This is a genomic window from Streptomyces sp. NPDC091287 (assembly GCF_044768525.1).
Lineage (GTDB): Bacteria > Actinomycetota > Actinomycetes > Streptomycetales > Streptomycetaceae > Streptomyces.
Genome location: NZ_JBIVUV010000011.1, coordinates 231879 through 287344, shown reverse-complemented (window position 1 = coordinate 287344; position 55466 = coordinate 231879). Strand labels below are relative to the sequence as shown.

General features: G+C 72.1%; 54 protein-coding genes and 1 riboswitch (2 of these 55 cut by a window edge). Of the genes, 23 read left to right on the top strand and 31 right to left on the bottom strand.

Translation table 11 applies throughout. The features are described 5' to 3' along the window. The 6 genes in view from ACIQRW_RS20825 to ACIQRW_RS20800 are tightly spaced (at most 43 nt apart) and all read left to right on the top strand, a layout consistent with a single transcriptional unit that may run on beyond the window. Nucleotides 1-76, top strand: the 3' portion of a protein-coding gene (locus tag ACIQRW_RS20825) for an alpha/beta hydrolase (protein ID WP_403762281.1). It extends 893 nt beyond the left edge of the window; only the last 76 of its 969 coding nucleotides appear in the window; its start codon lies off the left edge, out of view; the stop codon is at nt 74-76. After that, entirely contained in the window at nt 69-1241 is a 1173-nt protein-coding gene (locus ACIQRW_RS20820; RefSeq protein ID WP_403762278.1) for an acyltransferase, read from the top strand. The genes ACIQRW_RS20825 and ACIQRW_RS20820 overlap by 8 nt, the downstream gene beginning before the upstream one ends. A 37-nt stretch (nt 1242-1278) precedes the next feature. Next, a complete protein-coding gene (locus tag ACIQRW_RS20815) occupies nt 1279-2628 on the top strand; it encodes a sensor histidine kinase (RefSeq protein ID WP_403762330.1) in 1350 nt (449 codons plus the stop codon). Continuing rightward, nucleotides 2625-3299: a response regulator gene (locus ACIQRW_RS20810; protein WP_403762275.1), complete on the top strand. Its 675-nt coding sequence runs from the start codon at nt 2625-2627 to the stop codon at nt 3297-3299. Before ACIQRW_RS20815 ends, ACIQRW_RS20810 begins: the two co-directional genes overlap by 4 nt. 43 nt (nt 3300-3342) lie before the next feature. Beyond that, nucleotides 3343-4521, top strand: a complete 1179-nt coding sequence (locus ACIQRW_RS20805; RefSeq protein WP_403762272.1) for a DUF1266 domain-containing protein — start codon at nt 3343-3345, stop codon at nt 4519-4521. Further along, a complete protein-coding gene (locus ACIQRW_RS20800; protein WP_403762269.1) occupies nt 4518-5696 on the top strand; it encodes a DUF1266 domain-containing protein in 1179 nt (392 codons plus the stop codon). The genes ACIQRW_RS20805 and ACIQRW_RS20800 overlap by 4 nt, the downstream gene beginning before the upstream one ends. 77 nt (nt 5697-5773) lie before the next feature. On the opposite strand, the gene ACIQRW_RS20795 is transcribed toward ACIQRW_RS20800, so the two are convergent. From ACIQRW_RS20795 to ACIQRW_RS20775, 5 genes are all read right to left on the bottom strand, one after another. After that, nucleotides 5774-6655 carry an SDR family oxidoreductase gene (locus tag ACIQRW_RS20795; RefSeq protein WP_403762266.1) on the bottom strand — a complete coding sequence of 294 codons (882 nt, stop codon included), beginning with the start codon at nt 6653-6655 and terminating at the stop codon, nt 5774-5776. Next, nucleotides 6652-7005, bottom strand: a complete 354-nt coding sequence (locus ACIQRW_RS20790) for a DUF952 domain-containing protein (RefSeq protein ID WP_403762263.1) — start codon at nt 7003-7005, stop codon at nt 6652-6654. Before ACIQRW_RS20790 ends, ACIQRW_RS20795 begins: the two co-directional genes overlap by 4 nt. Nucleotides 7006-7038: 33 nt before the next feature. Next, nucleotides 7039-8580, bottom strand: a complete 1542-nt coding sequence (locus ACIQRW_RS20785; RefSeq protein WP_403762260.1) for a choice-of-anchor A family protein — start codon at nt 8578-8580, stop codon at nt 7039-7041. 115 nt (nt 8581-8695) lie between these two features. Next, a complete protein-coding gene (locus ACIQRW_RS20780; RefSeq protein WP_403762257.1) occupies nt 8696-9694 on the bottom strand; it encodes an NAD-dependent epimerase/dehydratase family protein in 999 nt (332 codons plus the stop codon). A 129-nt stretch (nt 9695-9823) separates the two neighbouring features. Next, nucleotides 9824-10777, bottom strand: a complete 954-nt coding sequence (locus ACIQRW_RS20775; protein WP_403762254.1) for a LysR substrate-binding domain-containing protein — start codon at nt 10775-10777, stop codon at nt 9824-9826. Between the two features lie 316 nt (nt 10778-11093). Here ACIQRW_RS20775 and snpA point away from each other — a divergent pair, with 316 nt between their 5' ends. Next, nucleotides 11094-11747, top strand: coding sequence for a snapalysin (gene snpA / locus ACIQRW_RS20770; RefSeq protein ID WP_403762251.1), 654 nt, complete (start codon nt 11094-11096; stop codon nt 11745-11747). A 233-nt stretch (nt 11748-11980) separates the two neighbouring features. Here the strand turns inward: snpA and ACIQRW_RS20765 are convergent, their stop codons facing one another. From ACIQRW_RS20765 to ACIQRW_RS20740, 6 genes are all read right to left on the bottom strand, one after another. Then, the gene (locus ACIQRW_RS20765; RefSeq protein ID WP_403762248.1) at nt 11981-12337 is read right to left on the bottom strand and encodes a GntR family transcriptional regulator; all 357 of its coding nucleotides are present in this window, start codon (nt 12335-12337) and stop codon (nt 11981-11983) included. Nucleotides 12338-12339: 2 nt separating this feature from the next. Continuing rightward, on the bottom strand, nt 12340-13308 hold the full coding sequence (locus tag ACIQRW_RS20760) for a DUF1648 domain-containing protein (RefSeq protein WP_403762245.1): 969 nt from the start codon (nt 13306-13308) through the stop codon (nt 12340-12342). A 242-nt stretch (nt 13309-13550) separates the two neighbouring features. After that, entirely contained in the window at nt 13551-14219 is a 669-nt protein-coding gene (locus tag ACIQRW_RS20755) for a DUF6304 family protein (protein WP_403762242.1), read from the bottom strand. A 52-nt stretch (nt 14220-14271) separates the two neighbouring features. Beyond that, on the bottom strand, nt 14272-14868 hold the full coding sequence (locus ACIQRW_RS20750) for a GNAT family N-acetyltransferase (protein WP_403762239.1): 597 nt from the start codon (nt 14866-14868) through the stop codon (nt 14272-14274). Between the two features lie 90 nt (nt 14869-14958). Next, nucleotides 14959-16002, bottom strand: coding sequence for a family 2 encapsulin nanocompartment cargo protein polyprenyl transferase (locus tag ACIQRW_RS20745; protein WP_403762236.1), 1044 nt, complete (start codon nt 16000-16002; stop codon nt 14959-14961). Between the two features lie 91 nt (nt 16003-16093). Then, the gene (locus ACIQRW_RS20740; protein ID WP_403762233.1) at nt 16094-17500 is read right to left on the bottom strand and encodes a family 2B encapsulin nanocompartment shell protein; all 1407 of its coding nucleotides are present in this window, start codon (nt 17498-17500) and stop codon (nt 16094-16096) included. A 176-nt stretch (nt 17501-17676) separates the two neighbouring features. Here ACIQRW_RS20740 and ACIQRW_RS20735 point away from each other — a divergent pair, with 176 nt between their 5' ends. The 3 genes from ACIQRW_RS20735 to ACIQRW_RS20725 all read left to right on the top strand — a co-directional run bounded on the left by ACIQRW_RS20735 (nt 17677) and on the right by ACIQRW_RS20725 (nt 20392). Next, nucleotides 17677-18123, top strand: coding sequence for an RrF2 family transcriptional regulator (locus ACIQRW_RS20735; RefSeq protein WP_403762230.1), 447 nt, complete (start codon nt 17677-17679; stop codon nt 18121-18123). Nucleotides 18124-18239: 116 nt separating this feature from the next. After that, on the top strand, nt 18240-19436 hold the full coding sequence (locus ACIQRW_RS20730; protein WP_403762227.1) for a globin domain-containing protein: 1197 nt from the start codon (nt 18240-18242) through the stop codon (nt 19434-19436). 26 nt (nt 19437-19462) lie between these two features. Further along, nucleotides 19463-20392, top strand: coding sequence for a 1-aminocyclopropane-1-carboxylate deaminase/D-cysteine desulfhydrase (locus ACIQRW_RS20725; RefSeq protein WP_403762224.1), 930 nt, complete (start codon nt 19463-19465; stop codon nt 20390-20392). On the opposite strand, the gene ACIQRW_RS20720 is transcribed toward ACIQRW_RS20725, so the two are convergent. After that, nucleotides 20368-21969 carry a Na+/H+ antiporter gene (locus tag ACIQRW_RS20720; RefSeq protein WP_403762221.1) on the bottom strand — a complete coding sequence of 534 codons (1602 nt, stop codon included), beginning with the start codon at nt 21967-21969 and terminating at the stop codon, nt 20368-20370. The two genes, ACIQRW_RS20725 and ACIQRW_RS20720, sit on opposite strands and share 25 nt — an antisense overlap. A gap of 35 nt (nt 21970-22004) precedes the next feature. On the opposite strand from ACIQRW_RS20720, the gene ACIQRW_RS20715 reads away from it, so the two are divergent. The 3 genes from ACIQRW_RS20715 (at nt 22005) to ACIQRW_RS20705 (ending at nt 23864) form a co-directional block, all read left to right on the top strand. Beyond that, nucleotides 22005-22265, top strand: coding sequence for a UBP-type zinc finger domain-containing protein (locus ACIQRW_RS20715; protein WP_403762219.1), 261 nt, complete (start codon nt 22005-22007; stop codon nt 22263-22265). A gap of 232 nt (nt 22266-22497) precedes the next feature. Then, on the top strand, nt 22498-22911 hold the full coding sequence (locus ACIQRW_RS20710; protein WP_003966375.1) for an anti-sigma regulatory factor: 414 nt from the start codon (nt 22498-22500) through the stop codon (nt 22909-22911). Further along, nucleotides 22908-23864, top strand: coding sequence for an RNA polymerase sigma factor SigF (locus tag ACIQRW_RS20705; RefSeq protein WP_403762217.1), 957 nt, complete (start codon nt 22908-22910; stop codon nt 23862-23864). The genes ACIQRW_RS20710 and ACIQRW_RS20705 overlap by 4 nt, the downstream gene beginning before the upstream one ends. 33 nt (nt 23865-23897) lie before the next feature. Here ACIQRW_RS20705 and ACIQRW_RS20700 read toward each other — a convergent pair whose 3' ends face one another. After that, nucleotides 23898-24347 (bottom strand): hypothetical protein, encoded by a 450-nt coding sequence (locus tag ACIQRW_RS20700; RefSeq protein ID WP_381751848.1) that lies wholly within the window; start codon nt 24345-24347, stop codon nt 23898-23900. Between the two features lie 165 nt (nt 24348-24512). On the opposite strand from ACIQRW_RS20700, the gene ACIQRW_RS20695 reads away from it, so the two are divergent. Beyond that, a complete protein-coding gene (locus tag ACIQRW_RS20695) occupies nt 24513-25481 on the top strand; it encodes a diacylglycerol/lipid kinase family protein (RefSeq protein WP_403762214.1) in 969 nt (322 codons plus the stop codon). A 320-nt stretch (nt 25482-25801) separates the two neighbouring features. Beyond that, nucleotides 25802-26059: a WhiB family transcriptional regulator gene (locus ACIQRW_RS20690; protein WP_003953983.1), complete on the top strand. Its 258-nt coding sequence runs from the start codon at nt 25802-25804 to the stop codon at nt 26057-26059. A gap of 192 nt (nt 26060-26251) precedes the next feature. Here the strand turns inward: ACIQRW_RS20690 and ACIQRW_RS20685 are convergent, their stop codons facing one another. Together ACIQRW_RS20685 and ACIQRW_RS20680 are read right to left on the bottom strand one after the other, a co-directional pair. Next, a complete protein-coding gene (locus tag ACIQRW_RS20685) occupies nt 26252-27718 on the bottom strand; it encodes a sensor histidine kinase (RefSeq protein ID WP_403762327.1) in 1467 nt (488 codons plus the stop codon). Nucleotides 27719-28079: 361 nt separating this feature from the next. Next, nucleotides 28080-29162, bottom strand: a complete 1083-nt coding sequence (locus ACIQRW_RS20680) for an SIS domain-containing protein (protein WP_403762211.1) — start codon at nt 29160-29162, stop codon at nt 28080-28082. 257 nt (nt 29163-29419) lie between these two features. On the opposite strand from ACIQRW_RS20680, the gene nagB reads away from it, so the two are divergent. Continuing rightward, nucleotides 29420-30205, top strand: a complete 786-nt coding sequence (gene nagB, locus ACIQRW_RS20675; protein WP_050360487.1) for a glucosamine-6-phosphate deaminase — start codon at nt 29420-29422, stop codon at nt 30203-30205. Nucleotides 30206-30438: 233 nt separating this feature from the next. On the opposite strand, the gene ACIQRW_RS20670 is transcribed toward nagB, so the two are convergent. The 4 genes from ACIQRW_RS20670 to ACIQRW_RS20655 form a co-directional block, all read right to left on the bottom strand. Next, on the bottom strand, nt 30439-31968 hold the full coding sequence (locus tag ACIQRW_RS20670) for a glycoside hydrolase family 3 protein (RefSeq protein ID WP_403762207.1): 1530 nt from the start codon (nt 31966-31968) through the stop codon (nt 30439-30441). A 9-nt stretch (nt 31969-31977) separates the two neighbouring features. After that, a complete protein-coding gene (locus tag ACIQRW_RS20665) occupies nt 31978-32841 on the bottom strand; it encodes a carbohydrate ABC transporter permease (RefSeq protein ID WP_403762204.1) in 864 nt (287 codons plus the stop codon). Beyond that, nucleotides 32838-33845, bottom strand: a complete 1008-nt coding sequence (locus tag ACIQRW_RS20660) for a carbohydrate ABC transporter permease (RefSeq protein WP_007458221.1) — start codon at nt 33843-33845, stop codon at nt 32838-32840. Before ACIQRW_RS20660 ends, ACIQRW_RS20665 begins: the two co-directional genes overlap by 4 nt. A gap of 115 nt (nt 33846-33960) precedes the next feature. Continuing rightward, nucleotides 33961-35259 (bottom strand): extracellular solute-binding protein, encoded by a 1299-nt coding sequence (locus ACIQRW_RS20655; protein ID WP_403762201.1) that lies wholly within the window; start codon nt 35257-35259, stop codon nt 33961-33963. A 279-nt stretch (nt 35260-35538) separates the two neighbouring features. On the opposite strand from ACIQRW_RS20655, the gene ACIQRW_RS20650 reads away from it, so the two are divergent. Further along, a complete protein-coding gene (locus ACIQRW_RS20650; RefSeq protein WP_007458216.1) occupies nt 35539-36303 on the top strand; it encodes a GntR family transcriptional regulator in 765 nt (254 codons plus the stop codon). Between the two features lie 90 nt (nt 36304-36393). Here ACIQRW_RS20650 and ACIQRW_RS20645 read toward each other — a convergent pair whose 3' ends face one another. Genes ACIQRW_RS20645 through ACIQRW_RS20590 form a run of 12 tightly spaced genes read right to left on the bottom strand, consistent with a single transcriptional unit; the run spans nt 36394 to nt 48290 of the window. Continuing rightward, nucleotides 36394-37404, bottom strand: a complete 1011-nt coding sequence (locus tag ACIQRW_RS20645) for an aldo/keto reductase (protein WP_403762197.1) — start codon at nt 37402-37404, stop codon at nt 36394-36396. Next, a complete protein-coding gene (locus ACIQRW_RS20640; RefSeq protein WP_403762194.1) occupies nt 37361-38566 on the bottom strand; it encodes an endonuclease/exonuclease/phosphatase family protein in 1206 nt (401 codons plus the stop codon). The genes ACIQRW_RS20645 and ACIQRW_RS20640 overlap by 44 nt, the downstream gene beginning before the upstream one ends. Further along, nucleotides 38563-39720 (bottom strand): glycosyltransferase family 4 protein, encoded by a 1158-nt coding sequence (locus tag ACIQRW_RS20635; protein WP_403762191.1) that lies wholly within the window; start codon nt 39718-39720, stop codon nt 38563-38565. Before ACIQRW_RS20635 ends, ACIQRW_RS20640 begins: the two co-directional genes overlap by 4 nt. Next, the gene (locus tag ACIQRW_RS20630) at nt 39717-40859 is read right to left on the bottom strand and encodes an endonuclease/exonuclease/phosphatase family protein (RefSeq protein ID WP_403762188.1); all 1143 of its coding nucleotides are present in this window, start codon (nt 40857-40859) and stop codon (nt 39717-39719) included. Before ACIQRW_RS20630 ends, ACIQRW_RS20635 begins: the two co-directional genes overlap by 4 nt. Further along, nucleotides 40856-41887: a glycosyltransferase family 2 protein gene (locus ACIQRW_RS20625; protein ID WP_403762185.1), complete on the bottom strand. Its 1032-nt coding sequence runs from the start codon at nt 41885-41887 to the stop codon at nt 40856-40858. Before ACIQRW_RS20625 ends, ACIQRW_RS20630 begins: the two co-directional genes overlap by 4 nt. A 28-nt stretch (nt 41888-41915) precedes the next feature. Next, nucleotides 41916-43019 carry a UbiA prenyltransferase family protein gene (locus tag ACIQRW_RS20620; protein ID WP_403762182.1) on the bottom strand — a complete coding sequence of 368 codons (1104 nt, stop codon included), beginning with the start codon at nt 43017-43019 and terminating at the stop codon, nt 41916-41918. A gap of 17 nt (nt 43020-43036) precedes the next feature. Further along, nucleotides 43037-44083 carry an NAD-dependent epimerase/dehydratase family protein gene (locus tag ACIQRW_RS20615; RefSeq protein ID WP_403762179.1) on the bottom strand — a complete coding sequence of 349 codons (1047 nt, stop codon included), beginning with the start codon at nt 44081-44083 and terminating at the stop codon, nt 43037-43039. After that, nucleotides 44071-45519 carry an aspartate aminotransferase family protein gene (locus ACIQRW_RS20610; RefSeq protein ID WP_403762176.1) on the bottom strand — a complete coding sequence of 483 codons (1449 nt, stop codon included), beginning with the start codon at nt 45517-45519 and terminating at the stop codon, nt 44071-44073. Before ACIQRW_RS20610 ends, ACIQRW_RS20615 begins: the two co-directional genes overlap by 13 nt. Further along, nucleotides 45516-46625 carry a lysylphosphatidylglycerol synthase domain-containing protein gene (locus tag ACIQRW_RS20605; protein ID WP_403762173.1) on the bottom strand — a complete coding sequence of 370 codons (1110 nt, stop codon included), beginning with the start codon at nt 46623-46625 and terminating at the stop codon, nt 45516-45518. The genes ACIQRW_RS20610 and ACIQRW_RS20605 overlap by 4 nt, the downstream gene beginning before the upstream one ends. Then, nucleotides 46622-47623 (bottom strand): glycosyltransferase, encoded by a 1002-nt coding sequence (locus ACIQRW_RS20600; RefSeq protein ID WP_403762324.1) that lies wholly within the window; start codon nt 47621-47623, stop codon nt 46622-46624. The genes ACIQRW_RS20605 and ACIQRW_RS20600 overlap by 4 nt, the downstream gene beginning before the upstream one ends. Then, nucleotides 47620-48003, bottom strand: a complete 384-nt coding sequence (locus ACIQRW_RS20595; protein WP_403762321.1) for a hypothetical protein — start codon at nt 48001-48003, stop codon at nt 47620-47622. The genes ACIQRW_RS20600 and ACIQRW_RS20595 overlap by 4 nt, the downstream gene beginning before the upstream one ends. 23 nt (nt 48004-48026) lie before the next feature. Next, nucleotides 48027-48290 carry a hypothetical protein gene (locus ACIQRW_RS20590; protein ID WP_403762170.1) on the bottom strand — a complete coding sequence of 88 codons (264 nt, stop codon included), beginning with the start codon at nt 48288-48290 and terminating at the stop codon, nt 48027-48029. A 220-nt stretch (nt 48291-48510) separates the two neighbouring features. Here ACIQRW_RS20590 and ACIQRW_RS20585 point away from each other — a divergent pair, with 220 nt between their 5' ends. The 6 genes from ACIQRW_RS20585 to ACIQRW_RS20560 all read left to right on the top strand — a co-directional run. Continuing rightward, nucleotides 48511-49503, top strand: a complete 993-nt coding sequence (locus ACIQRW_RS20585) for a LuxR C-terminal-related transcriptional regulator (protein WP_403762167.1) — start codon at nt 48511-48513, stop codon at nt 49501-49503. Between the two features lie 175 nt (nt 49504-49678). Further along, on the top strand, nt 49679-51904 hold the full coding sequence (locus tag ACIQRW_RS20580) for a carbon starvation CstA family protein (RefSeq protein ID WP_403762165.1): 2226 nt from the start codon (nt 49679-49681) through the stop codon (nt 51902-51904). Continuing rightward, the gene (locus ACIQRW_RS20575) at nt 51901-52104 is read left to right on the top strand and encodes a YbdD/YjiX family protein (RefSeq protein ID WP_215104605.1); all 204 of its coding nucleotides are present in this window, start codon (nt 51901-51903) and stop codon (nt 52102-52104) included. Before ACIQRW_RS20580 ends, ACIQRW_RS20575 begins: the two co-directional genes overlap by 4 nt. A gap of 134 nt (nt 52105-52238) precedes the next feature. Then, nucleotides 52239-52919, top strand: a complete 681-nt coding sequence (locus ACIQRW_RS20570) for a hypothetical protein (RefSeq protein WP_403762162.1) — start codon at nt 52239-52241, stop codon at nt 52917-52919. A gap of 18 nt (nt 52920-52937) precedes the next feature. Further along, nucleotides 52938-53447: a GNAT family N-acetyltransferase gene (locus ACIQRW_RS20565; RefSeq protein WP_403762159.1), complete on the top strand. Its 510-nt coding sequence runs from the start codon at nt 52938-52940 to the stop codon at nt 53445-53447. A 52-nt stretch (nt 53448-53499) separates the two neighbouring features. After that, nucleotides 53500-53636: riboswitch (cobalamin riboswitch) on the top strand. Between the two features lie 135 nt (nt 53637-53771). Then, nucleotides 53772-55466: the 5' portion of a ribonucleoside-diphosphate reductase subunit alpha gene (locus ACIQRW_RS20560; protein ID WP_403762156.1), read on the top strand. 762 nt of this gene lie beyond the right edge of the window; 1695 of the gene's 2457 nt are visible here — the first part of the coding sequence; it begins with the start codon at nt 53772-53774; its stop codon lies beyond the right edge, outside the window.

Genomic DNA, 55466 nt, shown 5'->3' with positions numbered 1-55466 from the left:
GCCCGGTTCGCGCTCCTTGACGAACCTGGCCCGGATCGCGGCGGGCGCCGAAGCTCTGGGGGCCTCCCGTGCCTAGTCTCGTCGCCCGGATCGAGGCCGCCACCCCGCCCGGCCGGGACCGGGCCGTCGACGCCCTGCGGGCCCTGGCGATCCTCGGCGTGGTGGGCGGGCACTGGCTGGTGACCGCGCTGGTCACCGACAGCGGCACGGTGCGCGGGGCGAGCCCGCTGACGTATCTGCCTCAGCTCACCCCGGTCTCCTGGGTGTTCCAGACCCTCGCGGTGTTCTTCCTGGTGGGCGGGCAGGTGGCGGCGGGGAGTTGGGCATCGGCCCGGCAGCGCGGCGTGCCGTACGGGCGGTGGGTGCGCGGCCGGCTGGGGCGCCTGTTCCGGCCGGTGGCGGCGGTGCTCGTGGTGTGGGCGCTCGCGGCGGCCGGGATGCTGGTGGCCGGGGTGGGTGATGCGACGGTCCGTGCGCTGGTCAAGCTGGTCTGGTCCCCGCTGTGGTTCCTGCTGGTCTTCGCCGCGCTGACCGCGCTGACTCCGCTGGTGGCGCGGCTGCACCCACTGTGGCCGCTCGTGGTGGTGCTGCACGTCGACCTCGTACGCCTGGGCCTCGGCGGTCCTCGCGAGCTGGGGTGGATCAACGTGGTCGCGGGCTGGCTGGTGCCCTACTGCCTGGGGGCGCTGGTGGCCCGGGGCGGGGTGCGCGGCCGGGCGGGCCGCTGGGCGCTGCTGCTCGGCGGGGCCGCGGCGGCCCTCGCGCTCGTGCTGTGGGCCGGGTATCCGGCCTCCATGGTCGGCGTTCCGGGCAGCCGGATGTCCAATCTGGATCCGCCGAGCCTGGCCGCCGTGATGTTCGGCCTGGCGCAGTGCGGGGCGGCGCTCCTGCTGGTCGGGCCCCTGCGCCGGGTGCTGCGGAGGCCTGCGGTCTGGGCGGTGGTGGCGGTGGTGAACCTGTCGGCGATGACCGTCTTCCTGTGGCACCAGACCGCGATGATCATCGTCACGGCGAGTGGGTCGCTGATCGCGGACGACCCGCTGCCTGGGCTGCACACCGTGCCCGACGGCGCCGGCTGGGTGCTGGCCCGGTTGCTCTGGCTGCCGGTGTTCGCCCTGGCCCTGCTGGTGTGCTGGGCCGCGTTCCGGGGCTACGAACAGGGCGGGCGGCGCCCCGGCGGGGTCTCCCTCGTCGTACGGGAGTCCTCCCCCGAGCGGAAGGGACACGCACGTCGTGCCTAGTCTGAGCAGGAGTGGAACCGAGGGGGCGGTGGGGGCAGTGGGGGCGGTGACGTCGTCGAGGGCGGTGCGGCTGCGGGCGGCGGTGCGCCGTGTGCCGCGCGCCCTGTACGAGGAGTTGTGGGCCGCGCCCGCCGACCGGGTGCCGCGCATGGGCGAGCCCGGCGCCCCAGTGTGGCGGCCGTCGTTGCTGGTGCTGCTGGTCATCACCTCGGTCGGCATCATGGTGGTCCGTACCAACGAACTCGTCCCTCACGGAGGCGCGGTCTACCTGTTCGCGGTGCTGTCCGCCTGCGCACAGTCGGCGGCGCTCGTGGCCGGAATGATCCGTCCCGTGGGGGCGTGGTGGACGGCGACCGCGCTGTCGGTCGTGACGGAGCTGGCCACCGCGGCCACCGCGCCCACGGAGGGCTCGCGCCTGTGGATCCCCGGCGTCTTTCCCATGCCGGAGCTGCTGTACCCCCCGCCCTTCGCGGGGTTGGCCCTGCAGGGCGGTGCCCTGTTCCTGCTGGCAGTGCGGGTCCGGCCTCGGCGCGCAGTCGCCGCGCTGGCGATCGCGATGGGGGTGATGCTGCTCCTGACCCGGTACACGCCTCTGCTGCCGCACATCAACCCCTACGTGTCCGCTTCCGTGCTCGTCGTGGCACTGGCCCTCGGCGTCGCGCTACGCAGTGTGCGCCTCGCCCGTAAGGACCTCGTCGTGCAGGTGGAGCTGACCACCGAGGAGCGGGCCCGGCGCACCCTGCTGGAGGAGCGCAACCGGATCGCCCGCGAGCTGCACGACGTCGTCGCCCACCACATGTCGGTGATCTCCATCCAGGCGCAGGTCGCCCCGCATCTGGTCGAGCACCCCACCAAGGAGCTGCGGGAGAATCTGACCGGCATCCGCGAGAACGCCCTCGAAGCCCTCGCCGAGCTGCGCAGGGTGCTCGGCGTCCTGCGCTCGGAGGACGCGCCGGCGCAGAGCACGCGGCACGCCCCGCAGCCGGGCCTCGATGGGATCGACGGGCTCCTCGCCACCGTGCGCTCCGCCGGTCTCGCCGCCTCCCTCTCCACCACCGGCGCCCCGCGCCCCCTCTCGCCGGGCGTCGAGCTGTCGGCGTACCGCATCGTGCAGGAGGCGCTGAGCAACGTGATGCGTCACGCGCCCGGTGCGAGAGCCGACGTGGTGATCGGCCACCGGCCCGCCGGGCTGACCGTCCGGGTCGTCAACTCGCCGCCGGACCGCCCGGCCGCCCACTCCCCCGGGATACGCCACGGCCTGCTCGGGATGCGCGAACGCGCGGCGATGCTCGGCGGTGAGCTGGCCGCCGGCCCCACGCCCGACGGCGGCTGGGAAGTCACCGCGATCCTGCCCACCAGCACCGAGACGACCGAGGACGCCCCATGACACCGCCCATCCGCGCCGTGATCGCCGACGACCAGATGATGGTCCGCCAGGGCTTCACGGTCCTGCTGAACGCCGAGCCGGACATCGAAGTCGTCGGGCAGGCCGTCAACGGGCTCGACGCGGTCGCCAAGGTCGCCGAACTCGCCCCGGACGTCGTCCTGATGGACATCCGGATGCCGGAGCTGGGCGGTATCGAGGCGACCCGGCGGATCACCTCCCCCGAGGGCTCCACGGTGAAGGTGCTCGTGCTGACCACCTTCGATCTCGACGAGTACGTCTACGAGGCGCTGCGCGCGGGCGCTTCGGGCTTCCTGCTGAAGGACGCGTCGGCCGACGAACTGGCCCACGCGGTACGGGTGGTGGCGGTGGGCGACGCACTGCTCTCCCCGAACATCACCAAGCGGCTCATCGTGGAGTTCTCCCGGACGGCCGGGGCCCCGCGCCCACCGCTCAAGGCACGGGTCGGCGAGCTGACGGAGCGCGAGACGGAAGTGCTGACGCTGATCGCGGGGGGCCTGTCGAACGCGGAGATCTCCCGGCAGCTCATCGTGGCGGAGCAGACGGTGAAGACCCATGTGGGCCGGATCCTGGTCAAGTTGGGCGTCCGCGACCGGACCCAGGCGGCGGTGTTCGCGTACGAGTCGGGGCTGGTGCGCCCGGCCGGGCTCTGACCTCCCGCGCCCGGCGCGGACCCCGTTTCGTAGGATCGGCTCCGTGACGACGGGGAGCGGGGCAGGAACAGCGGGCGGCACAGTGGTGGCGCCCACCGGGATCGAGCGCGCGCTGTCCGCGGCCGTCGCGGGCGGCAGCGCCGACGCGGTCGTGGAGCTGCTCGCGCGGACCCGGCTGTACGTGCTCGTCGCCCGGCTGCACGCGGACATCCCCGGCTGGACGGCCCCCCTGCCCGCGATCCGCGACGAGGCCTCCGGGCGGACCTGCGTCCCGGTCCTGACCCAGGGCATGCTGCCGCCCTGGCACCCGGAGTGGGTGTTCCGCGAGGTGAGCCTCGGCGAGCTGGCCCGGATCTGGCCGTACGACGTGCGCCGGCTCGCGGTGAACCACGGCACCCCGTACGCGGCGATGGTCGACGCCCGGCCCAAGCGGCTGAAGGCCTGGTCGAGGGCGGACGAGCGATCCGGCGGGGCCGAGCGGGGCGTCCTGCTCACCGATGACGGCGGGCCACTGCACGGGCCGCTCGCCCACGGGCTGGCGCTCGGCGCCCATCTGGCCGTCACCAACGGCCTCATCTGGAACCGGCTCGGCGCCGCCTACGAGGACTACGCGACCGACCGGGCCCGGCTGCGCAGCCCGTGGGGCATCCCGCACCGCGCCGAGTACCGCGACCGCCTCGCCTCCCTGATGAAGAACCAACTGGTCGGTCGCGTCCAGGAAGCCGTCCTGCGGACCCGGCACACCCTGGCGCACCGGCTGGGGCGGACGCCGACGCATGAGGAGTGGTCCGACGCGGTGGACCGCGCCTTCGCCGCGCGCGACGCGGAGGACCGGGCGGTGGCGGACCGGGCGCTGCGTCACATCACTCTGTACGAGGAGAAGTTCCGGGCCGACGGCGCAATCGCCCCGGAGGGCCGCGTCGACACCCTGGCCGCCTTCGACCTCGGCCGGGCGGTCAACGTCGTACGGCTGGCGCTCGGCGCCCGGTACGGCGAACCACAGGAGGCCGAGCAGGACGTGCTGCGGCTCGGCGAACTCGCCCGGGCGGCCTACTCCTCCTGGGCGGACTTCTCCCTGGGCTACCTCATGGCCCGGGTGGTCCACCGGGCCGAGGACGACGGACCGGAGGCGGCGGAGCCCACGTACCGGCAGTCGCTCGCCGAGCATCGCGTCCTCGTCCAGGACCCCACCAGCCCCTATCGGAACATCGCGTGGTCATGAACCCGATCCACCCGCACCATCGCCCGGCTCCCCCGGCCCCCTGGGTCCCGCCGTCCGAGACCGAACAGCTCCTCCACGAGGCGGCGCTGCGCGGCGACGCCCGGGCCCAACTGGCGGCGCTCGCCGGGGCCGAGCTGTACATCCCGGCCCCGCGCGCCGAGGTGGACGCGAGACCGGACACCATCACCTGGCGCGCGCACCACGACCCGGCCGGCTTCGTCTGCCGGCCGGTGCTCACCCGGGGCATGCTGCCGGCCTGGCATCCGGACTGGGTCTTCCACGGCGTCTCGCTGCGCTGGGCCGCCGAGTTCGGCTGGTCCGACCCGCACGTGTTCCTCGGGGTGAACGTGGGGACGCCCGGTCAACTGCTGCTGCCGACGGGCCCGACGGACCTGGCACTGTGGCAGCGCGCGTACGCGGAGAACGACCGTCTCCCGGAGAACCGGCTGCTCGCGCTGCGCCACGGCGCGCTGCGCGGTCCGCTGGCGTACGGGCTGGCCTGCGGGGCGCATATGGCGATCGGGAACGCGGTGCCGTGGAACGAGGTCGGCACGGTCTACCGCGAGTACACCACCGAGCGCGATCTGCTCCGCGAGTCCTGGGGCATCACCGGCCACGCGGAGTGGCGCAAGCAGCTGGACACCCTGCTGGAGGCCCGTAACGGCCCGCCGGAACCGGACTTCGTCCTGCGCACCCGCGACCAACTGGTCTCCGCGCTCGGCGAGTTGCCCTCGGCCGACCTGTGGCGCGAGACCGCGGCCGGCCACGCCCAGGACCTGGGGGCGGCGCCGGGCACGGTGAAGGGCATCGAGGAGCTGGTGCGCCGGATCATGCGCTACGAGGCCCGGTTCCGCGCGGACGGGCTGCTGCCCCCGGACGGCCGGGTCCGCACGACGGTCGCGTACGACTACGGGCGGGCGGTGAACCTGGCGCGCTGGGGGCTGGCGGCGCGCTACTGCGCCCCCGCCGACGCGGAGCAGGCGATCGTCTACGCGGGGGCGCTGAGCAAGTCGGCCCACCGCTCCTGGGAGGAGTTCTCGGCGGGCTACTCGCTGGGGCGGGTGCTGCGGTTCGACGAGGAGGAGTACGGGCCGTTCTACGAGAAGAACGTCCTCGCCCACCGTCTGCTGGCGGAGAGCGAGGGCAGTCCGTGGCGTCACATCCCGTGGCTCTGAGCACGGCGTGACCCGCGGGGGCCGACCGGTCCACGTCGACCAGGCGCCGGCCTCCCGCCGGCCGGCCGCCGGTCAGGTCAGCCGCCCGGCAGCAGATGACGGTAGCTGTCCGGGTTCTCCACCAGGAACTGCGCGAAGCTCTTCGCCGGGTGCCCGGTGAGCGTGGGCACCGCGTCGGAGACGGCGGCCAGCTCCCCCTGGGCGATGGCCTCGTACGAGGTGACCCAGCCGGCCACCTCCCAGTCCTCGGCCCCGTGGCCGGCCCGGGAGGCGTAGGCCTCCTCGCGGGTCTCGGGGACGTAGACGACGGGTCGCCCGGTGGCCCGGCTCAGCTCGTCGGCCGCCTCGGCGAGGGTGAACGCCTCGGGTCCGGTGAGGTCGTAGACCCGGTCGTCGTGGTCCGTGCCCTCGTCCAGCAGCACGGCCGCCGCCGCGTCGGCGATGTCCTCGTGGGCGACGGCCGCCACCCGTCCGTCGCCGCCCGGCCCGCGCAGCACCCCGTCGGTGCCGGTCATCGCGGGCAGCCCGGCCAGATACCAGTTGTCCCGCAGGAAGGTGTGGCGGATCTCGGCCGTACGGATGTGGGCCTCGGTGTCCCAGTGGTCGCGGGCGAAGGTGAACGTGGCGTCGGGCGCGGCCCCCTGGAAGGACACGTACACGATCCGCTCCACGCCCACCGCCACGGCGGCGTCGATCGCCGTGGTGTGCTCACGGACCCGGTAGGGGCTTTCGTGGGCGGAGACCAGGAACAGGGTGTGGGCCCCGTCGAGGGCCCGGCGCATGGCCTCCGCGTCGCCGTAGCGGGCGGCGGGCGCGTGGTCGGCGCCGGGCAGGTCGGGCAGCCGGGCGGGGTCGCGGCCGAGAAGCCGTACGGGCACGCCGGTCCGGGCCAGCCGTCGGGCGACCCGGCCGCCGATCGCTCCGGTCGCTCCGGTCACCGCGATGAGGGGGCCATTCACTGGGGTTCGTCTTCCTCTCGTCGTCCTCCGTCCCAGGGCCGCACCTCCACGACCGCGCCCACCGGGAGCGGTCCGTACAGGTGCGGGAACTCCTCGCCGCCGGGCTTCATCGCCTCGTACCGGACGGGGTCGGCGAGGCGGGCGGGGTCGATGACCAGGACCACGAGGTCCCGGCCGTCGTCCCCGTACAGCATCCGGGCCACACCGGGGAGTTGGTGGGGCAGCGAGAGATGGATGAAGCCCTCCTCCTGGAGAGTGCGGCCGCGGGTGGACATCTCGTACGTCCCTGTCCCGCGGGCCGCCTCCCAGAGGGGTGCTTCGGCGAGGTGCTGCAACAGCGGTTCGGTCATCGAACCACGCTAGCGGGCGGTGCTTGGCACCTGCTAGAAGGTGCGGCGACGAGCCCTGCGCGTGGCCACGAGAACCGTGCCGCCGGCGGCGACCAGCGCGGCCGCGATGGACCCGATGATCCATTCGCCGCCCCGGGAGCCGGTGTCGGGCAGCTCACCCGGGTGGCTCGGCGAGGGCGTGGGGTGCGGCGGGTGGCCGGTGCGGGTGGGGGTGGGAGTCGGCGTCGGGTCCGTGGGACTCGGCGTCGGATCCGTGGGACTCGGCGTCGCATCCGTGGGAGCCGGCGTGGGATCCGTCGGGGTGGGCGTGGGGTTTGTCGGCGTCGGCGTCGGCGTCGGGTCCGTGGGACTCGGCGCCGGATCCGTCGGCGTCGGCGTCGGGCCCGTGGGACTCGGCGTCGGATCCGTCGGCGTCGGCGTCGGGTCCGTGGGACTCGGCGTGGGATCCGTCGGGGTCGGCGTCGGGTCCGTCGGGGTCGGCGTCGGGTCCGTCGGGGTCGGCGTCGGGTCGGGCGCGCAGGTCGGCAGGTCGCCGTCGAAGGGGTACGCGTGGATCTCCTGGCCGCCCGACGCGCCCGCCGAGGTGTGGGTGAGGGAACCCGCCGTGTAGAAACGGCCGTTGGTGCCGCTCATGCTGAGCACGGTGGTGCTCGTCGGCCGGCCCACCAGCACGCTGCCCTCGAACTGGGCCGGACCGCTCATGGACAGGTCGGTGGCGTCCGGGAAGTTCCACAGCAGGTTCTCGCGGAGGCCCTCGTTGGGGAACGAGCCCATGAAGGTGGCGACGCTGCGGGTGGAGCCGTAGACGTTGACGAGGACGGTCGCGCCCTCGGGGATGCCGTTGAAGACGAACCCCGTGTTGCCGCCCGCCTCCGACTCCAGGTCCGCGTCCACGTCGAAGATCTGGATCGCGGACGAGCCGTCACCGGTGAACGTCATGACGTCACCGGTCTTCACCCACGTGCCCGTCGCCTCCCGGTGCTCGTCGCCGTCGTACGCGTAACACTGGCTGGCCTCGGTGAGCTGCGGGCGCAGCGCGGTGTACGGGGCGGCCGCGTCCTCGTCGAAGCGCGGGGCGGTGGTGGGGTTCACCGTGCCCGTGAGGTCACCCGCGTACGCGACGCGGCCGGAGTGCGTGCCCTCCTCGGCGAGCAGGCGCTCGCCGTCGGCGATGGTCACGTCGCCGCCCGCCGTCAGATAGTCGGAGCCGTCCGGCGGCGGCACCCGCGAACCGACGCCCGCGATGCCGACGTTGTAGATCTGCGAGACCCCGTCCCGCTTGTCCATGTCGAACCGGCCGAGGGTGACGACCTTCCCCTCCGCCTCGGCCGCCGCCTCCCGGACCAGGAAGTCCCCGCCGACGTAGACGTTGATATTGCTGTCGAAGTTCTCGACCGGGCCGTTGTTGGGGTCGTTCCAGCTGGGCGGGCAGGAGCTGCCTAGGCAGGGTCCCAGTCCGCCCGGCAGCGGATCGGCGCCCGCGGCCGGGGCCAGCACGCCCACCATCGCCGCGGCCGTGGCCACTGTCACTGCTGCCCGGATTGCGTTGCCGCGCCTGCGCGCCTTCTGTTCCATGCCGCGCAATATGCATGGTTAACACTTAGTCATATTGAATGACACGCCGCCTTTGCCCCTTCGTGTAGGCCTATAGGAGGTTTCTCCGCCACGACACGCAGGCGGAAGCGGTGTGTCAGCGAGCCAGCAGCTTCGCCTCCAGCACGGGGTCGAGGCCGACGGCCGGGCGGTCGGGGCGCCGGGGTGCCACGCCGCCGAGGGCGCGCAGCCAGGCCCAGGTGTCCTCGACGGTCTCCCCCACCGGGCGGCAGCGCAGCCCCGCGGCGTACGCCCTGGTGGGGTCGCCCCGGTGGAGCGTGTCGTACAGCTCGCCCGGCGGAAGCCAGATCGGCAGGTCGCTCCAGGGCTCGACCCCGGCGGCCAGCAGGACCTCCGGATCGGTCCAGCGCAGCTCGGCGTCGGACCCGGTGACGCGTACGCAGGCTTCCAGCAGCTCGCCCGTGGTCGTGTGGCCGGGGCGGCTGACGGTGTTGTACGCGCCGTGCAGCCCGCCCGCCGCCGCGTCCAGGATCCAGTCCGCCAGGTCCCGTGCGTCGATGTACTGGAGCTCGGTCCCGGGCCGGCCGGGGGCGATCACCGGTCCGCCACGGGCGATCCGCGAGAGCCACCAGGGCAGCCGGCCGATGTTCTCCCCGGGGCCGATGATCAGCCCGGCCCTCGCCAACAGGGCCCGGTCCCCGAAGGCGTCGAGGGCGGCCAGCTCACCGCCGCGCTTGGCCCGGTCGTACGGCACGTCCGCGCCGTCGTCGGGCGAGGCGCCCGCCACCAGCGGACCGTCCTCGTCGAGCCCCGGGGCGGCCGGGTGGGCGTACACCGAGCGACTGGAGACGTAACTGAAGTGCCCGGACCGGCCGGACAGCAGACGGGCGGCGTCGCGGACGGCGGCGGGCGCGCCGCTCCAGGTGTCGACGACCAGGTCCCAGTCCTGCCCGCTCTCCGCCAGCGCCGCGAGTCCGCGCTCGCCCGCGGTCCGGTCCCCGGTCAGCGCGCGCACGCCGGGCGGGGGCGCGTGGCGGCCCCGGTGGAACACCGTGACGTCCCAGCCCCGCTCCAGCGCGGCGTCGGTGACGGCCCGTCCGACGAACTCCGTACCGCCCAGCATCAGAAGCCTCATGGGACGACTCTGCCCGCCGGAAGGCGGCGGGGGAACACGAGCACGCTGTCAGCAGAACGGGGAACTCGCCGTCGCGGGGCCGGCGCGCGGGCCGGCGGGCGTCACCGGCGCGAGCGGAACGTCGGCGGATCAGGGCGTGCGGGCCAGCGGGGAGCGGTGGCGCAGCAGCCACTCGTGGTAGCCGCTGGCCCGGCACGCCGCGTCCCGGTAGGCGTCCTCCAACTGCGCGTACACCACCGCGATGTCCGTCCCGGGCCGGGAGACCAGGAGCAGCCGCACCGCGAGCGGGTCCCCCAGCAGCGGGCGGATCACCATGTCGTCGCGCGGGCCCGACGTCGGCTGGCAGGGCGCGACGGCCTCGCCGAGCACGACGAGAGAGGCGGCGGTGAGGTAGTCGCCGTGCAGGACCGGCGGATTGAGCCCGGCGGCGCCGAGCACCCGGCGTACCCCGTCCCACTCGCCGTCCACCGTCGGATCGACCATCCACGGGTCGCCCGCCAGGTCCCCGAGCTCCACCACGCGGCGGCGGGCGGCGGGGTGGTCCCGGGAGAGCGAGATGAACTGCGGCTCCCGCTCCACGAGTACGCGCTGCTCCAGGCCCTCCGGCACGGCGAGCGGGGAGCCCTCCACCTCGTGCACGAAGGCGACGTCCAGGCGACCCCCCTCGACCGAGCGCAGGAGTGCGTGGGCGGAGACATCGACCCGCAGCGAGATGTCGGTGCCGGGCAGGGCGACCCGCAGCCGGCGCAGCCAGCCGCCGATGACCCGGCTCGCGGTGGAGCCGATGCGCAGCCGGGATCCGCGCGGCCGGGCGGACTCGGCCTCCGCCAGCGCCTCGGCGACCAGGTCGTTCATGCCGTTCACGAGGGGCCGGGCCCGGCTCAGGACGGCCCGCCCCAGGGAGGTCGGCCGGCAGCCGGTCCGTTCGCGGCGGAACAGTTCGGCGCCGAGCACGTTCTCGATCCGCCGGAGCTGGGTGGTCAGGGAGGGCTGGCTCACACCGAGGCGACGGGCCGCCTGATGCAGGCTGCCCGCGTCGGCGATGGCGCAGAGCGCCCTGAGGTGCCTCACCTCCAGCTCCATGCAGCGGAGACTATGACCGCCGCACGCCGTGCACCAGACGTCGCAACCCCACCAAACAGCGGCAATTCAGGGAGTGTTGGGCCCTGAGACATGTGACGATGCCGTGCCCGTGACGTGAGCATGGCATGCCCATGGGTGGCTGACGTGCGGAAAGAGAGGGCCCGGGCGGCGATAGGGCGGCGCTATCACCGTTCGGCATCATCCCCCGCGACTGTGCGCTGCACCACACTCTTCCCCGTACCGCCCCACGCCTTGTCCGCCCCAGCGGACACCCCCACGGCGCGGGTTCGATCGGACAGGTAGGAGAAATCCCCCCATGAGACACCTCAGGACCGCTGTCGCCACCGCCGCCGCCGGGCTCGGCCTCGTCGCCGCGCTGGGCACCGCACCCGTGGTCGCCGCCGCTCCGGCCCCTGCCGCCCCCTCCTCCACCACCATCGCCGCGTACAACGGCTCGGGCGAGAACGCCGCCGCGAACCGCGCCTTCCTCGACGCCGTCATGAAGTCCGTCGCCGAGAAGCGCGCCGCCAACCCGGGCATCAAGGCCGTCACGGTCACCTACGACGCGTCGGGCGCGCCGTCGTTCCGCGGCGAGATAGCCAACAGCACGCAGATCTGGAACAGCTCGGTATCCAACGTCCAGCTGCAGGAGGGCTCCGGCGCCGACTTCACCTACCGCGAGGGCAACGACCCCCGGGGCTCCTACGCGAGCACCGACGGGCACGGTCGCGGGTACATCTTCCTGGACTACGCCCAGAACCAGCAGTACGACTCGACCCGGGTCACCACGCACGAGACCGGGCACGTGCTCGGCCTGCCGGACAACTACTCCGGCCCGTGCAGCGAGTTGATGTCCGGCGGCGGCCCCGGCCCGTCCTGCACCAACGCCAACCCGGACGCCAACGAGCGGGCCCGGGTGAACCAGCTGTGGCAGAACGGCCTGGCCGCGCTCGCCCGCTCCGCCTCCTGACACCGGGACGCACCGGCAGTCCGGCGGAGGACGGCCGGTCCTGTGTCCCGGGACCGGCCGGCACCCCCCACACGACAGAGGACCGTTCCGCCCGCGGAACGGTCCTCTGCGCGGTCCACGCCCGTGCCGGTCGGGCCGGTCGGGCCGGTTCGGGCCGTGCGTGCCGGTCGGGCCGTGCGTGCCCGTGCGTGTCCGTGCGTGTCCGTGCGTGTCCGTGCGTGTCCGTGCGCCGGTCAGGCGGCGAACTCGCCGCGGACGAGGGTCAGCAGTTCGTCCTCGGTCATGCCGAGGTCCCGGGCGTCCGCGACGGCTTCGCGGACGCGCTCCAGCAGCCGGGCCCGCTGTGGCGAGGCGCCCTCGGTGATCGCCGCGCCCCGGCCGCGGCGGAGCTCGATGAGCCCTTCCTCGCGCAGCCGTTGGTAGCCGCGCAGCACCGTGTGGACGTTCACGCCGAGGGATTCGGCGAGCACCCGGGCGGCGGGCAGCCGCTCGCCCGGGGCCACCGCGCCCTCGGCGACCGCACGCCGGACCGAGGCGGCGATCTGGTCGCCGAGCGGGACGGTGGAGGTCGGATCAACCCGGAAGAGCATGGTCAGCGCCCCGTCCGCTGCCGGTCGAGCAGTGTGTTGAGCAGGGCCGCGCCGGTGGCCGAGTCGTCGACGGTGACGGCGAACTCGCGGCCGCTCGTCAGGCTGACGACGATGGCCTCACCCGAGCGGGTGATGACGCCGCTGCGCTCGGGGCGGATGCGATAGCCCCAACCGCCGTACTCCGCGAGCGCGTTGACGCGGCGACTGCCCGCCCCCTCCATCCGCTCCAGCGGCACCCGCACCCGGGGCCGGGGCAGCAGGCCGGAGACGGTGAGGCCCCGCCGGTCCACGGTGACGTGGGGGCGGCAGAAGGTGACCGCCACCAGGCCGAGGAGAAGGAGCGGGCCCGCGATGAACCAGCTCTGCTCCAGGCCGACGGTGACACCGGCCGCCAGGAACACCAGCACGGCGACCGGCACCCACCACGCCCCGATCCCGCGCGCCCAGCCGGCCACCTCGCCGTCGGCGAGCGCGATGCGCTCCCGGCTCGCCGGATCCCGGTCGCGGGGGTCATCGGGTGCGGGGACGAGCCGGGAGGCCAGCAGGCCGAGGGCTCCGGCGAGGACGGCCACCCCGAGGGCCACGACGATATGCCGGAGCGGGAAGCCGTCCGCCGGCCCGCCCTCGGGGGCGTCCACGTTGACGAACAGGACGGCGGTCAACAGGTACCCGAGGAACCCGGCGACGGCGAAGCCCCCGCCGATGAACCACCGGTGGGCACGGCCGTAGAGCTTGCCGTTGACCGCGATGAAGGCCCACAGCGCGCCGAGCACGAGCAGCGATGTGGCGGTGTAGAGGAGATGGGCGGTGACGCCCATGTAGCCGTCGGCGGAGCCGCCGGCGTCGAAGTGGACGGACAGCCGGGCGGGCAGCCGGTCCTTGACGGTGATGTGGACGACGAGGTCGACGAGGAGAGCGAGCACAAAGGGCAGGGCCGCGAGCGTTGCGCGGCCAAGGTTCTTGCTTGTCATGGAAAACCTCCGTTGTTCGCATGCTAGTAGAACAATGAGGCGAGGGCAACGGCGTGGGTGACGCGCGTCCGCCCCGTACCGGGATGGGTACGGGGCGGAGGCGGTACGGGGCGGAGGCGGGCGATTTCCGGTGGCGGCGGGCGGTCCCGGGCCGGCCAGGTCGGGTCGGGCCGCCTGGTCGCGTCGGGGCCGCCTGGTCGGGCCGGTCAGGCCGGTCCGTCAGACCGGGTCAGGCCGGCCGGTCAGGCGAGTTCCAGCGGGAAGGCTCCCCGGTGGCCGGTGCCCGCGCCGTCGGCCGGGCGCACCTCGAACTCTCGGCAGCTCCAGACCTCCTGGACGAACCCGGACCGCTGGTCCCACAGCTCCAGCACGTCGTCCTCGCCCGCCGAGCCCCGATAGGCGTCCTTGGCCCCCCGGAAACAGGCGAGCCCGCCGGAGAGGCCGCGGCCGGGGGCCGGGAAGTAGTCGGAGAAGGCGCAGGCGATACAGGTCTGGATCCGGACGCCGTCCGGGAGGATGCGCTGGACAGCGGTCAGGGCGGCGTTGAAGTCGCGCTCGGCGCGGGCCGATTCGTACACCGCGCCGTCCAGGTGGAGGGCGAGATGGAGGTCCGGGTCGACCCGGCGCAGGGAGAGCAGGCAGCTGAGCGTGGCGTGGCGGAGCGTGCCCGCGACGAGGACGGGCAGCGGCAGATCCCACTCCAGTACGCAGTCGGTGAGCGCGCCGTCCGCGAGGGCGAACATCCCGCTCTCCGGCGGCATGCCGGCGACCGGCCCCAGGTCGTCGAAGCTCTCGCCCTCGAAGTCGACCCCTCTGATCCGGATCCGGAGCTGCCGCCCGTCCGTGGTGAGAACGACGGCGTCGGAACCCTTGTTGTCCCGGTACCAGCCGGCCCACGACTCATCTGTCATGAGCAGGGACTGTAGCCCCTGCCCCGGGCGGCTTCCTTACCACCCTCCGGGTTCAACCCGCTTCGGGTTCCCGCCACATGGGGTACATCGGCGGGCCGTCCGGCAGGTCGACGGCACGGCCGAGGAAGCGGAATCCGAGCCGCTCGTAGAGCGCCCGGCTCCGGGCGCTGCTCGCCTCCAGATAGGCCGGCAGCCCTTCCCGGTCGCAGCGCTCCAGCTCCACGCCGATCAGCTCCGCGCCGATGCCCTCTCCCTGACGGTCGGGGGAGACGCCGATCATCAGCAGATAGGCGTGCGCGCGGTCGTGCGGGTGAACGGCCCCGGTGAGCCTGCCCACCAGTTCGCACCGCTCGTTGTCGGGGTCGGCGGTCCGCCGCATCAGGGCGGGCGTGGGGTCCTCCTCCTCGGGGGCCCCGGCGGGCACCGGCAGCCAGAGCGCCACCGCGGCGCCGTCCTCGGCGATGTCGATACGGCCTTCGGCGAGGGCGACGTCGACGAAGACGCCGAGGAATCTGCCGTGCACCGCGCGCCGGTGCGCCTCGTCGGGGAACACCCAGCTGCTGACCGGGTCGTGGTGGAACGCCTCCTCCATGACCGAGACGACCAGCTCCCGGTCGCGCTGCTCCGCCTGCTGAATCCGTATACCCATGACCGGCTGCCGCCCCTTCCCTACCGCTTTCGCTCAACCCACCTCCGGAATACTAGAGTTGACGGGGCGGCGCAGGTCGCACGAGGTGGGTCAGCTGGTCCTGCGGGTGACGAATTCGGCCAGTGCCAGCAGGTCCCCGGCGGCGCTCGGGTCGGGGACCGCCCGGGAGAGGTGGTGGACCGCGCGGGCCATCCGGTCGGCGGCGCAGACCTGGGCCCAGTCCCGGCCGCCGGCCCGGTCCACCGCGTCGGCCGCCCGGCTCACCTCGCCGGAGGTGGTCATGGGCCCCCGGTAGAGCGTGGCGAGCTCGGCGGCGGCCGGGGTGCCCGAGGTGAGGGCGGCGACCACGGGCAGGGACTTCTTGTGGGCGGACAGGTCGGCCCCGACGGGCTTGCCGGTGCGGTCCGGGTCGCCCCAGATGCCGATCAGGTCGTCGATGAGCTGGAACGAGAGGCCCACCTCCCGTCCGAACCCGTCCATCGCGCGGACCGCCCGGTCCTCCGCCCCGGCGTAGAGGGCTCCGAGCGCACAGGCGCAGCCGAGCAGCGCGCCGGTCTTGGCGGTGGCCATGGCGAGGCATTCGTCGAGCGTGACCTCGTCGGGGCCGCGCTCCTCGAACGCGCAGTCCGCCTGCTGGCCCGCGCACAGCTCGATGACGCAGGAGGAGAGGCGGGCGGCGGCACGGGCGGCGGCCGGGTGCGGATCCTCGGCCAGCAGCCGCTGGGCCAGGGCGAGCATGGCGTCGCCGGTGACGATGGCGTCCGGGATCCCGAAGACCGCCCAGGCGGTGGGCCGGTGCCTGCGGGTGGTGTCCTCGTCGATGACGTCGTCGTGGAGCAGGGTGAAGTTGTGGGCGAGCTCCACGGCGACGGCGGCCCGGACGGCGCGTTCCGGATCGCCGCCCAGCGCGCGGGCGGCGGCCAGCACCAGGGCCGGCCTGATGGCCTTGCCCGCATGGCCGGCGGCAGGGGTTCCGTCGGCGTTCTCCCAGCCGAAGTGGTACATCGCGATGCGGCGTATGCCGCCGGGCAGCGACTCCACGGCCGATCGCAGATGCGGGTCGACGACGGCACGGGTGCGCTCCAGGAGCGCCGCGACCTCGTGCCCTTCCGTCGCTGCGTCCGTACTGGTCATGGTCACGGTCACTCCCTGGGGCGAGGCGATGGGGTGCGGACCCGGGGGCCCGGGCGGCGGCTGCCGCCCGGGCCCCCGGGGTGAACCGGGGTCAGTGCCAGCGGCTGACCTCGACGTTCTCCAGCACTCCGAGGGCGTCCGGTACCAGGATGGCGGCGGAGTAGTACGCCGTCACGAGGTAGGAGATGATCGCCTGCTCGTCGATCCCCATGAAGCGGACCGAGAGACTCGGCTCGATCTCGTCGGGGATACCGGTCTGCTGGAGGCCGATGACGCCCTGCTCGGCCTCGCCGGTCCTCATGCAGATGATGGATGTGGTGCGGGCGTCGGAGACGGGGATCTTGTTGGACGGGAAGATCGGCACCCCCCGCCAGGCGGGCACGTGGTGGCCGCCGATGTCGACGCTCTCCGGGACGAGTCCGCGCCGGTTGCACTCGCGGCCGAAGGCGGCGATGGCCTTCGGGTGGGCGAGGAAGAGCTTGGATCCGCGGCGGCGCGAGAGCAGCTCGTCCATGTCGTCCGGGCTGGGCGCCCCGTCGTGCGGCTGGAGCCGCTGCCCGTAGTCGCAGTTGTTGAGCAGTCCGAACTCCCTGTTGTTGATCAGCTCGTGCTCCTGGCGCTCACGCAGCGCCTCGACCGTGAGCCGCAACTGCTGCTCGGTCTGGTTCATCGGCTGGTTGTAGAGATCGGCGACCCTGCTGTGCACCTTCAGCACCGTCTGGGCGACGCTCAGTTCGTACTCGCGCGGCGCCGCGTCGTAGTCGACGAAGGTGTGCGGGACGACGGCCTCCCCCACATGGCCGGCGGAGAGGTCGATCGCCGCCTCGCCGTAGTGGTTGGTCCGCTGCTGCGGGATGGAGAGCAGACCCGCGAGATGGTCCTGCAGGGGCGCCGCGCGCTCCGCGAGGTTGTACACGTCGGCACGGCTCAGGGTGAGGAGCGTGCACGGGGTGAGCGCCCGGGCGGTGTACTCCCAGACGGCGTCGCCGTCGATCAGGCTCTGGTCGCCGAAGTACGCGCCGTCGGCGAGGACCCCGAGCTCCGTCTCGTCCCCGTAGGGGCCCGATCCGACCTTCGCCACCTTGCCGTGCGCCAGCAGGAAGACCCGGTCCGCCGCGTCCCCCGAGGCGGCGAGCACCTCCCCCGCGGCCACGTCCCGCTGCTCGCACCTGCGGGCGAGCTCGGCGAGCACCTCCTCGTCGCCGAACTCCCGCAGGGCGGGCAGCTCCCCCAGCTCCGCGGGGATCACGGACACCCGGTCCCCGGTCTGGACGAAGGTCACCCGGCCATCGCCGACCGAATAGCTGAGCCGACGGTTCACCCGGTACGTACCGCCCTGTACCTGCACCCACGGCAGCATCTTCAGCAGCCACCGCGAGGTGATCTCCTGCATCTGCGGCGCGGATTTGGTGGTCGTCGCGAGGTTCCGCGCAGCCGCCGTCCCCAGACTCTGCTGCGGCGGCGCCTGCGTGTCGCGAACCTCTTCACCAACGGACATCTGACGTCCTTTCGATCTTGGGCTGACCTGCGTGCAAAAGCCTTTCAGCAGGAGGACCGGGTCGCCATTACACAAAAGAGTGCGACTAATCCGCCTTCGGTCGGGGCACGTTGTTCCTCGTCGCCCAGCGGACCGCTTAAGTTGCATCTCTCATGCAACTTATCTACGGTGAGCCCATGCGGTTGACGAGATTCACCGACGTGGCGCTCCGCGTCCTCATGCGACTGGCGGTCACCGAGGACCGGGAGCCGCCGACCACCCGCGAGGTGGCGGCCACCATGCGGGTCCCGTACACGCACACCGCGAAGGTCGTCGCCAGGCTCCAGCACCTCGGCCTCCTCGACGCCCGTCGCGGCCGGGGCGGCGGACTCACCCTGACCTCGGCCGGCCGCGCCGCGTCGATCGGCTCGCTGGTGCGGGAGCTGGAGGGGCCGGAGGAAGTAGTCGAGTGCGAGGGCGACACGCCCTGCCCGCTCCGCTCCGCCTGCCGGCTGCGCGGGGCCCTGCGCGGGGCCCAGGAGGCCTTCTACGCCGCACTGGACCCGATCACCGTCACCGATCTCGTCGCCTCCCCCACCGGCCCCCTGCTGTTGGGCATCGGCAGCGGTCCACCGTCCGACTGAACCCGCTCCCGCCGCCCGACCGGACCCGCCCCCGGCCGCACGAACGAACCCACGCGCCGACGGTGCCACCCTCCGCCCGTAAATATGCATCCAGCATTCCAATAAGGAGCTCCACCATGCTCTCCGACCGGTCCACCGCCACTGTCCGCGCCACCCTGCCCGCCGTCGGCGCGGCCATCGGGGACATCGCCGACCTCTTCTACGAGAAGCTCTTCGCCGCCCACCCCGAGCTGCTGCGGGACCTGTTCAACCGGGGCAACCAGGCCTCCGGCGACCAGCGCAAGGCCCTGGCCGGGTCCATCGCCGCGTTCGCGACCGCGCTGGTCGAGCACCCCGGCACCCGGCCCGACGTGATGCTGGACCGGATCGCCCACAAACACGCCTCGCTCGGGGTGACCCCGGAGCAGTACGAGGTGGTGCACACCCATCTGTTCGCGGCCATCGCCGACGTCCTGGGCGACGCGGTCACCCCGGAGGTCGCCGCCGCCTGGGACGAGGTCTACTGGCTGATGGCGGGATCCCTGATCGCCGTCGAGGAGCGCCTCTACGCGCAGCAGGGCGTCCTGGCGGGCGATGTGTGGCACACCTGGGAGGTGACCGCCCGGGTCGAGGAGACCGAGGACGTCGCCACCTTCCTGCTGCGCCCCGCCGATGACACGCCCCCGCCCGCCTTCCGGCCCGGCCAGTACGTCTCCGTACAGGTCGAACTCCCGGACGGCGCCCGCCAGATACGCCAGTACAGCCTCTCCAGCGCCCCCGGCTCCCGGCTGCGGTCGATCACCGTGAAGCGCGTACGCGGCCAGGGCTCGCCCGACGGCGAGGTCTCCCGGCACCTGCACGAGCACACCCGCGCGGGCGACCTGCTGCGCGTCTCCGTCCCCTACGGGGACCTGGTGCTCGACCGGCTGGACGCGCCCCTGCTGCTGGTCTCGGCGGGCATCGGCTGCACCCCCATGCTGTCGATGCTGGAGCACCTCGCCCAGGAGGGTCACAGCGGCCCGGTCACCGTCGTGCACGGTGACCGCTCACCGGCCGACCACGCCCTGCGCACCGACCACGTCCGGCTGACGGAGAAGCTCCCGGACGCCGAGGCGCACTTCTGGTACGAGGCCCCGGAGGCCGGGCAGCCGGCGAACCGCACCGGCCTCGTCGACCTGGCCGGCATCACCGTACGGCCGGGAACACACGCCTACCTGTGCGGCCCGCTCCCCTTCATGCGGGCCGTCAGGGCCCAGCTGCTGGAGGCGGGCGTCCGGCCGGCCGACGTCCACTACGAGGTGTTCGGCCCGGACCTCTGGCTGACCTCTTCCTGAAACGGCGGAGAGGCGACAATGGGCGGGTGAACAGCCCGCCCCGCCTCGACGCCCTCCTGCGGCCCCGGGTGCCCTCCCCGCTGCGGGAGGTCCACGACGAACGCTTCGCGCGCCACGGGGTGAGGCTGCTCCTGAAGCGGGACGATCTGATCCACCCCGACCTGCCGGGCAACAAGTGGCGCAAACTCGCCCTCAACCTGGAGGCCGCGGCCGGGCGCACCGTGCTGACGTTCGGCGGCGCGTACTCCAACCACCTCCGGGCCACCGCGGCGGCCGGGCGGCTGCTGGGTTTCCCCACCGTCGGGGTGGTCCGCGGCGACGAGCTGGCGCACCGGCCGCTCAACCCGTCGCTCGCCCGGTGCGCGGCCGACGGCATGCGCCTGCACTTCGTGGACCGTACGACGTACCGGGCGAAGGCCTCCTCCGAGGTCCTGGAGGGGCTGCTGAGCCTGTTCGGGGACGTGGAGGTCATCCCGGAGGGCGGCAGCAACGCGCTGGCCGCACAGGGCTGTACGGCGCTGGGGCGCGAGCTGGCCGGGGAGTGCGATGTGGCGGCCGTGGCCTGCGGGACCGGCGGCACCCTGGCCGGACTCGCCGCGGGCCTGGGCCCGGGACAGCGGGCCCTGGGTGTCCCGGTGCTGCGCGGCGGCTTCCTCGGGCGGGAAGTGGAGCGGCTCCAGCGCGAGGCGTTCGGCGGCCCGTCCGGGAACTGGTCGCTGGACGAGCGCTTCGCCTTCGGCGGCTACGCCCGCGCCACCCCGGAGCTGGAGGCCTTCGCCGCGGACTTCGAGGACCGGCACGGGCTGCCCGTGGAACGCGTGTACGTCGCCAAGCTGCTGTTCGCGCTGACCACGCTGACCGGGGAGGGGGCGTTCGCGCCGGGCGCGCGGGTGAGCGCCGTGATCACCGGCACCCCCGACGCACGGCCCGTTCAGGAGTCGTCCGTCTCCCGGTAGGCCGCCGCCTCCTCCAGGTCCAGCCGGCGCAGCAGCGTGCGCATCATCTCGTCGTCGATCCGCCGCTCGTCCCGGAGCCGGACGAAGACCTCGCGCTCGGCCTCGATCATCTCCCTCGACAGCCGCCGGTAGGTGTCGTCCGCCGACTCCCCGGTGACCGGGTCGGCGGCGCCCAGCCGCTCCCACACGGCGTTGCGGCGGCGTTCCAGCACGCTGCGCAGCCGGTCCGCCAATGGCGGCGGCAGGCTGCTGTGCGGGTCGGCGAGCAGCCGGTCCAGGCGGGCCTCGGCGGCTTCGGACGCCTCGCTCTGGGCCTGCGCCTCGATGAGTGTGACGGTCTGCGGGTCGGGGCCCGGCAGCTTCAGTACGCGGACGAGGACGGGCAGCGTAAGGCCCTGGATCACCAGGGTCCCGATGACGGTGGTGAAGGTCAGGAACAGCACCAGGCTGCGGGCCGGGAAGGGTTCGCCGTCGTGCATGACCAGCGGAATGGAGAACGCGACGGCGAGCGAGACGACCCCGCGCATCCCGGCCCAGCCCACGATCAGCGGGGCGGTCCAGTCGGTGCCGGGCTCGCGTTCCCGGACGCGGCGCGAGAGCCACCGGGGCAGATAGGTGGCCGGGTAGACCCAGACGAAGCGGACCACGACGACGGCCAGGAACACGATGGCCGCGTAACCGAGCGCCTCCCCCACGCCGAACGAGCCGAGCCCCTTCAGGACGAACGGCAACTGGAGCCCGATCAGGGCGAACACCGCGGACTCCAGGATGAACGCCACCATCTTCCAGACGGCCGCCTCCTGAAGACGGGTCGCGAAGTCGACCTGCCAGGAACGGTGGCCCAGATAGAGAGCGACGACGACCACGGCGAGCACACCGGAGGCGTGCACCCGTTCGGCCGCCGCGTACGCCACGAAGGGGATCAGGAGGGAGAGCGTGTTCTGGAGGAGGGCTTCCTTCAGGTGGGTGCGCAGCCAGTGGAGCGGCACCATCAGCAGGAGCCCGACGCCGACCCCGCCGAGCGCGGCCAGCAGGAACTCACCGATCCCGGCGCCCCAGCTCATCCCCTCCCCCACCGCGGCGGCCAGCGCCACCTTGAACGCGGTGATCGCCGTGGCGTCGTTCACCAGGGACTCGCCCTGGAGGATCGTGGTCACCCGGGAGGGCAGCCCGACCCGGCGGGCGATGGCGGCTGCCGTCACGGCGTCCGGCGGGGCGATGACCGCTCCCAGGACCAGCGCGGCGGTCAGCGGCAGGTCCGGGATGATCAGGTGGGCCAGCCAGCCCACGGCGACGGTCGCGAAGAGGGTGTACCCCACGGAGAGCAGGGCGACCGGCCGGACGTTGGCCCGCAGATCCAGGTAGGAGCTGTCCACGGCCGCCGTGTGGAGCAAGGGCGGAAGCAGCAGCGGGAGCACCACGTGCGCGTCCAGGTGGTACGTCGGGACGCCCGGCAGATAGCCGGCCACGAGCCCCACGGCGACCAGGACGAGCGGGGCCGGCACCGGGGTGCGGCGGGCAGCGCCGGCGACCGCCGCACTGACCGCGACCAGGGCCACCAGCGGCAGCGCGTCCATCCCACCGTCCTCGGATCCGTCGTAACCTGCCCATCATGAGCGAGTGTGCGCATGTAGCGGATCTGCCACGCCCCGAGCCCGTGCCGCTCGGCGAGACGTGCCCCGAGTGCCTGGAGGCGGGCAGTCACCCCGTGCAGCTGCGGCTCTGCCTGACCTGTGGACACGTAGGCTGCTGCGATTCGTCGCCGCTGCGCCACGCCACCGGACACTTCCGGGCGACCGGTCACCCCGTGATGCGGAGCTTCGAGCCGGGCGAGAGCTGGCGCTGGTGCTTCGAGGACGGTTCGATCGTCTGACGCCTGGGTACGTCAATGCGGCGCCGGTTCTTCGCAATTGGACGCCGCAGACCCCTAGCCACTGTGCGTACGCATGGGCTTACCATGAGTGACGGTCGGGGTATGGGGTCCGTACGACACGGCATCATGGATCCGATAACGTCGCCGAGCCGAAGAACCGTCGACGGACCGCATGGCTCCGGGCCACCCTTCCCGGAACCTCGAAAGAGTTTGTGCCACCTTGGAGGTGAGGGTGTCCCAGATCGCAGGCGAGCCCGGGAATCAGGACTTCGTAGAAGTCCGGCTGCCCGCTGCGGGTGCCTACCTGTCGGTGCTGCGAACGGCCACGGCCGGTCTCGCAGCGCGTTTGGACTTCACTCTCGACGAGATCGAGGATCTTCGTATCGCGGTCGACGAGGCCTGCGCGATCCTGCTTCAGCAGGCCGTGCCGGGTTCCGTCCTCAGCTGCGTCTTCCGACTCGTCGACGACTCCCTCGAAGTGACGGTGTCGGCGCCCACCACGGACGGCAGGGCGCCCGAGCGCGACACCTTCGCCTGGACGGTGCTCTCCGCGCTGGCCGGCAAGGTCGACTCCACGGTCGCCGACGACCGTACGGTCAGCATCAGCCTCTACAAACAGCGCGGCGCGGGCCCCGGGCCGGCGTGAGCGACGGGAACGGGGACGGTCCTGTGCGGGACGAGACGATCCGATCCGGGGTGGTGCGCCCAGCAGGCATCCCGGAGCAACAGGCCAGGCCGCATCCGGTGGACGGAGCGGACGGGCCCGAGAGCATCGACGTCGCGGTGGAGCAGCAGTCGCAGGCAGAGCGGGCGGGCCAGATGAGCGAGCACGGGCACCACGATCCACACGACCGCAGCGGGGCCCGGGCTCTCTTCTTCGAGCTGCGGGAGCTGCCCGACGGTTCGGCCGAGAAGGCCGAGCTGCGCAACAGACTGGTGCGGATGCACCTGCCGCTGGTGGAGCACCTGGCCCGCCGCTTCCGCAACCGCGGGGAGCCGCTGGACGACCTGACCCAGGTGGCCACGATCGGGCTGATCAAGTCCGTGGACCGGTTCGACCCGGACCGGGGCGTGGAGTTCTCGACGTACGCCACCCCCACGGTGGTCGGCGAGATCAAGCGCCACTTCCGGGACAAGGGCTGGGCGGTGCGGGTGCCGCGCCGTCTCCAGGAGCTGCGGCTGTCGCTGACCACGGCCACGGCGGAGCTCTCCCAGCAGCACGGCCGCTCGCCGACGGTGCACGAGCTGGCCGAGCGGCTGGGTATCTCCGAGGAGGAGGTGCTGGAGGGCCTGGAGTCGGCCAACGCGTACAGCACGCTCTCGCTGGACGTGCCGGACACGGACGACGAGTCGCCGGCGGTCGCGGACACGCTGGGCTCGGAGGACGAGGCGCTGGAGGGCGTGGAGTACCGGGAGTCGCTCAAGCCGCTCCTGGAGGACCTGCCGCCGCGCGAGAAGCGCATCCTGCTGCTGCGCTTCTTCGGGAACATGACCCAGTCGCAGATCGCCCAGGAGGTCGGCATCTCGCAGATGCACGTCTCCCGGCTGCTGGCCCGGACCCTGGCGCAGCTGCGCGAGCGGCTGCTCGTCGAGGAGTAGGCAGCCGCCGCCGCGCCGGACGGGTCCGCCGGCTCAGGCCTCGGGGGTCGCCCTGGGGCCCCGGCGGATGCCCAGGTCCTGCGTGGTCGCCGGCTTGAGGACGAGCACGAGGCCGGTGACGGCGACCGCCGCCAGGACGATCCCGGCGGGAATCAGCGCGCCCTGCGAGCGCAGCAGCGTCCAGGCCACCGGCAGCGCCATGATCTGGGTGATCAGCGCGGGCCCCCGGCTCCAGCTGCGCAGCAGCAGCAGTCCGCGGGCGGCGATCAGCGGGATCGCGCCGAGCGCGACCAGCGTGATCCCGACCGTCTCCGCCTGCTGCGTGCTCTCCAGCTTCCCGAGCAGCCCCATGACCAGCATGTAGACACCGCCGAGGGCGAGCGCCAGGCCTTCGAGGGCGTTGACCCCGGCGAGGACGGTGATCCTGGTCGGGCGCTCCGCCGCGGAGGGGGACGGCGTGGAGGGGGTCGCTTGAGTACTCACGCCTTTCAGGTTGGCATCCCGGGGGCCCGGAAGTGAAGCCGGGGTGCGAAGGAGCCTCCCCCGTTCGGGCGCACGACGGGGCGGCCGGTCACGTTCCGTCACCGCGATGGAGCGCAGCGAACCGGGACTACAGCACCGAACCGCCCGGTAGGTAGGCTGGCCGTCATGCGCGCACTCCTCGTGGTCAACCCAGCTGCTACCACCACCAGTGCCCGCACCCGTGACGTGCTCATCCACGCGCTGGCCAGCGAGATGAAGCTGGAGGCGGTGACCACCGAGTACCGGGGGCACGCACGGGATCTGGGACGGCGGGCCGCGGACAGCGACGACATCGATCTGGTGGTCGCCCTCGGCGGCGACGGCACGGTGAACGAGGTCGTGAACGGGCTGCTGCACCGGGGCCCGGACGTGGACAGCCTCCCGAAGCTCGCCGTGGTCCCCGGCGGGTCCACCAATGTCTTCGCGCGCGCCCTGGGGCTGCCGAACGACGCGGTGGAGGCGACCGGCGCGATCCTGGACGCCCTGGAGAACCGGACCGAACGCACGGTCGGGCTCGGACTGGCGGCCGGTACCCCGGGGACCGAGGACGAGTCCGTCCCCGAACGCTGGTTCACTTTCTGCGCCGGTCTCGGATTCGACGCCGGAGTCATCGGCCGGGTCGAACAGAAACGCGAGCACGGGAAGCGTTCGACCCACGCCCTGTATGTGCGCCAGGTGGTGCGGCAGTTCCTGAACGAGGCCCACCGCAGACACGGGCAGATCACGCTCGACGTGCCCGGCCAGGACCCGGTGACCGACCTCGCGCTCTCCATAATCTGCAACACCGCCCCCTGGACCTACCTGGGCAATCGTCCGATGTACGCCTCGCCGAAGGCCTCCTTCGACACCGCGCTGGACGTCCTCGGACTGAAGCGTCTGTCCACCCCGGCGGTGGCCCGTTACGGCACCCAGCTGCTCACTTCGAGCCCCGAGAAGGGGCCGCGCGGCAAGCACGCCGTTTCACTGCATGACCTCACGGACTTCACCTTGCATTCAAAGGTCCCACTGCCCTTCCAGATGGACGGCGACCACCTGGGACTGCGTACGAGCGTGACGTTCACAGGCGTACGCCGTGCACTGCGTGTGATTGTGTGAGTGGAAGGGCCTAAAGTCCTTTAACTCGAACGTTTGGACTGGCCCCCACCCCTAAGAAGTGCGGCTGTGACCTAGTCGACACCGAGGAATCAAAAAAAACTTTCCAGAAGGGGTTGTATCCGCCGCCGAGGTTTGCGAATCTCTACATGGCGATCGGGACGGCCCGCAACACCGGCCTCCACTGAGAGCCAGAACCCCTCCTCACCATCACAGACCACACCCAGTCCTTCTGGGGGTCGGCCCGTCATCTACGGGGGGATTCGTGAAAGCGTTCACATTCACAAGCAACAAGCGTGTAATACCAAGGAGAGGTAGCAGCCATGGACTGGCGTCACAACGCCGTTTGTCGTGAGGAAGACCCTGAGCTTTTCTTCCCCATCGGCAACACCGGTCCTGCGCTGCTGCAGATCGAGGAAGCCAAGGCTGTCTGCCGCCGCTGCCCCGTCATGGAGCAGTGCCTGCAGTGGGCGCTCGAGTCCGGCCAGGACTCCGGCGTCTGGGGTGGCCTCAGCGAGGACGAGCGCCGCGCGATGAAGCGCCGCGCCGCTCGCAACCGGGCGCGCAACGCAAGCGCCTGAGCGAGAACCGCACCAAGCCTCAGCCCGGCGGCGCGTACAGAGCGTACGCACAGCCCCGCCTTCGAGTCGCAGCGCGCAGTACCCCGAAGCGCATCGCAACGTGAGCATCACGGAGCGGGCCCGGACCGTTACCTCGGTCCGGGCCCGCTCTGCTGTGTGCTCCGTTTTTCCTGCTTGCCGGCGCGGGATTTCCTACTTGTCGGCGCGGACCGGGAGATCCAGCACCACCTGGGTGCCGCGTTCGGGCGCCGGGACCATGCCGAACGTGCCGCCCAACTCCCCCTCGACCAGCGTCCGTACGATCTGGAGCCCGAGGTTGCCGGCCCGCTTCGGGTCGAATCCCTCGGGCAGGCCGCGCCCGTCGTCGGTGACGGTGATCAGCAGCCGTCCGTCGGTGGGTGATCCGCCGCGTACGGCGGAGACCTCCACCGTCCCGTGGTCGGCCACGGCGAAGGCGTGCTCCAGGGCGTTCTGCAGAACCTCGGTCAGCACCATGGAGAGCGGGGTGGCGACCTCGGCGTCGAGGATGCCGAAGCGTCCGGTGCGGCGGCAGGTCACCTTGCCCGGGGAGATCTCCGAGACCATCGCGATGACCCGGTCGGCGATCTCGTCGAACTCGACCCGCTCGTCCAGATTCTGGGACAGCGTCTCATGGACGATGGCGATCGAACCGACGCGCCGGACCGCCTCGTTGAGCGCCTCGCGGCCCTGCTCGGAGTCCATCCGGCGGGCCTGGAGTCGCAACAGGGCCGCCACCGTCTGGAGGTTGTTCTTCACCCGGTGGTGGATCTCCCGGATGGTCGCGTCCTTGGTGATCAACTCGCGTTCGCGGCGGCGCAGTTCGGTGACGTCGCGGAGCAGGACCAGGGAGCCGATGCGGACGCCCTTGGGCTTGAGCGGGATGGCCCGCAGCTGGATCACCCCGCTCGCGCACTCGACCTCGAACTCGCGGGGCGCGTAGCCGCTGGCCACCTTGACCAGGGCCTCGTCCACCGGCCCCCGGGAGGGGGCCAGTTCGGCGGTGGTGGTGCCGAGGTGGTGGCCGACCAGGTCGGAGGCGAGGCCGAGGCGGTGGTAGGCGGAGAGGCCGTTGGGGCTGGCGTACTGGACGATTCCGTCGGCGTCGAGCCGGATCAGGCCGTCGCCCACGCGCGGGGAGGCGTCCATGTCGACCTGCTGGCCGGGGAAAGGGAACGATCCGGCGGCGATCATCTGGGCCAGGTCGGAGGCGGACTGGAGGTAGGTGAGCTCCAGCCGGGAGGGGGTGCGCACGGTGAGCAGGTTGGTGTTGCGGGCGATGACGCCGAGCACCCGGCCCTCGCGGCGTACGGGGATGGACTCGACCCGTACGGGCACCTCCTCGCGCCACTCCGGGTCGCCCTCGCGCACGATCCGGCCCTCGTCCAGGGCCGCGTCCAGCAGCGGGCGGCGGCCGCGCGGCACCAGGTGGCCGACCATGTCGTCCTGGTAGGAGGTGGGCCCGGTGTTGGGGCGCATCTGGGCGACGGAGACGTACCGCGTGCCGTCGCGGGTGGGGACCCACAGCACGAGGTCGGCGAAGGACAGATCGGAGAGCAGTTGCCACTCCGAGACCAGCAGATGGAGCCACTCGAGGTCGGTGTCGCTCAGAGCGGTGTGCTGGCGGACGAGGTCGTTCATGGAGGGCACGTGTGGAGCGTACCTGGGGTTACCGGAGGCGTTCGAACCGATCGGCCCGCCGGGCCGTGCCATGGGTACGGCGATGGACAGGTGCGGAGCCCCGACCGAGAATGTCGTGCACATGGATGGACACGGGCAATTGGTCTAGTCCACAATGAATACATCACGACCTCCGCTCTCCCCGCACAGGAGAGCGGACCGAGGCTCCGGCACTCTCTGCCCTGACTGCGCCGGTGCCTCCATGACCGACGGCACCGCACACCGTCGGTCGGAAGCTCCGGGCTGCGGTGCCGGGTGGGCTGAGGGTCCCGCTCTGGCGCCGCGGCCCGCGGGTGTTTCCGGGCCGTGCCGCCTCAGAATCTCAGCGGGTCTCGGTGACCTTGGCCAGCGCGCGGGGCGCGTCCGGGTCCTGCCCCCGGGCGATCGTCACCTCGTACGCCAGCAATTGCAGCGGCAGGATCTCCAGGATCGGCTGCAACTCCTCCGGGACGCCCGCCGTGGGCAGCGAGAATCCGGCCGAGGCCGCCTCCACCTGGGCCTTGGGGCCGACCACGAAGAGGTCCGCGCCGCGTCCGCGCAGCCGGTCCAGCACGGGCTGGAGGGCCTCGCCGCCCCTGCCGTCGGTGACCACGGCGATCACCGGGGAGATGTTGTCGACCATCGCCAGCGGCCCGTGCAGCAGATCCGCGCCGGAGTAGGAGAGAGCGGGGATGTAGCTGGTCTCCATCAGCTTCAGGGCCGCTTCCTTGGCCGTGGGGTAGCCGTAGCCGCGCGAGGTGATCACCATGCGTTCGGCGAAACGGTAGCGGGAGGCCAGCGCCTTGACCTCGGACCGGCGGCCCAGGATCGCGCCCGCGAGGTCGGGCAGACCCGCAGCGGCCTCGGTGCCGTCGCGGCCGCCCAGGCCCTCCACGAAGAGGTAGAGGGAGAGCAGGGAGGCGGTGTACGTCTTGGTGGCCGGGAGCGCCTTCTCCGGGCCCGCCAGGATGTCGATGTGGTACTCGGAGACCGCCGCCAGCGCGGAGTCCGGATTGTTGGTGACGGCGAGGGTGACGGCCCCGGCCTCCCGGGCGGCCCTCGTGGAGGCCACCAGGTCCGGCGAGCCGCCCGACTGGCTGACGGTGACCACCAGGACGTCCCGCAGGTCCGGCCGGGCGCCGTAGGCCGTCGTGGTGGACATCGAGGCCAGTCCGCAGGGCAGCCCGAGGCGGATCTCCAGCAGGTACTTGGCGTACAGCGCCGCGTTGTCCGACGTACCCCGGGCGGTGAGCAGCACGAACCTGGGCTTCCGGGCCGCGATCTCGGCGGCGACCTCACGGATGCGGGGCGCGCCCTGTTCGAGGATGCGGCGGAGCATCGCGGGCTGCTCGGCCATCTCGCCGGACATGATGCGGCCGGGCTCGTCGCCCTGGCCGCCCGGGTCGGCCGGAGGGGTGGCGGACATGTGGGGGCCTCCTGCGCTGTCGGCGTACGGGACGGCGCGTGCGCGGGGGTGCGCGATCCGCGCCGTTCCGGTCGGGCCTCCCCAGTCGACCAGGCAATGCGGTGCGCCGCCAGCGGGCCGGGGCGCGCGTGTGTGCCGGCGTGTGTGCGTACGTGCCGATGGGCGGACTGTTCACCGTACGGCTGCCCGATTCTGCTAAATTGGAAGCTTGATTGGTCTATACCACCGGCTCCCCTAGTCAGATCGGCAGGCACAGCGTGGAAGTTGTCATCGTCCCGGACGCCGCGGCAGGCGGCGAACTGATCGCGGAGGCCATCGCCGCGCTGATCGCCCGTAAGCCCGACGCCCTGCTCGGCGTTGCCACCGGCTCGACCCCGCTGCCCATCTACCGCGCGCTCGCGGCGAAGGTCGCCTCCGGCGCGGTCGACGCGTCGCGCGCCCGTATCTGCCAGCTCGACGAGTACGTCGGGCTGCCCGCGGGCCACCCGGAGTCGTACCGCTCCGTGGTGCTGCGCGAGGTCATCGAGCCGCTCGGGCTCTCCGAGGCCTCCTTCATGGGCCCCGACGGGTCGGCCGAGGACGTCCAGGCGGCCTGCGAGGCCTACGACCGGGCGCTGGCCGAGGCCGGCGGCGTCGATCTCCAGCTCCTGGGCATCGGCACGGACGGGCACATCGGCTTCAACGAGCCGTGCTCCTCGCTCGCCTCCCGTACCCGGATCAAGACGCTGACGCAGCAGACCCGGGTCGACAACGCGCGCTTCTTCGACGACGACATCGAGCAGGTTCCGCACCACGTGATCACGCAGGGCATCGGGACGATCCTGGATTCCCGCCACCCGATCCTGCTGGCCACCGGTGAGGGCAAGGCGGAGGCCGTCGCCCAGACGGTGGAGGGGCCGGTCGCCTCGATCGTGCCGGCCTCGGCGCTCCAGCTGCATCCGCATGCGACGGTGGTGGTGGACGAGGCGGCTGCGTCGAAGCTGAAGTTGGCGGACTACTTCCGCGCCACGTATGCGGCGAAGCCGGGGTGGCAGGGGCTGTAGGCCTCGCCCCTTGCACGGCTGAGGGCCGGGACGCCTGTCGGTGTCCCGGCCCTCTGCCGTGCGTGTTCGTTGCCGCCCGTCCGGCGTGAGGCTTTGTCCTCAATCGCCGGACGGGCTTGACAGGGCCGGCCCGAGGCCTTGCCTGCCGGCCCGTCCGGCGTCAGGACTTGTCCTCAAACGCCGGACAGGCTTGATAGGGGCGGCCCGAGGCCTTGTCTGCCGGCGGGTGAGGGTCAGGCCTTCGTGCCGGTGATCGCTTCCGCTGCTGCCAGGCCGCAGACTCGGGCCGCTCCGTGGGTCGCTATGTGCAGCGAGCCGCGCGGGTCCGACTGGGGCAGGCCCATCTCGACCACGATCGTGTCCGGGCGGGCCGCCAGCAGTGTGTCGAGCGCGGCGCCCATCCAGGCGTGCCGGTGCTCGTCGCGGACCACGGCGACGATGCGCCGCTCCCCCGCCGCCGCCAGGATCGCGTCCGCCGGGGCGGCGCTCTGGTCGGTGTAGGTGTCCGTGCCGGTGCCGGGCAGGATCCTGTCCAGTTCGGCGGCGATGCCCCACGGGGTCTCGTCGCCGACCGCGATGTTCGCCTCCGCGCTGAACGAGGCGACGTACGCCGCCCCGGTCAGCCGGTCGCCGGAGCCGGTCACCCGGACCGCGCGGCGGGCGGCGATCAGACCGATGTCGGAGCTGACTCCGGTGCCGGGCGCGGTCCCCTCCTGCACTGCCGCGCCCGGCTCCGGGACATCCCCCCGGGCCCTCTGCGTCCAGGACGCCAGGGCTCGTACACGGGCGGCCGCGTCGGCGAGCCGCTCCTCGGTCAGGTCCCCGCTGCGCACGGCCGCGACGAGGGCGTCGCGCAGCCGCAGCACCGTCTCCTCGTCGGCCAGGCCGCCGCCCACACAGATGGCGTCGGCGCCCGCCGCGAGGGCGAGGACGGACCCGCGCTCGATGCCGTACGTACCGGCGATGGCGTCCATCTCCACGGCGTCGGTGACGATCAGGCCGTCGTAACCCAGCTCCTGGCGCAGCAGACCGGTGAGGATCTGCGGGCTCAGGGTCGCCGGGCGGTCCGGGTCGAGTGCGGGAAGCAGGATATGCGCGCTCATCACCGATTTGGAACCCGCGGCGATGGCCGCCCGGAAAGGCACCAGTTCACGGGCGTGCAGGGTGTCGAGGTCCACGTCGATACGAGGCAGCGCCAGGTGCGAGTCGACCGCGGTGTCGCCGTGCCCGGGGAAGTGCTTGGTGCAGGCGGCGACGCCGGCGGCCTGGAGCCCCTCGATGTACGCGGCGGTGTGCCGGGCGGCCAGCCGGGTGTCGGCGCCGAAGGAGCGCACGCCGATGACCGGGTTGCCCGGGTTGGAGTTGACGTCGGCGGACGGCGCCCAGTTGAGGTTGACGCCGCACTCGGCGAGCCGGCGGCCGAGCTCCTGGGCGACGGCCCGGGTGAGGTGGACGTCGTCCACCGAGCCGAGGGCGAAGTTGCCGGGGAAGGAGGAGCCGTGCGTGACCTCCAGGCGGGTCACATCGCCGCCCTCCTCGTCGATGGCGACGAGGACGTCCTCCCGCTCGGAGCGCAGCCGCTCGGTGAGGGCGGTCAGCTGTTCGGGCGAGGTGATGTTGCGGCCGAACAGGCCGACGGAGGCGAGGCCTTCACCGACGCGGCGCAGCAGCCAGTCCGGCGCGGTGGTGCCGGTGAACCCGGGCTGGAGCACGGCGAGCGCGTCGCGCGTCACGGTGTCCGTGGTGGAAACGAGGGTGGTCATGGGCCCGCACTATCCCTTCACAGCGCCGGAGGTGAGGCCGGTGGCCATCTTCTTCTGAATGATCATGAAGAACACGACGACGGGGATGGCGATCATGGTCGATGCCGCCATGAGGGCGCCGTAGTCCGTTCCGCGCTCGGTCGTGAACGTCATCAGCCATACGTTCAGCGTGTACTTGGAGTTGTCGTTGATCAGGATGTACGCGAAGAGGTACTCGTTCCACGCGTTCACCAGGGCGAAGATCGACGCGGCGGCCAGCCCGGGGGCGAGCAGCGGGAAGATCACCCGGCGGAAGGCCTGGAAGCGGGTGCACCCGTCCACCATCGCGGACTCCTCCAGCTCCACCGGGATGTTCACGACGAAGCCGCGGATCATGATGGTGGCGAAGGGCAGCGTGGAGACCAGGTAGACGACGATCAGGCCCCAGTACTCGTCGATCCCGCCCATCGCGTTGAGCTGGGCGTAGATCGGGATGAGCATCGCCGTCGGCGGCAGCATCTGGACCAGGATCATGATCAGGACCAGGGCCTTGCGGCCGAAGAACCGGAACCGGCCGATCGCCAGGGCCGCCAGGGTCGCGATGATCATGCCGCCGACCACCGCGGTGACCGCGACGATCAGGCTGGACTGGATGGCGGTGCCGAAGTTCGGCTGCTCCGTGGCCCGGACGAAGTTGTCGAAGGTGATCGACGTGGGCCACAGGGTCTGGTCGTAGCTGCGGATCTCCCGGTTGGGCCGCAGGGCGCTGATGACCAGCCAGTAGACCGGGAAGACCATGACCAGGGCGATGCCGAGGCCGATGAGGTCGAAGTGCAGCCGGCTCTTCTTGCGGTCGGGCCGCAGCGCCTGTGTCGTCTGGGTCGAGCTGCTCATTCGACCTCTCCCGTCTTCATGAGCTGGCGCAGGTAGTACACGGCCACGCCGGACAGCAGCAGCACCGTGATCAGGGCGATCGCGGTGCCCTGGCTGAAGGAGGTGGACTCGAACGCCTTGGAGTAGGAGTAGAGGCCGAGGGTCTCGTACTCCGGCTCGGGCTTGTTGCCGCGCAGCAGCCAGATCTGGCCGAAGACGTTGAAGTCCCAGATCACCGAGAGAGTGGCGACCATGGTGAAGACCGGCTTGATGACCGGCCAGGTGACGAACTTGTAGATGCCGTACGCGCTGGCGCCGTCGAGGGCGGCGGCCTCCTCCAGCTCCTGGGGGACCTGGGTGAGAGCGGCGTACAGGGTGACGACGACGAACGGGATGGCGCCCCAGACGACCAGCAGGGTGATGATGCCGAAGCCCTGGATCGGGTCGAGGTACCAGTTGTGTCCGAGCCAGTCCTCGCCGACGACCTTGGCGATCAGCGTGTTGATCAGGCCGTAGTCGGAGTCGGCCATGAACCGGAAGATCGAGGCGGCGACCATCAGCGGCATCGACCAGGCGGCGATGAGGCAGGCGGTGAGCACCAGCCGGACCCAGGTGGAGAGCTTGCGCATCAGGAGGGCGACCAGCAGCCCGAGTCCCATGGTCAGCGTCACGCAGATGACCATGAAGACGACGGTGCGGAAGGTGACCCACCAGAACTCGGAGTCGCCGAGGATGTTGGTGAACTGCTCGAAGCCGACCCAGGGGGCCGGTTCTCCGGACCACAGCTCACGGCGGCCCATGTCCTGGAAGGACATGATGACCGTCTTGCCGAGCGGGTAGAGGTAGACGGCGGCGATCGCCACGATCGCCGGGAGGATCAGGAGATAGGGGAGGAGTTCACCCTTCTTCCGCTTCCTCTTCTGCACCCGGGGCGCATCGTCGTGGGAGGACGACTTCCCGGTCGCCTGCGGGTCGGGTGGTACGGGGACCGGCGGCCCGGCGGCCTTGGTATCAGCGGCAGACACGTGGCTGACCTTCCATCGCGGGTCCGGGGCGGGCCCCGGAATTCACGGCGTTCACTTGCGGGAAAGGAGCGGGGGCCCGGCGCTGGCGCCGGGCCCCCGCCTGGCGATCGGAAGGTCAGGATTCCTTGTTGATCAGAGCGTTGATCTTGTCGTCGGCCTTCTTCGAGGCGTCGGCGACGGAGGCGCCCTTGACGATCTCCAGGAGCATGTTCTGGAGGATCTCCTCCTTCTCCACGGAGGCCCAGCCCGGCGCGATCGGCGTGAACCAGGCGTCCGGCACCGCGTTGGCGATGGCGGCGGTCTCCGGCTTCGCCTTCAGCGGCTCAAGCTGCTTCTCGTTGTTGGGGAGGATGTTCTTCGACGCGAGGACCTCCATGGACTTCGCGTTGGTGAAGAGGGAGATCCACTCCTCGCCGAGGTCCTGGACCTTCGACTTGGAGATCGTGGCGAGGTCCGAGCCGCCGATGAAGGACGGGAGGGCCTTGCCCTCGGGGCCGGGCATACCGGCCGTGGCGATCTTGCCCTCGAGCTTCGGGTTGCCGTTCTCGCCCGTGGTGACGCTGCCGGCCTCCCAGGCCTGGCCGTAGATGACCGCGGCCTTCTCGTTGGCCATGACGTTGGCGTGGTCCTGCTCGTCCTTCGTCACGTCGGCCTTGTTGTACTTCTTGACCAGGTCGACGTAGTGCTGGATGCCCTTCTGGGCCTCCGGGGTGGAGAGCGCGGCCTTCCACTCCTTGCTGCCCTCGTCGTACGACGCTATCTGGCCACCGTAGGCGGCGACGTAGGACATCGCGGCGTACCAGTAGCGGCCCGGGAAGTAGAGGGAGGAGGCGCGCTTGTCCTTCTTGCCCAGCTCGGCGGAGGTCTTGTCCATCGCGGCGAGGAACTCGGCCTCGGTCTGCGGGAGGGCGTCGCTGCCGGTGCCGGCCTTCAGCATGTCCTTGTTGTACACGGCCAGACGGGCGCTGGCGTAGTAAGGAACGCAGTACGTCTTGCCCTCGAAGGAACACGTGTCCTTCAGACCCTTGATCCAGGTGTCCGAGTTCTCGTACTTCTTGGGGTCGATTTCTCCGAGCGCACCATTGAGGATGTACTGCATGGTCTCGGTATTGCCGAGTTCCACGACGTCAGGGAATTTGTCGCCACCGAGGGAGGTGTCCAGCTTCTTGACCTTGTCGGCCCACTGCTGGTACTGAACCTTGACCTTGACGCCCGGGTACTTCTTGTTGAACTCGGCGTTGACGTCCTTGACCAGCTCCGGCCAGGTGGACTGGGCCTCACCCATGAGCCAGACGGTCAGGTCTTCCTTGCGGTCCTTCGGGTCCGCGGACGACTCCTTGTCACCCGAACCACACGCCGCGATCGAAACCAACATGCCCGCGACACCAATAGCCACGATGAGCTTGCGCTTCACGTCAAACCCTCCTCAGGGATGCTGCAACCCCACCCACCGCGAAGACATTCGACGAGTTCTGCTGGGGCTGGACCTGGTCTTTAATGGTTTAGACCAGTACCGGGAGCTTGGCCTAGACCTTTAGGGGTGTCAAGGGTGTATAAGAAGTGCACTCGCGTCCGTTATAGGACCGACACCTAAGGGAGGGCGACGACCCGTGACCGGACCGTGCCACCATGTGAGCCGCGACAGACGGAGGAGCCGGTGACGGCAGCAACGCAGCAGTCGGGAAGGCGGGCCATGGGCGCCGACGGGGGCAGTACGGGGAGCGAGACCGGTGCCGGTACGCGCACAGCGCGCGTACCGAAGTACTACCGGCTCAAGCGGCATCTCCTCGACATGACGGACACCCTGCCGCCCGGCACCCCCGTGCCGCCCGAACGCACCCTGGCGGCCGAGTTCGACACCTCGCGCACCACCGTGCGCCAGGCCCTCCAGGAGCTGGTCGTCGAGGGTCGGCTGGAACGCATCCAGGGCAAGGGCACCTTCGTAGCCAAGCCGAAGGTCTCCCAGGCCCTCCAGCTCACCTCGTACACCGAGGACATGCGCGCCCAGGGACTGGAGCCGACGTCCCAACTGCTGGACATCGGCTATGTGACGGCGGACGACACGCTCGCCGGTCTGCTGGACATCTCGACGGGCGGCCGGGTGCTGCGCATCGAGCGGCTGCGGCTCGCCAGCGGGGAGCCGATGGCGATCGAGACCACGCACCTTTCGGCCAAACGCTTCCCGGCGCTGCGCCGTTCGCTGGTGAAGTACACCTCGCTCTACACCGCGCTCGCCGAGGTGTACGACGTGCGCCTCGCCGAGGCGGAGGAGACCATCGAGACCTCGCTCGCCACCCCGCGCGAGGCGGGGCTGCTGGGCACCGACGTGGGGCTGCCGATGCTCATGCTGTCCCGCCATTCGGTGGACGGCCAGGGCGAACCGGTGGAATGGGTGCGCTCGGTCTACCGGGGCGACCGCTACAAGTTCGTGGCCCGCCTGAAGCGGCCGACGGACTGAGCACCACCACGGACGGCGCGGTACGCACAGGGCGGTGGCCCGGGGACGAATTCCCCGGGCCACCGCCCGTTTTCGGTCACGCGGGGTGCGTCAGCGCAGTTCGGGGTCGGTCTCGATGACGCTGTAGGGGTACGGGAGCGTCTGGTCGCTCGCGGCGGTCAACAGGGCGGCGTCGGCCGGGTCCAGGTCCAGGTCCGCCGCGCCCAGGTTGGTCTCCAGTTGCTCCAGGGTGCGGGCGCCCACGATGGGGGCGGTGACCCCGGGCCGGCCGAGCAGCCAGGCGAGGGCCAGCACCGGCACCGCGAGGCCCGTGCGGCCGGCGACCTCGTGCAGGGCGTCCAGCACCCGCCAGGTGCGCTCGTCCCCCTCGTACGCGCTCCACGACTCACCCCAGCCGAGCCGCTCGGCGGTCTCCACACGGGTGCCCGTGGGCGGCCGCTCCGTGCCGCGCCGGATCGCGCCGCTCAGCCAGCCGCCGCGCAGCGGGCTCCACGGGATGACGCCCAGGCCCTCGTTGCGGCTGACCTCCATCAGCTCCCACTCGGCGGAACGGTCCAGCAGGTTGTAGAGCGGCTGGAGGGCCGTGAAGGGCTCCCAGCCGTGTCGCCGGCTCAGGTCGATCGCCTTCTGGAGCTGCCAGCCGGAGAAGTTGCTGGCCCCGATATAGCGCACCTTCCCGGAGGTGACGAGGGCGTCCAGGGTGGCGAGGGTCTCCTCCAGCGGGGTACCCGGGTCCCAGGCGTGCACCTGGTAGAGGTCGATGTGGTCGGTGCCCAGCCGGCGCAGGCTCGACTCGACCCCGGCGATCAGGTGATTGCGGCCCAGGCCGCGGTCGTTGGGGCCCTCCCCCGTGCCGTACCGCACCTTGGTGGCGATCACCACGTCGTCGCGGCACTGTCTCTTCAGCCAGCGGCCGAGGATCTCCTCGGAGGCTCCGGCGGAGTAGATGTCGGCGGTGTCCACGAAGGTGCCGCCCGCCTCGGTGAAGCGGTCCAGCAGGGCGTGGCTGGTGGTCTCGTCGGCCTCACGGCCGAACGTCATGGCGCCGAGGCAGAGTTCACTGACCCGCAGGCCGGTCTTTCCCAGGTAGCGGTAACGCATGGCGAGTTCCTTCGTCGTGGTGGCGGAGACCGTCGTGGTGGCGGAAACCGCCGTGGTGGCGGAGACCGCCGTGGTGGCGGATACGGAGGTCGGTGTCGGCCGGGTGGTCCGGTTCGGCGAGCGACACGGACACCTCCTGGACGCTGTGGTCGGACAGGCCGCGCGGATCGCGGAAGCGGTAGCGGTGGACCCGGGCGCCCGGTGTGGTGAGCACCCAGTCCAGCCGCCACCAGCGCAGGCCCGGACGGGCCTGCCACGAGGTGGGGCAGAGGCGTCCGGACAGGGCAACCGCGTCGGAGCCCAGTCGGGCGATGCGGCGGGCGTCCCCGATCGCGGCGGTGGTGTTGAAGTCCCCGGCGATCAGGGCCGGATGGGGGCAGCCGGCGACGTCCCCGCGGAGCCCCCGGTACTCCCGTGCCCGGTCGGCGGCCCGGGTGCGGACCGCGCGGTAGAAGTCTGCGCGCAGCGGGCTGATGAGTCGCAGCTGTACCGGGATGTGAACGTTGAAGGTGGCGAGAATCCGACCGTCACCCGGCATCTCCAGGTCCACCCGCAGGGTCCGGCGGGCGGCCGTCTCGACGGTCGCGGCGACCGGCAGCCGGGACAGGGTGATCAGGCCGCGGGCGATGACGGCCCGGTGGCCGGGGAAGGTCTCGCGCAGCCGCCGCTCGTCGTCGATCAGGCGGTACGTGCCGTCGAACTGGTCGTGGTGGTACTCCTGGAGGAGGTAGACATCGGCGTCGAGCCCGCGCAGAAAGGCGTAGAAGGGCTCCGGGTCGGTGGACTGGCACCAGTGCTGGGTGTTCCAGGACACGACGCGCACCGCCCCGTCCGGCGGCGGTGGCGGGCGGCGCTTCCCCCGTACGAGCGCGCCGGGCACGAGGCCGGACTGCCGGGCCCCGAGCAGCAGGGCCGCGCCCGCCAGGACGGCGGCCACGAGGTCCCCGGTCACCGTCGCGAGCACCAGGAGGAGAGCCGGCAGGGCGACGAACACGGGCGGCGGCAGCAGTGAGGGCAGCAGCCAGAACCACCAGCGGCCGTTGAGGACGAGGTGCGCGGCCAGGAAGACCGCCCAGGCCCCCGCCGCCCACAGCGCCCATCCGCCGCCCGGCCAGGCGGCGTTCGCCCCGCCGCCCGCCGCCAGGACGTCGGCCGTTCTCACGCGGGGGCTCCCTGTACGGCCCCGGCCTCCTGGAACAGCGCGTCGTAGGCGTCCAGGCAGCTGTCCGTCCCGTACCGGGCGCGGGCGTCACGCCCTCCCTCGGCGCGGCGCTCCGGGGCGTAGGCGGCCACCTCCAGGAGGGCCCCGGCCAGGGCGCGGGCGTCGCCGGGCGGGAAGAGGCGGCCGAAGCCGGTCTCGGACACCGGCACACGCATGCCCGGCGCGTCGCTCGCGACGGAGGGAACGCCGAGCATCATCGCCTCGGCCTGGGAGATTCCGAAGGACTCCTCGGCGACGGACGGCAGGGCGAAGGCGTCCAGCGAGGCGTAGAAGCCCGCCACCCGGTCGTCGGCGAGGAAGCCGGTGAACCGGACCCGGGTGTCGTCGCCGGCCCGTGCGCGCAGGGCCCCGACGACGCTGCCGCCCGCGACCTTGGAGTAGTCGCCGGCGATCAGCAGCCGGGCCTCGGGATCCGGAATCGTCCGAAAGGCGTCGACCAGGTGGTGCAGCCCCTTCTCCGGGGCGATCCGGCCGAGGAAGCCGAAGTGCGGGCCCGCCGTCTCGCGGAAGGCGGCGGGGGCGGGCTCGCGTTCGCGGCAGGGCGGGGCGATGGCCAGCAGCCGGCGCCCGCGCATCAGGGGCCAGTGGCGCGAATGCTCCGCGTGGTCCACGTTGTTGACGACCACGGCGGCCGAGCGGCGCAGCGCCCCGGCCACCGAGGCGTCGACGGCCCTCACCTGGAGCGGGGCGAGAGCGCCCCCGGCCAGCCAGACGTCGTCGTGGTGGGTGGCGACCACCGGGGTGTCCCCGGCGAGGCGGGCGACGAGCCCCGCCTCCAGCATCGGCAGATGGAGGTTGACGACCCGGGAGGCGCGGGCGATCCGCCCGGCGAGCGGGGCGAACCCGGGGCTGATCACGCCGCGTCCGAGCCGCGCGGCGACCGGGGCGCGGAACACCTCGACGCCGTTCAGGGTCTCCCGTGCGGGGCGGTCCGGGTCGTGCCGGCAGGCGACGACGGCGACTCGGCGGCCCCGCGCGGCCAGCCCCTCGGCGACCGTGCGGGCCACTTCGGTGAGCCCGCTGGTGTACGGGAGGTAGTAGGTGAGCACGATCGTCGCGTCGAAGCGGGGCGAGCGCGCGGAGCGCCGGGTCATGGCCGGTCCTTCTCGGTGGCCGGGGCGGACGCCCCGGGGGCGGGCAGGGAGAGGCGGAGATCGATCAGCCGGTGGGTGGAGAGTGCGGCGGGCGGGTCCTGGACGGACTGCCGGTGCAGGTCGATCCGGGGCGAGACGAACGCCCAGTCGAGCCGCCAGAGCGGTGGGCCGCTCACCGGGAAGGTCGCCGGGTAGACCGAGTCCCCCGCGTCGGCGGCGTCCCGCAGCCCGTCGAACCAGCGCAGGTCCCCGGTGCCGGGCAGCACGTTGAGGTCCCCGGCGAGGACCACCGGGTGGCCGTTGGCGTCGAGGTCCTCGCGCAGTGCCTCGAAGTGCCTCTCGCGGCGCTCGGAGAGCTGTCGCACGGAGCGGTGGTAGGCGGGGGTCAGCGGGTTGCGGTCGACGTTCAGCAGATCGGGCAGGTGGGTGTTGTAGAGGGACAGGGTCTCGCCGTCGACGTCGATGTCGGTGCGCAGGACGCGGACGTTCCAGTAGTCGGCCCAGGAGGTGTCGGGCGGGGCGAGCCCGTCGGGGCGCAGCGCCCGCGCCGAGGTGATCGGGAAACGGGACAGGGTGAGGAACTCGCCCTCGGTGGCGATGTGGAAGCCGGGGAACTCCTTGCGGAGCCGGGCGAGGTCGTCGATCGGCGCGGGTTCGTCGCCCCGGGCGTTCTGGTACTCCTGGAGGAGGTAGACGTCGGCGGAGCGGGACCTGAGGTAGGCGTAGAACGCGTCGGTGTCGCTGTCCTGGTCCCAGAAGAAGGTGTTCCAGCTGACCACCCTCAGGGCGTCCGGGGGGACGGCGGGCTGCCCGCGCAGGAGCGCCCCGGGGTGCAGCCCGGTCTGCCAGGAGCCGAGCAGCAGCGAGAGCAGGACGACGCCCACCGCCGCCCGTCTGCCGTGCCGGATCAGGGCGGCCGGGATCAACAGGGCGAGCGGGAACAGCAGATGGAGGGCGGGCGGGGCGAGGCCGAGGCCGTTCCACGCCCACCACCGGCCGCTGAGGAGGGCGCGGGCGGCGACGAACAGGGCCCACAGGACGGCGACCGCGAGCAGCAGCCGGCCGGGCCACCGGCGTCGTCGCCCTTCGGACTCGGGCGCCGCGTCCGCCGCGGTGGCCGGCGCGAGGGTCCCGGTCATGTGGCGGCCCGCACCGGCGCGAGGTGCTCCCCCGGCTCGTACAGCCGGCGGAAGCGGCGGGAGGTCAGCCACTGGAGGACGCCGACGCCCGCGCCCGCCGCGATGACCGCGTTGACCACGGTGTGGACGAAGACGAAGTAGGCGGCGAACAGAGGGCCTCGGCGGCGTAGGACGAAGCCGTACAGGGCGGTGTCCGCGAGCAGGGTGAATGCCAGCAGGGCGGCGGGGGCGAGCAGCCAGGGCAGGGCGATCAGGCCGAGCGGCAGGGTCAGCAGGGCGAGCAGGGCCGCGACGCTGGCTCCGGCGCGCGGCCCGGTGGCGATGCCGCCGGGCAGGTCGCCGCGTCGGACGTACAGCGGGATGTGCAGCCGGGTGCGGTGGAAGACCTTGCGCAGCACGACCCGCCAGGTGTCGTCGTGGTCGTGCCGGCCGCGCACGGTGGTGGAGCTGTGGACCTCGTAACTCCGGCAGATCCGGGCGGCGTAGTCGCCGTCCTCGGTGTGCCGCAGCCGGGGGTTGAAGGGGCCGATCTCGGCGAAGACGCGGGCGGGCATGGCGCAGATCGCGGTGTGCAGGGTGCCGATGCGGCCCTCAGTCTCGGCGAGCCAGTAGAACTGGTGGAGGCAGCGGTACTCCTCGATCAGGCTGTCCCGGATGAGGGGTTCGGCGTCGTAGGTGCCGCAGACCGCGCCGATGCGGGGGTCGGAGTCGAGCAGGGCGACGGCGTTGGCGATGGCGTCCGGTTCCATCGCCACGTCGGAGTCGACGAACACGATGATCTCGCCCCGGGCGTGGGCCGCGCCGGTGTTGCGGGTGGTGGCCACTCCGCTGTTGACGCCGGTGCTGATCACCCGGACGCCGCAGGCCTCGGCGACGGCGACCGAGTCGTCGGTGGAGCAGTCGTCGATCAGCAGCACCTCCAGCGGTTCGTAGGTCTGGGCGAGCGCGGCGCGCAGGCAGAGCTCCAGTGCGCGGCCGTAGTTGTAGTTGGGGATGACGACGGAGACGAGAGGTTGCTTCCGGTTCACGGGGCGGCGCCTTCGGGCGGTCGGTGGGTCATGCGGACGCTTGCGGGAGGAGGAGGGCGAGGGCGACGAGCACCGCCCACAGCGCCGCGTTGACGAGCGTGGCGCGGTCCCGGAAGAGGACGTGGACGGGGTTGCCGCCGCCCTCCTCGACGAGGAGGACCTGGAGGTAGCGGGCGAGGCCGAAGACGGCGCAGGGGGCGGAGAGCAGGGTGACGAGGGAGGCCCCGGCGGCGAGGGCCGCGTCGTCGCGCAGGTAGAGCACGTAACTGACGGCCGTCAGCACGGCGACCAGGACGACGAGGTGGTCGAGGAAGGCGAGCGTGTAGCCGCGCAGGGCGGGGCGGTGGGCGCGGCCCGCCGCCGTCATCTCGTGCCGGCGTTTGCCGAGCGCCAGCATCAGGCAGAGCGAGAAGACGCACAGGGCCAGCCACTCGGACATCCGGGCGCCGATGAGCAGCGACCCCTGGACGAGCCGCAGCACGAAGCCGGTCGCCACGATGAACGCGTCCACCAGCGGTACGTGTTTGAGGCCCTGGGAGTAGGCGAGGCTCAGCGCCAGGTAGAGGGCGGTGGGCCACCACTGCCAGGCGGGCCCGGCCACCGCCCAGCCGGTCAGCGACAGGGCGAGGACGCCGGTCAGCGCTCCCGCGGCGGCGGTGGACACCTGGCCGGAGGCGATCGGGCGGTGGCGTTTGACCGGGTGCAGCCGGTCCCGGTCCCGGTCGGCGAGGTCGTTGACGACGTAAACGAGCGCGGAGGCGAGGGTGAAGCCGAGGACGGCCCAGCCGGTGCGCAGGAAGGCGGCGGCCCCCCAGGGGTGGGTGTCGAGCAGGGCGAGCGGGACGACGGCCAGGTTCTTCACCCACTGGCCGGGGCGCAGGAGCGCGAGGAGGTCGCGTGGGCGGGGGCGCCGGCGACGGCCCCGTGCGTCGGTCGCGGTCGCGGTCGCGGTCACGTTCGTGGTGGTGGTCGTGGTGGTGATGATCGCGCTCGTGGTCGCGGTCACGGTCGGTAGAGGCTGAAGCGGCTCTACGGCGGTGGGTTCGGGCAGGGCGGTGAGGTCGGCGGGTTCGGGCTCGGGCGGGACTGCCACCACGCGCACGGGCGCGGGTGAGGACCGGGTGATGTCCACGGCAGGGCTCCAGGGGATCAGAAGAAGACCTTGGCCAGGCCGAGCGCCCCTTGGCGCCACGGTTCCCGGCTGGTCCGGCCGGCTCCGGGAGCGGGCGCGCCGGCTCCCCGCTGGGTGCGCCACCACGCGTACGTGCCGAGGACGGCGTCCTGGTTGGAGAGCGCGGGACGGAAGCCGAGCCGTTCGGTGGCCCGGCCGATGTCCACGTAACTGTCGTCGAGGAGCTTGAAGAGCAGCCGCCCGTAGACCGGGGAGAGCTTGGTGCGCTCCAGCAGGCGCAGGACCGCGAGTGCCGGTGCTGCCGGCAGCGGGACCACGCGTTTGCCGTGTCCGGCCGCGTCCAGCACGGCCTGGAAGTCCTCGCGCAGGGTGCCGAATTCGGCGGCGCCCAGGTTGTAGACGTCGCTGGCGATCTCGGGCGGTGCGTCGAGGGCGAGCACCACGGCGTCGACGAGGTCGGCCATGCCGAACATCTGGATGCGGACGTCGCCCCGGCCGAGGACCGGGAAGTTGCGGCGCTCCTCGGCCCATTCGAAGAGCATCGAGAAGAGGCCCATGCGGCCGGGCCCGAGGAAGGTCTTGGGGCGCAGCACCGGCAGGCACATCCCGCGCGCCCGGAACTCCTCGCAGACCTCCTCGGCCTCGGCCTTCGCCCTGCTGTACGGGTCGACGGGCTCGCGCGGGTGCTCCTCCGGGGTGGGGACCCGCTTGGGCAGTCCGTAGACGGCGGTGGAGGAGATGTGCACGACCCGGTCGATCCGGGCCCGGTGCGCGGCGGTCAGGACGGTGCGGGTGCCGTCGACGGTGATGGAGCGGATCTGGTCGACGGGGTAGCTGGGCAGCGCCGCGGCGCAGTGCACCAGCGCGTGGGCCCCGTCGAAGGCGCGGGCGAGCGCCGCCGCGTCCCGGATGTCGGCGACGATGTGCCGGGCCCCGGCGGGCGGGTGGGGGTCGTCGCGCAGGTCGACGCCGACGACGTCGTGGCCGTCGGCGGCGAGCCGGGTCACCAGGTGGGAGCCGAGCATGCCGGCGGCCCCGGTCACGGCGATGGTCAGGCCGCCCATCGTGACACCGCCTTGTCCTTGAGGAAGGCGGTGAGGAGCCGGTTCATGCCCTTGGCCAGGGTCTTGTCGAAGGCGTCGAGGAAGATCTCCACCTCGTCGGGTCCTGCGACCAGACAGGGCGCGGCCACCAGGGGGCTGCGGCCGTTGAGCGTGTAGTACATGTACACGTCGTGGTCGTGGTACATCGCGTTGACGACCGCGCAGGTGATGACCTTGGTGCGCAGCAGCGGGTCGCGGGCCAGTCCGCCCGGGGCGATCTTCGCGGCGAGGTCGAGGATGCGGGGGCCGCCGTCGAGGAAGATCCCGTACAGCGCTCCGGCTCCGCGGACGTCCGCGATGATGTCGGGGTACTGCTTGCGCAGCCGCTCCAGGCCCGGCTGGAGTACGCGTTCGATGGCGCGGGCGCGGGCCGGATAGTCGTCCTCGACCGCGATGTTGACGGCCTCCAGCGCGGTGGCGGTCTCCTCGCCGAAGCCGTAGTAGGTGGTGCTGGTGGACTGGAGCATGGCGTCGCCGAGGCTGTCGTACGCCTTGCGGAAGACGGGTTCGCGGGCGACGAAGGCGGAGACGGAGGACTTGCCGCCGCCGAAGGACTTCGAGGTGGTCACCACGTCCGGGACGAGTCCGGGGTAGCGCATGAAGTGGAAGAGGCTGCCGGTCTTGCCCCAGCCGGTGTAGATCTCGTCGAAGATCAGCACGATCTTCTCCTCGGTGCACAACTCCCGCAGGCCGCGCAGGAACTCCTCGGAGCACTCCGTCATCGTGGAGGCGGAGAAGGGCTCGATGAGGATCGCGTAGACGTCGCAGCGGCCCTTGGTGTCCCGGGCTCCGGCGACCGCTTCCCGTACGGAGTCGAGGTCGCCGTAGCGGAAGGCGGAGACGCCGGGTATGCCGGGGAAGGCGAAGCTGTTCTGGGCGCTGCCGGTGAGGCTGCCGGAGCCCAGCAGCTTGCCGTGGAAGCTGATGTCGGCGTGCAGGATCTGCTGCCGGCGGCCGCCGTGGTACTTGTACGCGAGTTTCACCGCGCCCTCGACGGCCTCGGCCCCCGAGTTGGGGAAGAACGAGAGGTTCAGGTCGCCGGGGAGGAGCTGGGCGAGGTTGTGGCCGAGGGCGGCGATGTAGGGCGAGAAGTAGGTCTTGTGGACCTCCATCCGGCGCTGTTCCTGGAAGCGGCGGCGCGCGGCGAGGATCCGCGGGTGGTTGTGGCCGTGGTTGAGGACGCCGACGCCGCCGGTGAAGTCGAGGATCCGGCGGCCGTCGCGGGTGTGGATCCAGGATCCCTCGGCGTGGTCGACGAGTTCCCTGCCGAAGCCGAAGGAGGTCATCAGGGAGACCTGGCTCTTGTTGACGTGGGACCGGTACAGCTCGTGCACCTGGCTCGTCGACAGTTGTTCGCAGTCGTCCACGGTGAGCAGGGGGGTTGCGGCGGAGGTCATGCGGCTCCTTCCTGGAGCGCGGGTCGGGGGGTGGGCAGGGGTCCGGCGGCGCGGGCCCACGCGAGTGCGGCGCCGGTGGCGGCCACCTCGCTGAGCACGCAGACCAGCCGGCTGGCGATGACGGCCGCGGTGGCGGCGGACAGCGGCATGACCGCGCCGAGGGGCGCGAGGAGGACGAGTTCGCGGGCGCCCCAGCCGTCGGGCAGGACGAAGGCGAGACTTCCGGCGACGGTGGCCAGGGCGAAGCCGCCGACGCAGACCGGCAGGGAGAGCAGCGGCGGGGCGCCCAGAAGGACGGCGATCGCCCACAGGTGGAGTCCGGAAACGGCCCAGGAGGCGCAGGCCCAGCCGATGGAGAGCCGCAGGGCCCGGGGCGAGCCCTCGGCGGCTCCGTCCGGGCGGCGGGCCAGCCGCATCGTCCACGCGACGAGGCGGCCCACCCAGCCGGGCCGGGCCACGGCGGCGGCGGCGAGCAGGACCAGCGGGGCGAAGACCCAGGCGCCCGTGCCGAACACGGCCGGTGCGACGAGGAGTCCGGCGGCGGCCCCGGTGGTCATCCCGATGACGAGGCCGAGGCCGAAGGCGGCGATCATCCGCTCGGGGGCGATGCCGACGGCCTTGCCGAGCTGGATGTGGGCGAGGACGCCCCAGATGCGGCCGGGGACGAATTTGCTGATGACGCCGATGAAGAAGATCCGGGCGGTGTCGCTGGTGCGGGCCGTGGAGCCGCCGTCCACGACGAGGACCCGCCAGGACAGCATCGACAGGACGAGCCCGGCCGCGTTGGCGAGGAGGGCGGCGATGAGCAGGAGCACTCCCCCGGGCCGCCCGGCGGCCTCGGCCATCTCCGTACCGGCTCCGCGCAGCGAACCGCCCACGGCGAAGGCGGTCGCCGCGACGAGCACGAGGGCGGCGGCCGTGCGCAGCAGCCGGGCCCGCCGGGAGGGACGGGCGGCGGCTTCGGGCGGCGCGGGCCCGGGCATCCCCGCTCCGGCCCCGGGCGTCCCGGGCCCGGCTTCAGGTGCCCCGGCCTCGGGCGCCCCGGGCCCGGCCTCGGGCGCCCCCGTCCCGGTGGCCCCGCGCTCCTGGTCCACTCCGGCGCTCACGGGGCGGCCACCGGGGCGGGCCGGTCGCGGCGGCCCCGGACGGAGGGGCCGAAGCGGGGGTCGACCAGCCAGCGCAGCCCGCCGACCACCGCGCCGAGGACGAGCGCCAGGTGCACCGCGAGGTGCAGCGCGGTGAAGCGGAGCAGGAAGAGCCAGCCCTTGCGGCGGGCCACGAAGCGCGACAGCCCGACGTCCGCCAGCGCGAAGGCCACGGCGCAGGCCAGGGGCACGGCGAGCAGCCAGGGGGTGAGCAGGGCGAGCGGAAGGGTGAGCGGGACCAGCCCGGCGGCCAGGACGCCGCCGGTGCGATTGGCGCGCAGCCCACCGCCGCGCCGGCGCTCGACGGCGGCGACGGGGACGAGCAGTTGGGAGCGGCGGTACTGCTCGGCGAGCATCGGCAGCAGCCGGTCCACGTCGTCGTGGCGGCCGGTCACCCGCTCGCTGAGGCGGATGCGGTGGGTGGCGGCGAGGCGGTCGCTGTACTCGACGTCCTCGGAGTCGCGGAGGTTCTCGTCGAAGGGCCCGGTCGCCTCGAAGACGCGGCGCTCGATCGCGGCCAACGCGAAGAAGGCGGTGCCGACGACTCCGGCGCTGCGGTGTCGCCAGAAGTGGGCGTGCAGGCAGTGGTAGACCTCCACCGGTCCGTCGTCGAAGAGCGGTTCGGGGTCCAGGACGCCGTGGACGCAGCCGGTCTCCGGGTCGTCCATGAGCAGGTCGACGGCGTTCTCGATGGCGTCGGGGGCCAGCGCGATGTCGGAGTCGAGGAAGAACAGCACCTGGCCGGCGGATGCGGCGACACCGAGGTTGCGGGCGGCGGAGACCCCCGCGTTGTCCGGGCGGGCGACGAGTACACAGGGGAACTCGCGGGCGATGTCACGCGAGCGGTCGGTGCTGGCGTCGTCCACGACGACCACGTCCCGAGGGCGCAGGGTCTGGGCGTAGACGGATTCCAGGCAGGCCCGCAGGGTCTTCTCGTAGTTGTGGTTGGGGATGATCACTGACACGGTGGGGCGCTCCCGTGGCATGGCGGGTCCGGTCCTTTCGGTTCGGGAAGTCGGTGCGGATCCGGGCCTCCCAGGGCCGCGGGCCGCCAGCCGAGGGAGCCGGGGCGCGCGGCGCTCAGGAGGGTCAGGAGGAAGTCCAGCGCGGCCAGTTCGGCATGCACGAAGTCGGGGCTCTCCATGTAGAGCGCGGCGCGGACCGAGCCGTCCGGGCTTTCGGAGACGTACACATGGACCGGCCCCCCTGGATACGGTCCGGCGCCGCGGACGCAGGTGCCGACCCGGTGGGCGCGCAGCCGCCCGGCCAGGTCCCGTGCCGTCCACCGGTCGGGGTGCGGGGGTTCGGTACGCACCAGGAGCGCGGTCACCAGGAACACGGAGGTGTCCCGTTCTCCCGGGGTCACCCCCAGGAGAAGCCCTCCCGGCCCGTGGCGGCGAGTACGGCCGGCGAGGGGCGGCGGGTCGGGGAACGGAACGCACGCATCGGGAACTCCTCGAAGATGTAGCGGTGTGTGAATGGCTTGTGACGGCCTGATCCTGTCGCCATCGCCTCCCCGGAGGCCACGGTTGCCGGGTGGCCGGGAGTTGCGGGGCAGCAGGCTGCCAACTCCGCGGACAGCCGTACGGCGCCCGCCGCCTGGGACGATGCGGTGGTGGCAGGCAACTGCCAGACACCTTGCGGCCATTCGTGCCACGGTCCGGCGCCCGTCCCGGCCGCCGCCGGCCTCGGCCTTTCCGGCCATGTGCGGCCTCTCGGGGCCCATCCATCCCGTGGACCTGGTCTATACCTTCACAACACGTCGGCCCTACACTCGCGCCCGGTGCTGAAGTGGCGTCCCGTACGGGAGTTCGGGGACGGCGTGACATCTGCGGGGGAGCCAGAGATGTTAGAGGTACTGGGGCTGGACGCACGGACGGAGCTGGTGTACCGGCTCGTCCTGGAGGAGCCGGAACTGCGGCTGGACGAGATCGTGGCGCGGCTCGGACGGAGCGAGGACGATGTGCGCCGGGCTCTCGACCAGCTGGCCGAGCTGTGTCTGCTGGATGACGGCCCTCGCGGTACGGAGCAGGGCCCGCCGGTCTTCCGCGCGCTGGACCCGGCCGCGAGTCTGCCCTTCCTCCTCTCCCGCCGGGAAGCCGAACTGGCCCGGCAGCAGCGGGGACTTGAGGTAGCGCGGGACGCGATGTCGGCCCTCACCACGGACCGGGGGCGGCGGGCGGGCGGGGGCTTCGACGTCATCAAACGGCTGGAGGGGCTCGACGCGGTGCGCGAGCGGCTGACCGAACTGGCCGAGCTGGCCAGGACGGAGTGCCTCTCGCTGCTGCCCGGCGGCGCGCAGTCCCCGGACACGCTGGAGGCCAGCGGTCCGCTGGACCGGTGGGCGTTGGAGCGCGGCGTGCGGCTCCGCAGCATCTATCAGGACAGCTTCCGCAACGATCCGTCGACCCTGCGCTATGTGAACCGGCTGGGCCTGCTCGGTGCGGAGAGCCGTACGCTGCCCACCCTGCCGCTGGTCATGGTCGTGGTCGACGGGGAGGTGGCCCTGGTGCCGCTGGACCCCGACGACGGCCGGGCGGGCGCGCTGGAGTTGCGGAGCAAGGGGGCCGTCGCGCTGGCCCGGCTCCTGTTCGAGCAGCTGTGGGCCACCGCCACCCCGCTCGGCTCCGCTCCCCGCCGCGACGGCAACGGGCTGACCCCGCAGGAGGACGAGTTGCTGTCCCTGCTGGCGAAGGGGCACACGGACGCGACGGCCGCCCGCAGGCTGGGGGTGTCCCTGCGCACGGTGCGCCGGATGAACGCGGAGCTGACGGCCCGGATGCAGGCCCGCAGCAGGTTCCAGGCGGGCGCGGAGGCGGCGCGCCGGGGCTGGATCTGACCGGCCGGAAGGCCCACGTATCCCGGGTGAACCGAAACGCGTCGGCGCCCGTGTCCCCGTGCGATACATCACCGTTGCCGGACCGCAATGCGGACGGGGGGTGACGCTGGGCGGACGCGTCCCCTAGATTTCCTGCCCATTGCACCGGTGATCAGCGAGGGGACGGAGTCACCACATGGCGAAAACGCCCACACCAGCACCATCGGCACCACGGGTGCCGGGGAAACGGGGCATCTCGCCCAGGTCCATAGTGGTCTGGAGCCTGGTCGCCCTGGTCGGCGCCATCGGCTGGGCCACCCTCGCGCTCTCGCGGGGTGAGGAGGTCTCCGCCGCCTGGATGCTGGCAGCGGCCCTCGGCTCGTACGCCATCGCGTACCGCTTCTACTCCCGGTTCATCGCCAACCGGGTCCTGAAGGCCGACAAGAACCGCGCGACCCCCGCCGAACAGCTGGACAACGGCGTCGACTTCCACCCCACCGACCGCCGGGTCCTGTTCGGCCACCACTTCGCCGCCATCGCCGGGGCGGGGCCCCTGGTCGGCCCGGTGCTCGCCGCGCAGATGGGCTACCTGCCCGGCACGATCTGGCTCGTCGTCGGCGTCATCTTCGCCGGCGCCGTCCAGGACATGGTGACGCTCTTCTTCTCCACCCGCCGCAACGGCCGTTCGCTCGGCCAGATGGCGCGCGACGAGATCGGCCCGGTCGGCGGGATCGCCGCCCTGGTCGCGGTCTTCATCATCATGATCATCCTGCTCGCGGTCCTCGCGCTGGTCATCGTGAACGCGCTCGCGCACTCGCCGTGGGGCGTCTTCTCCATCGGCATGACGATCCCGATCGCCCTCTTCATGGGCGTCTATCTGCGCACCCTGCGGCCCGGCAAGGTCAGCGAGGTCTCCTTCATCGGCGTCGCGCTGCTGCTCCTCGCGATCGTCTCGGGCGGCTGGGTCGCCGAGTCGTCGTGGGCGGACTTCTTCACGCTGGAGCCGGGCACGCTGGTCATCTGGATGATCGTGTACGGGTTCTTCGCCTCCGTGCTCCCCGTGTGGCTGCTGCTGGCCCCGCGCGACTACCTCTCCACCTTCATGAAGGTCGGCACGATCGGGCTGCTGGCCCTGGGCGTGGTCGTCGCCATGCCGACCCTGAAGATGCCCGCGGTCACCGACTTCGCCTCCAGCGGCTCGGGCCCGGTCTTCGCCGGCTCGATGTTCCCGTTCGTCTTCATCACCATCGCCTGCGGCGCGCTCTCCGGCTTCCACTCCCTGGTCTCCTCCGGCACCACGCCGAAGATGGTCCAGAAGGAGACGCAGATCCGGATGATCGGCTACGGCGCCATGCTGGTCGAGTCGTTCGTGGCGATCATGGCGATGATCACCGCCTCCATCATCGACCCCGGCCTCTACTTCGCCATCAACGCACCCGTCGGCGTGATCGGCGACAGCGTCCAGTCGGCCTCCCAGGCCGTGGCCAACTTCGGCTTCACCATCACCCCGGACGCCCTGGCCCAGGCCGCCAAGGACGTCGAGGAGGCGAGCCTGCTCTCCCGGACCGGTGGCGCGCCCACGTTCGCGCTCGGCATGGCGGAGATCTTCTCCGCGGTGGTCGGCGGGACCGCGATGAAGGCGTTCTGGTACCACTTCGCCATCATGTTCGAGGCGCTCTTCATCCTCACCACCGTGGACGCCGGCACCCGGGTCGGGCGCTTCATGCTCCAGGACATGCTGGGCAACGTCTACAAGCCGTTCCGTGAGGTCAGCTGGAAGCCGGGCGTGTGGTTCGCCAGCGCCGTCGTGGTCGGCGGCTGGGGCTACTTCCTCTGGGTCGGCGTGCACGACCCGCTGGGCGGCATCAACCAGCTGTTCCCGCTCTTCGGCATCGCCAACCAGTTGCTGGCAGCCGTCGCACTGGCCGTCTGCACCACCCTGCTCGTCAAGTCCGGCCGCCTGAAGTGGGCCTGGGTCACCGCGGTCCCGCTCGCCTGGGACGTGGCGGTCACCCTCACCGCGAGCTGGCAGAAGATCTTCTCCGACGACGTCAAGATCGGCTTCTTCGCCCAGCGCGACAAGTACCAGGCGGGCATCGACGCGGGCGAGGTGCTGGCCCCCGCGAAGAACATGGACGACATGCGGACCGTCGTCACCAACTCCACCGTCGACGGGGTGCTGAGCGCGCTCTTCGCGCTCCTCATCATCGTGGTGCTCGTGGACGCCGGGCGGGTCTGTTACAAGGCCATCCGCGACCCGGAGAGCGTCAAGCTCCACGAGACGCCGTACGTCGAGTCCAGGCTCGTCGCCCCGGCCTCGCTCTTCGCGACCAAGGAGGAGAAGGCCGAACTGGCCGCCGCCGGAGTCGGCCCCGAGGGCGGCATCCGCAAGGAGGCGGCGGAGACGGGGAGCCGGACATGACGGTCGCGGACGTACGACGGGTGGCCGGACGGATCCGCTGGTACGTCCGTGAGCTGACCGGCGAGTCCACGTACGACCGCTATGTGGCGCACGCGAGGACCCACGATCCGGACACGCCGGTGATGACCCGTCGCGCCTTCGAACGCAGCCGCACGGACGCCCGCGAGGCGGATCCCCGCGAGGGCTTCCGCTGCTGCTGAGCACCACCGGCCGGAGATCGGGCCGCCGCACCCCTTCCAGGGGCGCGGCGGCCTCTTTTCGCGCCCTCGCACGAGCCCGGGCGCCGCTCGATTTCCCGGTGCGCGGAGCCCTCACCGTACGAAAGGATGTGCCCATGACATCGCATCCCCGGCCGCCCCGGCTCCGTCCCGTACTCACGACCTTGGCGCTGGCGTTGGCCCTGGCGGCGGCGACGGGCTGCGGCACCGAGGTGGCGACCGGCACGGAGGCGGCGGACCGGAGCGCCTCGGCGGCCCCGGCGCCCGACCGGGCAGAGCTGGAGGCGCGGGCGCTGGCCGTGCAGACCGTCGCGGAGCACGTATGGGTGACCGAAGTCCCGGGGTACACCCTGGCCCGCCAGTCGGTCGGGGTGATCGGCGACGACGGGTTCGGCAGCGTCTACACCACACCCGACGGCGGGCAGATCCAGCTGCGGGTGGAGCGCCGGGCGCACGCCGGGGCCGACTGTACGAAGGACCCCGCGCCCGAGGGCGGCCGGGAGCCCGTGAAGACGTGCGAGCGGGACGGTGAACAGTGGTACCGGGCCACGGAGTCGGGCCACGCGTACGCGTGGGAGCAGGGCGGACTCGTGGTCACCGTGAGCGGGGCGCCCGCAGAGGTGGACCGGGCGACGCTGCGGTCCGCGGCGCGGGCCGCCCACCGCGCCGACGACCACGAGCTGGACCAGGTGCTCCCGCCGGCCGACGAGGCACCCGGGCAGCGGCCGGTCGAGCGTGGGGACCTGCCGCCGGTGGGCGACGGCGCGCCCAACAACGACGTGGGAGCGAGTGGCTGACGTGGGAGCGAGTGGCTGATGGATCTGACGATCAGAGCGGCGGAGCCCGGCGAGTACGCCGTCCTCGGCGGGATCATCGCCGAGGCGTATCTCGGCGACGGTCTGCTGGACGGCCCGCGGGACCCGTATCTGCTCAAGTTGCGGGCGGTGGAGCAACGCGCGACCGAGGCCGAGGTCCTCGTCGCGCTCGACGCGCACGGGGCGGTGCTCGGCGGTGTGACCTATGCCGCACCCGGCACCCCGTGGCGCGACATCGCCGGTCCGGACGAGGCCGAGTTCCGGATGCTGGCCGTGGCCCGCGAGGGACGCGGGCGGGGCGTGGGAGAGGCCCTCGTGCGGGCGTGCGTCGAGCGCGCCCGGTCCGCCGAGGGCGTGCGGGCGCTCGTGCTGTCGACGCAGCCGGCCATGCTCGGAGCCCATAGGATCTACCGTCGGCTCGGCTTCGTACGAACCCCCGAACGGGACTGGGAACCGGTGCCGGGACTACGGCTCATGACCTTCCGGCTGGAGCTGGAGGCGCCCTTCTGAGGGGCGTGTTAAATCGTCGCGACACAACATGTGGGGGCCGCTTCATCCGGCGGCCCCCACATGTATGCTCGACCTCGCTGTCGCCGCAGGGGAATCCGGTGCGAATCCGGAACTGTCCCGCAACGGTGTGATCAGTGTGCTTTTGCACACCCGCAAGTCCGAAGACCTGTCGACAGCGCGTCCGGCTCGACCGAATCGGACGCCAGACGTCCGGGTCTCGCGGATAGGCCGGTGGACGCCGTCAGCTGTGCTGCCCTGCCCCGGGTTTCGCGCTGCCCGGCTTCCCCGCCTGCCGCCGGCCCCTGCCGAGCGAGGGAAAGCCCAGTGACCATCGCGCCCGCCGATCCGGTTTCAGCCACCGCATCCGCTGCCTCCACCACGTCCGGAGCAGGCACGAACGACGGACCCGGGACCGCCTTGCTGCGGACCCTGACCGACCTCACCGTCGATCTTCCCGACACCGACCCCGGACGGGTCGCCGCGGCCGCGCTGCGCGGACGCAACGCCCGCTCCGACGAGGCCGAGCTGCGCTCGCTGGCCACCGAGGCCGCCGCGGGGCTCATCTCCGAGGACCCGGCGTACTCCCGGCTGGCCGCCCGGCTGCTGACCCGCACGATCGCGGACGAGGCCGCTGGCCAGGGCGCGACGTCCTTCTCCGCCTCGGTCGCCGTGGGCCACCGCGAGGGCCTGATCGCCGACCGCACCGCCGCGTTCGTCGCGCTCCACTCGGCCGCCCTCGACAAGCTCGTCGAACAGGCCCTGGCGGACGGCGCCGACGACCGCTTCGGCTACTTCGGTCTGCGGACGCTGCACAGCCGCTACCTGCTGCGCCACCCGATCACCCGGCAGGTCATCGAGACCCCGCAGCACTTCATGCTCCGCGTGGCCGCGGGCCTCGCCGAGGACGAGTCGGTGCGGGCGCTGGACGAGGTCGCCGCGCTGTACGGGCTGATGAGCCGGCTGGACTACCTCCCCTCCTCCCCCACGCTCTTCAACTCCGGCACCCGGCACCCGCAGATGTCCTCCTGCTACCTGCTGGACTCGCCGAAGGACGAGCTGGACTCGATCTACGACCGCTACCACCAGGTGGCGCGGCTCTCCAAGCACGCGGGCGGCATCGGTCTGTCGTACTCCCGCATCCGCGCCCGGGGTTCGCTGATCCGGGGCACCAACGGGCACTCGAACGGCATCGTGCCGTTCCTGAAGACGCTGGACGCCTCCGTGGCGGCGGTGAACCAGGGCGGCCGGCGCAAGGGCGCGGCGGCGGTCTACCTGGAGACCTGGCACGCGGACATCGAGGAGTTCCTGGAGCTCCGCGACAACACCGGTGAGGACCAGCGGCGTACGCACAACCTGAACCTGGCGCACTGGATCCCGGACGAGTTCATGCGCCGGGTCGACGCGGACACCGAGTGGTCGCTGTTCTCCCCAGCCGATGTGCCCGAGCTGGTCGACCTGTGGGGCGACGCGTTCGACGCGGCCTACCGGGCGGCCGAGGCCAAGGGCCTGGCCCGCAGAACGATTCCGGCGCGTGAGCTGTACGGCCGGATGATGCGGACCCTCGCGCAGACCGGCCAGGGCTGGATGACGTTCAAGGACGCCTCCAACCGGACCGCGAACCAGACCGCCGAGCCGGGCCGGGTCGTGCACTCCTCCAACCTGTGCACGGAGATCCTCGAAGTCACGGACGACGGCGAGACGGCCGTCTGCAACCTGGGCTCGGTCAACCTCGGCGCGTTCGTGGTGGACGGTTCGATCGACTGGGACCGGCTGGACGCCACCGTGCGGACCGCCGTGACCTTCCTCGACCGGGTCGTCGACATCAACTTCTACCCGACCGAGCAGGCCGGGCGCTCCAACTCCCGCTGGCGTCCGGTCGGCCTGGGCGCGATGGGCCTCCAGGACGTCTTCTTCCAGCTGCGCCTGCCGTTCGACTCCCCCGAGGCCCGCGCACTCTCCACGAAGATCTCCGAGCGGATCATGCTCGCCGCGTACGAGGCGTCCTGCGACCTCGCCGAG

What these genes read in the sequence shown, in the direction of transcription:
- ACIQRW_RS20750 (WP_403762239.1), bottom strand. Translation starts at nt 14,868, where the DNA reads ATGGGTATACGGATTCAGCAGGCGGAGCAGCGCGACCGGGAGCTGGTC.
- ACIQRW_RS20740 (WP_403762233.1), bottom strand. Translation starts at nt 17,500, where the DNA reads ATGTCCGTTGGTGAAGAGGTTCGCGACACGCAGGCGCCGCCGCAGCAG.
- ACIQRW_RS20745 (WP_403762236.1), bottom strand. Translation starts at nt 16,002, where the DNA reads ATGACCAGTACGGACGCAGCGACGGAAGGGCACGAGGTCGCGGCGCTC.
- ACIQRW_RS20810 (WP_403762275.1), top strand. Translation starts at nt 2,625, where the DNA reads ATGACACCGCCCATCCGCGCCGTGATCGCCGACGACCAGATGATGGTC.
- ACIQRW_RS20630 (WP_403762188.1), bottom strand. Translation starts at nt 40,859, where the DNA reads ATGACCGGGACCCTCGCGCCGGCCACCGCGGCGGACGCGGCGCCCGAG.
- ACIQRW_RS20570 (WP_403762162.1), top strand. Translation starts at nt 52,239, where the DNA reads ATGACATCGCATCCCCGGCCGCCCCGGCTCCGTCCCGTACTCACGACC.
- ACIQRW_RS20735 (WP_403762230.1), top strand. Translation starts at nt 17,677, where the DNA reads ATGCGGTTGACGAGATTCACCGACGTGGCGCTCCGCGTCCTCATGCGA.
- ACIQRW_RS20690 (WP_003953983.1), top strand. Translation starts at nt 25,802, where the DNA reads ATGGACTGGCGTCACAACGCCGTTTGTCGTGAGGAAGACCCTGAGCTT.
- ACIQRW_RS20635 (WP_403762191.1), bottom strand. Translation starts at nt 39,720, where the DNA reads ATGACCCGGCGCTCCGCGCGCTCGCCCCGCTTCGACGCGACGATCGTG.
- ACIQRW_RS20775 (WP_403762254.1), bottom strand. Translation starts at nt 10,777, where the DNA reads ATGGAGCTGGAGGTGAGGCACCTCAGGGCGCTCTGCGCCATCGCCGAC.
- ACIQRW_RS20575 (WP_215104605.1), top strand. Translation starts at nt 51,901, where the DNA reads ATGACGGTCGCGGACGTACGACGGGTGGCCGGACGGATCCGCTGGTAC.
- ACIQRW_RS20800 (WP_403762269.1), top strand. Translation starts at nt 4,518, where the DNA reads ATGAACCCGATCCACCCGCACCATCGCCCGGCTCCCCCGGCCCCCTGG.
- ACIQRW_RS20665 (WP_403762204.1), bottom strand. Translation starts at nt 32,841, where the DNA reads ATGAGCAGCTCGACCCAGACGACACAGGCGCTGCGGCCCGACCGCAAG.
- ACIQRW_RS20645 (WP_403762197.1), bottom strand. Translation starts at nt 37,404, where the DNA reads ATGCGTTACCGCTACCTGGGAAAGACCGGCCTGCGGGTCAGTGAACTC.
- ACIQRW_RS20670 (WP_403762207.1), bottom strand. Translation starts at nt 31,968, where the DNA reads ATGACCACCCTCGTTTCCACCACGGACACCGTGACGCGCGACGCGCTC.
- ACIQRW_RS20765 (WP_403762248.1), bottom strand. Translation starts at nt 12,337, where the DNA reads ATGCTCTTCCGGGTTGATCCGACCTCCACCGTCCCGCTCGGCGACCAG.
- ACIQRW_RS20695 (WP_403762214.1), top strand. Translation starts at nt 24,513, where the DNA reads ATGCGCGCACTCCTCGTGGTCAACCCAGCTGCTACCACCACCAGTGCC.
- ACIQRW_RS20730 (WP_403762227.1), top strand. Translation starts at nt 18,240, where the DNA reads ATGCTCTCCGACCGGTCCACCGCCACTGTCCGCGCCACCCTGCCCGCC.
- ACIQRW_RS20785 (WP_403762260.1), bottom strand. Translation starts at nt 8,580, where the DNA reads ATGGAACAGAAGGCGCGCAGGCGCGGCAACGCAATCCGGGCAGCAGTG.
- ACIQRW_RS20715 (WP_403762219.1), top strand. Translation starts at nt 22,005, where the DNA reads ATGAGCGAGTGTGCGCATGTAGCGGATCTGCCACGCCCCGAGCCCGTG.
- ACIQRW_RS20610 (WP_403762176.1), bottom strand. Translation starts at nt 45,519, where the DNA reads ATGACCTCCGCCGCAACCCCCCTGCTCACCGTGGACGACTGCGAACAA.
- ACIQRW_RS20585 (WP_403762167.1), top strand. Translation starts at nt 48,511, where the DNA reads ATGTTAGAGGTACTGGGGCTGGACGCACGGACGGAGCTGGTGTACCGG.
- ACIQRW_RS20685 (WP_403762327.1), bottom strand. Translation starts at nt 27,718, where the DNA reads ATGAACGACCTCGTCCGCCAGCACACCGCTCTGAGCGACACCGACCTC.
- snpA (WP_403762251.1), top strand. Translation starts at nt 11,094, where the DNA reads ATGAGACACCTCAGGACCGCTGTCGCCACCGCCGCCGCCGGGCTCGGC.
- ACIQRW_RS20790 (WP_403762263.1), bottom strand. Translation starts at nt 7,005, where the DNA reads ATGACCGAACCGCTGTTGCAGCACCTCGCCGAAGCACCCCTCTGGGAG.
- ACIQRW_RS20760 (WP_403762245.1), bottom strand. Translation starts at nt 13,308, where the DNA reads ATGACAAGCAAGAACCTTGGCCGCGCAACGCTCGCGGCCCTGCCCTTT.
- ACIQRW_RS20615 (WP_403762179.1), bottom strand. Translation starts at nt 44,083, where the DNA reads ATGGGCGGCCTGACCATCGCCGTGACCGGGGCCGCCGGCATGCTCGGC.
- ACIQRW_RS20565 (WP_403762159.1), top strand. Translation starts at nt 52,938, where the DNA reads ATGGATCTGACGATCAGAGCGGCGGAGCCCGGCGAGTACGCCGTCCTC.
- ACIQRW_RS20650 (WP_007458216.1), top strand. Translation starts at nt 35,539, where the DNA reads ATGGGCGCCGACGGGGGCAGTACGGGGAGCGAGACCGGTGCCGGTACG.
- ACIQRW_RS20755 (WP_403762242.1), bottom strand. Translation starts at nt 14,219, where the DNA reads ATGACAGATGAGTCGTGGGCCGGCTGGTACCGGGACAACAAGGGTTCC.
- ACIQRW_RS20780 (WP_403762257.1), bottom strand. Translation starts at nt 9,694, where the DNA reads ATGAGGCTTCTGATGCTGGGCGGTACGGAGTTCGTCGGACGGGCCGTC.
- ACIQRW_RS20680 (WP_403762211.1), bottom strand. Translation starts at nt 29,162, where the DNA reads ATGTCCGCCACCCCTCCGGCCGACCCGGGCGGCCAGGGCGACGAGCCC.
- ACIQRW_RS20580 (WP_403762165.1), top strand. Translation starts at nt 49,679, where the DNA reads ATGGCGAAAACGCCCACACCAGCACCATCGGCACCACGGGTGCCGGGG.
- ACIQRW_RS20720 (WP_403762221.1), bottom strand. Translation starts at nt 21,969, where the DNA reads ATGGACGCGCTGCCGCTGGTGGCCCTGGTCGCGGTCAGTGCGGCGGTC.